The organism is Gordonia alkaliphila, from assembly GCF_039542465.1.
Taxonomy (GTDB): Bacteria; Actinomycetota; Actinomycetes; order Mycobacteriales; family Mycobacteriaceae; genus Gordonia; species Gordonia alkaliphila.
This window is the reverse complement of sequence record NZ_BAABIE010000005.1, coordinates 113,215-169,621: the sequence shown is the minus strand read 5'-3', so window position 1 is coordinate 169,621 and position 56,407 is coordinate 113,215. Positions and strand designations below refer to the sequence as shown.

Annotated in this window: 53 protein-coding genes and 2 tRNA genes (2 of these 55 running past the window's edge); 20 read left to right on the top strand and 35 right to left on the bottom strand. The window is 69.7% G+C overall.

The features are described from left to right. Positions 1-1,181, bottom strand: partial view of a glutamate-5-semialdehyde dehydrogenase gene (locus ABD989_RS07455; protein ID WP_345312977.1) — the 5' portion only. The gene continues 94 nt to the left of window position 1, outside the view; the window shows 1,181 of its 1,275 coding nt (coding positions 1-1,181); the start codon lies at positions 1,179-1,181; its stop codon lies off the left edge, out of view. 118 nt (positions 1,182-1,299) lie between these two features. On the opposite strand from ABD989_RS07455, the gene ABD989_RS07450 reads away from it, so the two are divergent. Both ABD989_RS07450 and ABD989_RS07445 read left to right on the top strand, forming a co-directional pair. Then, positions 1,300-1,977 (top strand): hypothetical protein, encoded by a 678-nt coding sequence (locus ABD989_RS07450; RefSeq protein ID WP_345312976.1) that lies wholly within the window; start codon positions 1,300-1,302, stop codon positions 1,975-1,977. Between the two features lie 92 nt (positions 1,978-2,069). Next, positions 2,070-2,768: a hypothetical protein gene (locus ABD989_RS07445; protein WP_345312975.1), complete on the top strand. Its 699-nt coding sequence runs from the start codon at positions 2,070-2,072 to the stop codon at positions 2,766-2,768. 20 nt (positions 2,769-2,788) lie between these two features. On the opposite strand, the gene ABD989_RS07440 is transcribed toward ABD989_RS07445, so the two are convergent. From ABD989_RS07440 to ABD989_RS07430, 3 genes are all read right to left on the bottom strand, one after another. Further along, on the bottom strand, positions 2,789-3,562 hold the full coding sequence (locus tag ABD989_RS07440; protein ID WP_345312974.1) for an HNH endonuclease family protein: 774 nt from the start codon (positions 3,560-3,562) through the stop codon (positions 2,789-2,791). A 65-nt stretch (positions 3,563-3,627) separates the two neighbouring features. Continuing rightward, positions 3,628-5,883, bottom strand: coding sequence for an ATP-dependent DNA helicase RecG (locus tag ABD989_RS07435; protein WP_345312973.1), 2,256 nt, complete (start codon positions 5,881-5,883; stop codon positions 3,628-3,630). Positions 5,884-5,887: 4 nt separating this feature from the next. Then, entirely contained in the window at positions 5,888-7,534 is a 1,647-nt protein-coding gene (locus tag ABD989_RS07430; RefSeq protein WP_345312972.1) for a DAK2 domain-containing protein, read from the bottom strand. Positions 7,535-7,833: 299 nt separating this feature from the next. On the opposite strand from ABD989_RS07430, the gene rpmB reads away from it, so the two are divergent. Both rpmB and ABD989_RS07420 read left to right on the top strand, forming a co-directional pair. Continuing rightward, positions 7,834-8,025 (top strand): 50S ribosomal protein L28, encoded by a 192-nt coding sequence (gene rpmB, locus ABD989_RS07425; RefSeq protein ID WP_246991232.1) that lies wholly within the window; start codon positions 7,834-7,836, stop codon positions 8,023-8,025. A 141-nt stretch (positions 8,026-8,166) separates the two neighbouring features. Continuing rightward, positions 8,167-8,958 carry an enoyl-CoA hydratase/isomerase family protein gene (locus ABD989_RS07420; RefSeq protein ID WP_345312971.1) on the top strand — a complete coding sequence of 264 codons (792 nt, stop codon included), beginning with the start codon at positions 8,167-8,169 and terminating at the stop codon, positions 8,956-8,958. Between the two features lie 10 nt (positions 8,959-8,968). On the opposite strand, the gene ABD989_RS07415 is transcribed toward ABD989_RS07420, so the two are convergent. The 3 genes from ABD989_RS07415 to ABD989_RS07405 are packed head-to-tail and all read right to left on the bottom strand — an operon-like array spanning position 8,969 to position 10,819. After that, positions 8,969-9,646: a uracil-DNA glycosylase gene (locus ABD989_RS07415; RefSeq protein WP_345312970.1), complete on the bottom strand. Its 678-nt coding sequence runs from the start codon at positions 9,644-9,646 to the stop codon at positions 8,969-8,971. After that, a complete protein-coding gene (locus ABD989_RS07410) occupies positions 9,646-10,167 on the bottom strand; it encodes a gamma carbonic anhydrase family protein (RefSeq protein ID WP_345312969.1) in 522 nt (173 codons plus the stop codon). Before ABD989_RS07410 ends, ABD989_RS07415 begins: the two co-directional genes overlap by 1 nt. A 46-nt stretch (positions 10,168-10,213) precedes the next feature. Continuing rightward, complete coding sequence (locus tag ABD989_RS07405) at positions 10,214-10,819, bottom strand: DUF3515 domain-containing protein (protein WP_345312968.1); 606 nt, start codon at positions 10,817-10,819, stop codon at positions 10,214-10,216. Between the two features lie 33 nt (positions 10,820-10,852). Between ABD989_RS07405 and ABD989_RS07400 the strand changes: the two genes are divergently transcribed. Then, positions 10,853-11,833: a thiamine-phosphate kinase gene (locus ABD989_RS07400; protein WP_345312967.1), complete on the top strand. Its 981-nt coding sequence runs from the start codon at positions 10,853-10,855 to the stop codon at positions 11,831-11,833. 40 nt (positions 11,834-11,873) lie between these two features. Here the strand turns inward: ABD989_RS07400 and ABD989_RS07395 are convergent, their stop codons facing one another. Further along, positions 11,874-12,887: an NAD(P)H-dependent glycerol-3-phosphate dehydrogenase gene (locus tag ABD989_RS07395; RefSeq protein ID WP_345312966.1), complete on the bottom strand. Its 1,014-nt coding sequence runs from the start codon at positions 12,885-12,887 to the stop codon at positions 11,874-11,876. A 147-nt stretch (positions 12,888-13,034) separates the two neighbouring features. Between ABD989_RS07395 and cofC the strand changes: the two genes are divergently transcribed. From cofC to ABD989_RS07380, 3 genes are read left to right on the top strand one after another with little or no spacing between them, the layout of a single operon-like run. Then, the gene (gene cofC, locus ABD989_RS07390) at positions 13,035-13,682 is read left to right on the top strand and encodes a 2-phospho-L-lactate guanylyltransferase (protein ID WP_345312965.1); all 648 of its coding nucleotides are present in this window, start codon (positions 13,035-13,037) and stop codon (positions 13,680-13,682) included. Between the two features lie 14 nt (positions 13,683-13,696). After that, on the top strand, positions 13,697-15,889 hold the full coding sequence (locus ABD989_RS07385; RefSeq protein ID WP_345312964.1) for an RNA degradosome polyphosphate kinase: 2,193 nt from the start codon (positions 13,697-13,699) through the stop codon (positions 15,887-15,889). Next, positions 15,886-16,800 (top strand): NUDIX hydrolase, encoded by a 915-nt coding sequence (locus ABD989_RS07380; protein WP_345312963.1) that lies wholly within the window; start codon positions 15,886-15,888, stop codon positions 16,798-16,800. Before ABD989_RS07385 ends, ABD989_RS07380 begins: the two co-directional genes overlap by 4 nt. A 47-nt stretch (positions 16,801-16,847) precedes the next feature. Here the strand turns inward: ABD989_RS07380 and ABD989_RS07375 are convergent, their stop codons facing one another. The 3 genes from ABD989_RS07375 to leuC form a co-directional block, all read right to left on the bottom strand. Next, positions 16,848-17,630 (bottom strand): HU family DNA-binding protein, encoded by a 783-nt coding sequence (locus ABD989_RS07375; protein WP_345312962.1) that lies wholly within the window; start codon positions 17,628-17,630, stop codon positions 16,848-16,850. Positions 17,631-17,804: 174 nt separating this feature from the next. Next, positions 17,805-18,395, bottom strand: coding sequence for a 3-isopropylmalate dehydratase small subunit (gene leuD / locus ABD989_RS07370; RefSeq protein WP_345312961.1), 591 nt, complete (start codon positions 18,393-18,395; stop codon positions 17,805-17,807). A 23-nt stretch (positions 18,396-18,418) separates the two neighbouring features. Next, positions 18,419-19,861: a 3-isopropylmalate dehydratase large subunit gene (gene leuC / locus ABD989_RS07365; RefSeq protein WP_345312960.1), complete on the bottom strand. Its 1,443-nt coding sequence runs from the start codon at positions 19,859-19,861 to the stop codon at positions 18,419-18,421. Positions 19,862-19,960: 99 nt separating this feature from the next. On the opposite strand from leuC, the gene ABD989_RS07360 reads away from it, so the two are divergent. Then, positions 19,961-20,677, top strand: coding sequence for an IclR family transcriptional regulator (locus tag ABD989_RS07360; protein WP_345312959.1), 717 nt, complete (start codon positions 19,961-19,963; stop codon positions 20,675-20,677). A 9-nt stretch (positions 20,678-20,686) separates the two neighbouring features. Beyond that, entirely contained in the window at positions 20,687-21,202 is a 516-nt protein-coding gene (locus ABD989_RS07355; RefSeq protein ID WP_345312958.1) for a pyridoxamine 5'-phosphate oxidase family protein, read from the top strand. Between the two features lie 269 nt (positions 21,203-21,471). On the opposite strand, the gene ABD989_RS07350 is transcribed toward ABD989_RS07355, so the two are convergent. The 3 genes from ABD989_RS07350 to gltX all read right to left on the bottom strand — a co-directional run bounded on the left by ABD989_RS07350 (position 21,472) and on the right by gltX (position 23,411). Further along, a tRNA-Glu gene (locus tag ABD989_RS07350) sits at positions 21,472-21,544 on the bottom strand. Between the two features lie 65 nt (positions 21,545-21,609). Next, positions 21,610-21,681 (bottom strand) — tRNA-Gln (locus ABD989_RS07345). Between the two features lie 257 nt (positions 21,682-21,938). Beyond that, a complete protein-coding gene (gene gltX / locus ABD989_RS07340) occupies positions 21,939-23,411 on the bottom strand; it encodes a glutamate--tRNA ligase (RefSeq protein WP_246991260.1) in 1,473 nt (490 codons plus the stop codon). 103 nt (positions 23,412-23,514) lie between these two features. Here gltX and ABD989_RS07335 point away from each other — a divergent pair, with 103 nt between their 5' ends. After that, a complete protein-coding gene (locus ABD989_RS07335; RefSeq protein WP_246991262.1) occupies positions 23,515-23,889 on the top strand; it encodes a GntR family transcriptional regulator in 375 nt (124 codons plus the stop codon). A gap of 49 nt (positions 23,890-23,938) precedes the next feature. Further along, positions 23,939-24,955 carry a DUF1648 domain-containing protein gene (locus ABD989_RS07330; RefSeq protein WP_246991264.1) on the top strand — a complete coding sequence of 339 codons (1,017 nt, stop codon included), beginning with the start codon at positions 23,939-23,941 and terminating at the stop codon, positions 24,953-24,955. A 22-nt stretch (positions 24,956-24,977) separates the two neighbouring features. Here the strand turns inward: ABD989_RS07330 and ABD989_RS07325 are convergent, their stop codons facing one another. Continuing rightward, positions 24,978-25,748: a fumarylacetoacetate hydrolase family protein gene (locus tag ABD989_RS07325; RefSeq protein WP_246991267.1), complete on the bottom strand. Its 771-nt coding sequence runs from the start codon at positions 25,746-25,748 to the stop codon at positions 24,978-24,980. A gap of 107 nt (positions 25,749-25,855) precedes the next feature. Between ABD989_RS07325 and ABD989_RS07320 the strand changes: the two genes are divergently transcribed. After that, positions 25,856-27,070 carry an MFS transporter gene (locus tag ABD989_RS07320; RefSeq protein ID WP_345312957.1) on the top strand — a complete coding sequence of 405 codons (1,215 nt, stop codon included), beginning with the start codon at positions 25,856-25,858 and terminating at the stop codon, positions 27,068-27,070. Positions 27,071-27,140: 70 nt separating this feature from the next. Here ABD989_RS07320 and ABD989_RS07315 read toward each other — a convergent pair whose 3' ends face one another. Beyond that, positions 27,141-28,151, bottom strand: a complete 1,011-nt coding sequence (locus tag ABD989_RS07315; RefSeq protein WP_246991268.1) for a 3-isopropylmalate dehydrogenase — start codon at positions 28,149-28,151, stop codon at positions 27,141-27,143. Then, the gene (serA, locus tag ABD989_RS07310) at positions 28,148-29,776 is read right to left on the bottom strand and encodes a phosphoglycerate dehydrogenase (protein WP_425556495.1); all 1,629 of its coding nucleotides are present in this window, start codon (positions 29,774-29,776) and stop codon (positions 28,148-28,150) included. The genes ABD989_RS07315 and serA overlap by 4 nt, the downstream gene beginning before the upstream one ends. A 240-nt stretch (positions 29,777-30,016) precedes the next feature. On the opposite strand from serA, the gene ABD989_RS07305 reads away from it, so the two are divergent. Then, positions 30,017-30,694, top strand: a complete 678-nt coding sequence (locus tag ABD989_RS07305; protein WP_246991272.1) for a S1 family peptidase — start codon at positions 30,017-30,019, stop codon at positions 30,692-30,694. Between the two features lie 85 nt (positions 30,695-30,779). On the opposite strand, the gene ABD989_RS07300 is transcribed toward ABD989_RS07305, so the two are convergent. The 6 genes from ABD989_RS07300 to ABD989_RS07275 all read right to left on the bottom strand — a co-directional run bounded on the left by ABD989_RS07300 (position 30,780) and on the right by ABD989_RS07275 (position 36,718). Continuing rightward, positions 30,780-31,388, bottom strand: coding sequence for an MBL fold metallo-hydrolase (locus ABD989_RS07300; RefSeq protein ID WP_246991274.1), 609 nt, complete (start codon positions 31,386-31,388; stop codon positions 30,780-30,782). Then, positions 31,388-32,503 carry an S-(hydroxymethyl)mycothiol dehydrogenase gene (locus tag ABD989_RS07295; protein WP_345312956.1) on the bottom strand — a complete coding sequence of 372 codons (1,116 nt, stop codon included), beginning with the start codon at positions 32,501-32,503 and terminating at the stop codon, positions 31,388-31,390. Before ABD989_RS07295 ends, ABD989_RS07300 begins: the two co-directional genes overlap by 1 nt. A 59-nt stretch (positions 32,504-32,562) precedes the next feature. Further along, a complete protein-coding gene (locus ABD989_RS07290) occupies positions 32,563-33,003 on the bottom strand; it encodes an SRPBCC family protein (RefSeq protein ID WP_345312955.1) in 441 nt (146 codons plus the stop codon). Positions 33,004-33,220: 217 nt separating this feature from the next. Next, positions 33,221-34,222 carry a ketol-acid reductoisomerase gene (gene ilvC / locus ABD989_RS07285; protein ID WP_246996718.1) on the bottom strand — a complete coding sequence of 334 codons (1,002 nt, stop codon included), beginning with the start codon at positions 34,220-34,222 and terminating at the stop codon, positions 33,221-33,223. An 88-nt stretch (positions 34,223-34,310) separates the two neighbouring features. Further along, positions 34,311-34,811: an acetolactate synthase small subunit gene (ilvN, locus tag ABD989_RS07280; RefSeq protein ID WP_246991280.1), complete on the bottom strand. Its 501-nt coding sequence runs from the start codon at positions 34,809-34,811 to the stop codon at positions 34,311-34,313. Next, entirely contained in the window at positions 34,808-36,718 is a 1,911-nt protein-coding gene (locus ABD989_RS07275) for an acetolactate synthase large subunit (RefSeq protein ID WP_345312954.1), read from the bottom strand. The genes ilvN and ABD989_RS07275 overlap by 4 nt, the downstream gene beginning before the upstream one ends. A gap of 218 nt (positions 36,719-36,936) precedes the next feature. On the opposite strand from ABD989_RS07275, the gene ABD989_RS07270 reads away from it, so the two are divergent. From ABD989_RS07270 to ilvD, 3 genes are all read left to right on the top strand, one after another. Beyond that, the gene (locus tag ABD989_RS07270) at positions 36,937-37,404 is read left to right on the top strand and encodes a PH domain-containing protein (RefSeq protein ID WP_345312953.1); all 468 of its coding nucleotides are present in this window, start codon (positions 36,937-36,939) and stop codon (positions 37,402-37,404) included. Between the two features lie 4 nt (positions 37,405-37,408). Then, positions 37,409-38,749 carry a magnesium transporter gene (gene mgtE, locus ABD989_RS07265; RefSeq protein WP_345312952.1) on the top strand — a complete coding sequence of 447 codons (1,341 nt, stop codon included), beginning with the start codon at positions 37,409-37,411 and terminating at the stop codon, positions 38,747-38,749. Between the two features lie 183 nt (positions 38,750-38,932). Beyond that, positions 38,933-40,774 carry a dihydroxy-acid dehydratase gene (ilvD, locus tag ABD989_RS07260; protein WP_345312951.1) on the top strand — a complete coding sequence of 614 codons (1,842 nt, stop codon included), beginning with the start codon at positions 38,933-38,935 and terminating at the stop codon, positions 40,772-40,774. A gap of 480 nt (positions 40,775-41,254) precedes the next feature. Here ilvD and ABD989_RS07255 read toward each other — a convergent pair whose 3' ends face one another. Beyond that, a complete protein-coding gene (locus ABD989_RS07255) occupies positions 41,255-42,523 on the bottom strand; it encodes a DoxX family membrane protein (RefSeq protein WP_345312950.1) in 1,269 nt (422 codons plus the stop codon). An 81-nt stretch (positions 42,524-42,604) separates the two neighbouring features. Between ABD989_RS07255 and ABD989_RS07250 the strand changes: the two genes are divergently transcribed. Next, on the top strand, positions 42,605-43,756 hold the full coding sequence (locus ABD989_RS07250; protein ID WP_246991290.1) for a PQQ-dependent sugar dehydrogenase: 1,152 nt from the start codon (positions 42,605-42,607) through the stop codon (positions 43,754-43,756). A gap of 81 nt (positions 43,757-43,837) precedes the next feature. Here the strand turns inward: ABD989_RS07250 and gatB are convergent, their stop codons facing one another. From gatB to gatC, 5 genes are all read right to left on the bottom strand, one after another. Further along, positions 43,838-45,343, bottom strand: a complete 1,506-nt coding sequence (gene gatB / locus ABD989_RS07245) for an Asp-tRNA(Asn)/Glu-tRNA(Gln) amidotransferase subunit GatB (protein WP_345312949.1) — start codon at positions 45,341-45,343, stop codon at positions 43,838-43,840. A 60-nt stretch (positions 45,344-45,403) separates the two neighbouring features. Beyond that, entirely contained in the window at positions 45,404-46,090 is a 687-nt protein-coding gene (locus ABD989_RS07240) for a DUF5701 family protein (RefSeq protein ID WP_246991294.1), read from the bottom strand. A gap of 1 nt (position 46,091) precedes the next feature. Then, positions 46,092-47,123, bottom strand: coding sequence for an ATP-dependent 6-phosphofructokinase (locus tag ABD989_RS07235; RefSeq protein WP_345312948.1), 1,032 nt, complete (start codon positions 47,121-47,123; stop codon positions 46,092-46,094). 92 nt (positions 47,124-47,215) lie between these two features. Beyond that, a complete protein-coding gene (gene gatA / locus ABD989_RS07230; protein ID WP_345312947.1) occupies positions 47,216-48,712 on the bottom strand; it encodes an Asp-tRNA(Asn)/Glu-tRNA(Gln) amidotransferase subunit GatA in 1,497 nt (498 codons plus the stop codon). After that, the gene (gene gatC, locus ABD989_RS07225) at positions 48,709-49,020 is read right to left on the bottom strand and encodes an Asp-tRNA(Asn)/Glu-tRNA(Gln) amidotransferase subunit GatC (protein ID WP_246991300.1); all 312 of its coding nucleotides are present in this window, start codon (positions 49,018-49,020) and stop codon (positions 48,709-48,711) included. Before gatC ends, gatA begins: the two co-directional genes overlap by 4 nt. 168 nt (positions 49,021-49,188) lie before the next feature. On the opposite strand from gatC, the gene ABD989_RS07220 reads away from it, so the two are divergent. Beyond that, on the top strand, positions 49,189-49,854 hold the full coding sequence (locus tag ABD989_RS07220) for an ACT domain-containing protein (RefSeq protein ID WP_246991302.1): 666 nt from the start codon (positions 49,189-49,191) through the stop codon (positions 49,852-49,854). Positions 49,855-49,934: 80 nt separating this feature from the next. On the opposite strand, the gene ligA is transcribed toward ABD989_RS07220, so the two are convergent. Together ligA and ABD989_RS07210 are read right to left on the bottom strand one after the other, a co-directional pair. Next, on the bottom strand, positions 49,935-51,971 hold the full coding sequence (gene ligA / locus ABD989_RS07215; protein WP_345312946.1) for an NAD-dependent DNA ligase LigA: 2,037 nt from the start codon (positions 51,969-51,971) through the stop codon (positions 49,935-49,937). A 36-nt stretch (positions 51,972-52,007) separates the two neighbouring features. Further along, on the bottom strand, positions 52,008-52,469 hold the full coding sequence (locus ABD989_RS07210; protein WP_345312945.1) for a hypothetical protein: 462 nt from the start codon (positions 52,467-52,469) through the stop codon (positions 52,008-52,010). A gap of 185 nt (positions 52,470-52,654) precedes the next feature. Between ABD989_RS07210 and ABD989_RS07205 the strand changes: the two genes are divergently transcribed. After that, complete coding sequence (locus ABD989_RS07205; RefSeq protein WP_345312944.1) at positions 52,655-53,065, top strand: MmcQ/YjbR family DNA-binding protein; 411 nt, start codon at positions 52,655-52,657, stop codon at positions 53,063-53,065. Here the strand turns inward: ABD989_RS07205 and ABD989_RS07200 are convergent. The 4 genes in view from ABD989_RS07200 to ABD989_RS07185 are tightly spaced (at most 3 nt apart) and all read right to left on the bottom strand, a layout consistent with a single transcriptional unit that may run on beyond the window. Continuing rightward, positions 53,037-53,858: a cytochrome c biogenesis CcdA family protein gene (locus ABD989_RS07200; protein WP_345312943.1), complete on the bottom strand. Its 822-nt coding sequence runs from the start codon at positions 53,856-53,858 to the stop codon at positions 53,037-53,039. The two genes, ABD989_RS07205 and ABD989_RS07200, sit on opposite strands and share 29 nt — an antisense overlap. 3 nt (positions 53,859-53,861) lie before the next feature. Continuing rightward, positions 53,862-54,629 (bottom strand): DsbA family protein, encoded by a 768-nt coding sequence (locus tag ABD989_RS07195; RefSeq protein WP_345312942.1) that lies wholly within the window; start codon positions 54,627-54,629, stop codon positions 53,862-53,864. Further along, positions 54,626-55,876 (bottom strand): MFS transporter, encoded by a 1,251-nt coding sequence (locus ABD989_RS07190; RefSeq protein WP_345312941.1) that lies wholly within the window; start codon positions 55,874-55,876, stop codon positions 54,626-54,628. Before ABD989_RS07190 ends, ABD989_RS07195 begins: the two co-directional genes overlap by 4 nt. Continuing rightward, positions 55,873-56,407, bottom strand: the 3' portion of a protein-coding gene (locus ABD989_RS07185) for a uroporphyrinogen decarboxylase/cobalamine-independent methonine synthase family protein (RefSeq protein ID WP_345312940.1). 494 nt of this gene lie beyond the right edge of the window; 535 of the gene's 1,029 nt are visible here — the last part of the coding sequence; its start codon lies off the right edge, out of view; it ends in the stop codon at positions 55,873-55,875. Before ABD989_RS07185 ends, ABD989_RS07190 begins: the two co-directional genes overlap by 4 nt.

Below are 56,407 nucleotides of genomic sequence, written 5' to 3'. Positions count from 1 at the left end.
GTCGAGATGCCGATCTCGGCGCCGAAGCCGAACTGCTCGCCGTCGGTGAACGCGGTGGAGGCGTTGACCATCACGGCGGCCGCGTCCACGCGGGCGGTGAAGTCGCGGGCCGCTGACGACTCGCCGGTGATGATGGCTTCGGTGTGACCGGTCCCGTAGGTCTCGATGTGCTCGACAGCCGCGTCGAGGTCGTCGACCACCTTCACGGCGACATCCAGCGACAGGTACTCGGCGTGCCAGTCGTCCTCGGTGGCCGGCACCATGCCGGGCTCCTCACCGTGCACGGTGACGCCCTGCTCGGCCAGCGCGGTGACGATCGGCGCCAGGGCGACATCGGCGATCGCCTTGTCGATCAGCACCGTCTCGACGGTGTTGCACACGCTGGGTCGACGCGTCTTGGCGTTCACGATGACGCTGCACGCGGTGTCCAGGTCGGCGGCCGAATGGACGTAGATGTGGCAGTTGCCCGAGCCGGTCTCGATGGTCGGCACCTTCGCGTTCTCCACGATGGCCGCGATCAGGCCGGCGCCGCCGCGCGGGATCACCACATCGACGAGGCCGCGCGCCTGGATCAGCGCGGTGACGCTCGCACGATCCTCGCTGGGCAGCAGCGACACCGCGTCCGGGTTGAGGCCGTGCTCGGCGACGACGCCGCGCAGCACCTCGACCAGCGCCCGGTTGGAGCTGGCGGCCGACGACGAGCCGCGCAGCAGCACGGCGTTGCCGGCCTTGAACGAGATGCCGAAGCCGTCGACGGTCACGTTGGGCCGCGCCTCGTACACGAAGCCGACCACGCCGAGCGGGACCCGCACCTGGCGCAGTTCCAGACCGTTGGGCAGGGTCTTGCCCTGCACCACCACGCCGACCGGGTCGGGCAGCGCCGCCACCTGACGCAGGCCGCCAGTGATGCCGGCGACGCGCTCGGGGGTCAGACGCAGCCGGTCCACCAGGGACGCCTCGGTGCCTGCGGCTTCGGCGCGAGCCACGTCGTCGGCGTTGGCGGCCAACAGCGTCGTGGCGGCGGCGTCGAGCGCGTCGGCGGCGGCCAGCAGCACCTCGTTCTTGGTCGCCGTGGTCAGGGTGGCCAGTTCGCGGGCGGCCTTCTTCGCGGCCTGCGCCTGCGCGCGGACCACGTCGTCGACGGTCTGCGCGTCGCGGGTTTCCGGGGTGCTCACACTCATGTGTCCAGGTTAGACGTCGACGACGCGGTGCCGCCGTCGCGGTGGCGACTCTCCGGCTGCGTGTGTTCGGCACGAGAACCGACGCGCCCGACTTCGCACTCCGTGACACGATGACGGGGTGAAGAAGATCGGCAAGTGGCTCACCTGGTCCGGCCTTGCCGTCGGCGTGGTGTCGGTGATCGCCGGCATCGCCCTGGCCGTGGTCGGCTTCGGGAAGATCGCGAACGGGGTCACCGACTCGTTCGACATCTACGGCCCCACCCAGTACGAGGCCGAGGCGAACTCGACCCTGTGGCTCTACGGATCGGGCACCACGGGCATCGTCATTCCGAGCTGCATGGCCACCGGCCCGGCCACGGTCCAGCAGACCACGGCGTCGAGCGACACGTCGTTCACCATCAACAACAACCCGGTGACAGTGTTCGGGAAGCTGCACTTCCCCGAAGCCGGCACCTACACGATCAACTGCGACACCGTCGGCGTGATGGCCGGACCCGAAGTCTCCACGTGGACTCTTTTCGCCGGCGGAGCCGGGATCATGCTCGCCGTCCTCGGCGGCATCCTGGGCGCCATGATCGTGGTGGTCGGCGTGATCCTCTGGGTGCTCGGCGCCAGCCGCGCCACGAACGCCCCTCCGGTCGGCTGGCAGCCCGGTGCGCAGCAGTACCCGATGGGCGGCTACCCCGGTCAGCAGCACCCCGGCCAGCAGTACCCGCACCAGGCGGGCTATCAGCCCGGCGCACCGGACGACTACCGGCCCCCGACACCCGACCAGCAGCCTCCGACCGACCCGTAGGGCACGTCAACGCCCCCGTGCACGCCCTCGGCTGCGCGTGTCAAGGACGTGATCGACCGGCCCTGCGACCGCCGCCGTGACATGATTGCGGGGTGAAGAAGATCGGCAAGTGGCTCACCTGGTCCGGCCTCGCAATCGCCGTGGTGTCGGTGATCGTCGGCATCGTCCTCGCGGTCATCGGCCTCGGCAAGGTCGCCGACACGGTCAACGAGTCGTTTCGGGTCAACGGCCCGACCACGCATGTGGCCGAGGCGAATTCGAGCCTGTGGCTCTACTCCGCCAGCACCGGCATCGCCGTTCCGAGCTGCACCGCCGCCGGTCCCGCCACGGTCCAGCAGAGCACGATGCCGAGCGATGCGTCCTTCGACTTCAATACCGACACGGTGACCATGTTCGGGAAGCTGCACTTCCCCGAGGCCGGCACCTACACGATCGACTGCGACAGCGTCGGCGTGGTCGCCGGACCCGAGATCTCGACGTCGAGCATCGTCACCGGCGCGGGCGGGGTCCTGCTCGCCGTGTTCGGCGGCGGACTCGGCGGTCTGCTTCTGGTGATCGGCGTGATCCTGTGGGCCGTCGGTGCCAGCCGCGCCAAGAACGCTCCGCCGATCGCCTGGCAGCCCGACGCGCAGCAGTACCCGATGAGCGGCTACCCCGGACAGCCCGGCCAGCAATACCCCAGCCAGCAGTACCCGAACCAGCAGTACCCGAACCAGCCCGGCTATCAGCCCGGCGCACCGGACCCCTACCGGCCCCAAACGCCCGACGAGCAGCCGCCGACCAACCCGTAGGCGCGCGGCCTCGCCGGGCGTCACTCCGCTGGACATTCCCCCAGCGCTGCTGCCAGCGTGCGGCGGGAGGCTTCGTCGACCGCGAGCCGGTAGGCCGCCGAGACGGTCAGAAAGCCGATCGCGTACTGGCACCAGAAGCCGCGGAGTGCGGGCATCCACCGGCCCGGTTCGAGGTCGGACTTGGCCTGATTGCTGGGCCCGTCGACGGCCAGCAGGTTGGCCGGGTCGTTCGCGAACGCCATCCGCCGCGGCGCTGGCCAGGCCCACGCGCCCATGTCCCACGCATAGGCCAGCGGCACCACGTGGTCGATCTGCACCTGCGCTGAGCCCGCACCCCGCGCGAAGGCGATCTCGCGTCCGCTGTACGGGCTGCGCAGGCGGCCGGCGGCGACCGCGGCCGGACAGCTGGTCGTCGCGACCGACTTCGTGACCGCCAGATCGCGCCGAAGAATGTCGTTGCGGGTGTCGCAGCCGTTGCCGGCCGCGCCGACACCTCCGTGATCGGTCCACGCCTGGCCGAACGCCGAGCGTTGATAGTCCACGGGCGGTCGCAGCCGAGCGGCCACCACGTGCAGTCCGCCCAACGCCGCGCGCGCCTGCGCGACCCGCTCGGCAGGCACCGACGGCGCCTGCCGCGGCGTCGGCAGACCGAGGCCGACGGCGACGAGCACCGCGGTCAACGCGAACCCGACCAGCAGTGCCCAGTGCCGCCCGGTCAGCGGAATCCGGCCGTCGCGGCGCCGACGGCTCGCGGTGGTGATCCGTCGAGCGATGTCCTGCCGCAGTGCGCGCATAGTGGGCCCCGGGATTTAGACGCGGCCGCCGCCGCTCCGGTTCCCGCGACACCCGCGGCCGGGTCTCAGGACTTCTCGAGGTATCCGAGCTTGGACGGCAGCAGGACGCCGTCGACCAGCGCGGCCAGCGCCGGATGCTCGGCCAACGGCAGGTCGGCGAGCACGATCTCGGTGGCGAGTTCACGCGCATCGGCGATGACGTCGGCGTCGTCGAGCAGCGACAGGAAGTGCAACGACGACTTGCCACCGGACTGCAGAGAACCGAGGACGTCGCCCTCGCGCCGCGCCTCCAGGTCGATCCGCGCCAGCTCGAAACCGTCGTTGGAGTCGGCCACCGCCTTCAGGCGCGTGTGCGAGCTGCTGCCCGGTGTCGCGGTGGTCATCAGCAGGCACAGACCGGCGTGCTGACCACGACCGACGCGACCGCGGAGCTGGTGCAGCTGGCTCACGCCGAAGCGTTCGGCGTTGACGATCACCATCATCGTCGCGTTGGGCACGTCCACACCCACCTCGATGACGGTGGTGGAGACCAGGACGTCCAGCTCCCCGCGGGTGAACCGGTCCATCACCTCGTTCTTCTCGTCGCCGGGCATCCGGCCGTGCAGGTAGTCGATCGACCGGTGTGCGAGCGGCCCGGACTCGGAGAGCTCCTGCCACTGGTCGAGCACCGAGACCTCGTCGGCGTCGGGGTTGGACTTCTCGTCGCCGATCCGCGTGCACACCACGTACACCTGGCGCCCCTGATCCACCTCTTCGGCGGCACGCTGCCAGACTCGGTCGACCCATTTCTCCAGGGACATCGGGACGACGGTGGTGGCGATGGGCTGCCGACCGCGCGGCAGCTCGGTGAGGACCGAGGTCTCCAGGTCGCCGAAGGTGATCATCGCGACGGTCCGCGGGATGGGCGTCGCGGTCATCACCAGGAAGTGCGGCCGGTTGATTCTGCCCTTGGCGCGCAACACGTCTCGCTGCTCCACGCCGAAGCGATGCTGTTCGTCGACCACCACCATGCCGAGGTCGAAGAAGTCGACCTTGTCCTCCAGCAACGCGTGGGTGCCGATGACGATGCCGGCCTGCCCGGTCACGATGTCGAGGAGATTCTGCTTTCGCTCGGCCGTCTTCTGCGAGCCGGTCAGCAACGCGACCTGGGTGGCGCCGTCGGCGGCGCCGAGCTGGCCGCCGCGCGCGAGATCGCCGAGCATGGTCAGGACGGTCCGCTGGTGCTGTGCGGCAAGGACTTCGGTGGGTGCCAGGATCGCGCACTGATGACCGTTGTCCACCACCCGCAGCATCACCAGCAGCGAGACGAGCGTCTTACCCGAACCCACCTCGCCCTGCAGGAGCCGGTTCATCGGGTGCGCGGCGCCGATGTCGGCGGCGATCTCGTCGATCACCGCACGCTGCCCGACGGTCAGCTCGAACGGCAGCCGCTCGAGCAGCTGATCCTCGAGCCCGCCGGGGACGTGTGGACAGGCGTGCGCCGATTCGGTGCCCGCGGCGATCCTGTTCTGCGCCAACGCCGTCTGCACCGCGAGCGCTTCGTCGAACTTGAGCCGCTCCGCGGCGGCGGCGACGTCCTTCATCGAATCGGGCAGGTGAATGCGGCGGATCGCCTCGTCGCTCGTCATCAGACCGCGACTGGTCCGCTGCTGCTCGGTGAGCGCATCGGGTGTCGGCCCGAGCACGCCCAGAATCTGTCGCACCGCCCGCCAGATCTCCCAGGTCTGCACCTTCTTGGTGGCCGGATACATCGGCACCACGTCGCGCGAGAAGGAATCCATGTCTTCGGCGGTGGCGACGCGGTCGGGATCCTGCTCGGCCTGCTGGACGTACATGTCGGCCAGCAGGCCCGTGCCGATCGGGTCGGCGTGGGTCAGGTCCGGCAGGATCAGCCATTCGGGGTGCGACAGCTGGATTTGACCGCGGAAGTACTTCACCGTGCCCGCGAGCCCCATGCGCGTCCCGCGCGTCAGCTTGCTCTTCATCCACTTCGCATTGAAGAAGCTGACCTCGTATTCGCGGCGCCCGTCCTCGACCACCACCTTGAGGAAACTCCCGGGCTTGCGCTTCATCGGGATCATCTCGGTCCGGACCACGTGTCCCATCACGTTGATCCAGCTGCCGGCTTCGGGCAGTTCCATATCCGACGTGTCGCCGCGGGCCAGGTAGCGGCGAGGCACGTAACGCAGCAGCTCGCCCACCGTCGCCAACTCCAGGTCGGCGAGCTTGGCTACCAGAGCCGGATCCAGCGCCGTCTTCGACAGCGGGGTGGTCAGCGTCAGTGGCACCCCGTCGGTGCGCGCCGTCTCGCTTTCGGCCATGGCGCTATTCCACGCCGATCTGCAGCACTTGGCTGGACTGACCGCCGTGATAAAGCGCGAGTTCGATGCCGGGGTGCTCCCGGCGTAGGTGGTCCCCGATCCGGTCGCGGGCCTCGTCGCTCAGCTCGGCGCCCGCCAGGATCGTCACCATCTCGCCGCCGGTGGCGAGCATGAGGTCGATCAGCGCGGTCGCGGCTTCCGCCTGCTCCTCGGCGATCACCAGGACGTCCGAGCCGATCAGCCCCAGCGTGTCGCCGATCTCGCAGGTGCCGGCCAGGGTCATCATCTTGCTGTTGGAGCGACGTAACGATCCCCAGCGAGTGGCGGCGGCGGCCTCGGCCATCGCGAACGCGTCCACGTCCGGCGACTCCCCTGGATCGTGCACGGCCAGCGCCGACAGGCACTGCACCATCGACAACGTCGGGATGAACACGAGCGACCGCAGCGCCGACCGTGCCTTGGCGCCGACCGACACCAGATCGGCCGAGGCGATCATGCCGTTGCCCATGACGATCGTGTGCGCGCTGTCGGCGGAGCGGATCGCCTCGGCGACCATCGCCGGGTGCACGCCGTGATCGGTGCGGACCACCGCGGCGCCGGCGGCGGTGAACAACTCCTGCGAACCGTCGCCCTGCGCCAGGACCAGCACCGCGCGCTTGTTCCGCGGCGGCGGCTCGTTGGCGCCGGGCCTGCTGCGGTGGTCGTCGAGCAGGAAGCAGCTGATGCGGATCTCCCGCACCTCCCCCAACCGCAGACCTGCTTCGATCGCGGCGCCCGGCTCATCGGTGTGCACGTGCACCGAGAACTGCTCGGCGGCGGTCGAGCTGTCGCCGACGATCACCACCGAATCACCCAGGTCGTCCAGTTCGCTGCGGAGCGCACCGATACGGGCGCCGTCGGCGGCGGTGAGCAGGTACATCACCTCGAAGTCGGTGTCACCCGAGCCGCTGCACTCGTCGTCTCCGTGCCCGACGTGAGCCATCGATCCGCGGTAAGCCCGACGACGGTTCGCCACTCCCGTCACCACGAGCACCATCGCATCCAGCATCACCAGGAAGCCGCGCGCGCCGGCGTCGACGACGCCCGCCTTGGACAGTTCGATCATCTGGTCGGTGGTGGCCTCCAGCGCCACCGCGCATTCGTCGGCCACCGCGCGCACCAGGTCGGCGGGCGGACTGGCCACCTCCGCGGCCGCCACGTCGGCGGCCACCTGCAGGAGCGTGAGGACCGTGCCCTCCCGGGGCTCGCTGACCGCGCGCCGCGCCGACAGCGAGGCCAGCCGCAGGCCGTTGATCACCAGCCGATTGAAGCTGGCGTCCTGTTCGGCGGCGGCCAGATCGGCGGCGTCGGCCAGCCCCATCAGGATCTGCGACAGGATGATCCCGGAGTTGCCGCGCGCGTTGGCGACGCCGCCGTCGGCCAGCGAGCGCGTCACGATGCTCAAGGCGGCGTCGGCGTCCACCGAGTCCAGAGCCGCGGCGGCACCGGCCATGGTGAAGGCCATGTTGCTGCCGGTGTCGGCGTCCGGGATGGGGAAGACGTTGAGATCGTTGATCTCGGCGCGCTGCGCCTCCAGGCCGGTCGCGCAGGCATAGGCCCAGTCCCGAATCAGCCCGGGATTCACCGGCACCGACTCCCCGATCCGTCGCACGGCACGACCCCTTCCTCACCACCCGGCGTCCGGCACCGCACCGGAGTCCCCGTCACCGGCCCGCATCTACGATCGACCGGGACTGTGTTCGTCCCCTGAGATTACGCGGACCCGGTGACACGGACCGCATCTGCGGCCGCACTGTCGGCCGACCGGCCCACGCCGCGAGGCCGTGGCGTCGCGATTTGTCACTGAGCCCGTCGGACGGTTAATCTTGGCGGGTTGCCTGTCACCGCGGCTTTTCGCTGCGCATGCGACAGGTGAGTACCACTAGACATTTACAACCAAGGGAGTTCGACATGGCTGCCGTTTGTGACATTTGCGGCAAGGGCCCCGGCTTCGGCAAGTCGGTCTCGCACTCGCACCGCCGTACCAACCGTCGCTGGAATCCGAACATCCAGTCGGTCCGCGTTGCGCTTGCCTCCGGGAACAAGACCCGCAAGAACGTCTGCACCTCGTGCCTGAAGGCCGGCAAGGCCGTCTCGGCGTAACCGCCGCACGAAGCACGACCACCGCCGCTCGGCCCTCGCGCCGAGCGGCGGTTCGTCGTCTGCGGACCGGTCAGATGCCGCACGCAACCGATCACCCCCGTCCCGAGCGACCGCTCGGCCCACGCAGTTAGAGTGTCGGTTATGAGCGATGAACTGACCACTCTTCATGACGACGGCGTCCTCGAGATCGCCATCTCCCTCGAGTCCGCGGGCAACTCCCTCGACGGCGACGCCATCGTGCAGGGCACCGAAGCCCTGCACGAGGTGATGCGCGGCCAGCGCAAAGCCCGCGCGATCCTGCTGACCGGCAAGGGCCGCAACTTCTGCGCCGGCGGCAACGTGGCCCACTTCGGGGCTGCCGACGACCGTCGCCAGTTCCTGCGCGGCCTCGCCCACGACCTCAACAGCTTCGTCTCCGCGCTGTACGCCACCTCGCTGCCGACCGTCGCCGCCGTCAACGGGTGGGCCGCAGGTGCCGGCATGAGTCTGGCCCTGCACGCCGACTTCGCCGTCGGCGAGCCCGGCACCCACCTGCGCCCCGCCTACCCGGGCATCGGGCTCTCCCCGGACGGCGGCATGTCGTGGCTGCTGCCGCGCATCGTGGGCCTGGCCCGCGCCCGCACCATCCTGATGCGCGACGAAGTCCTCGATGCACAGACGGCCCTGGACCTCACGCTGCTCAGCGAACTGGTCGAGGCGGACCAGGTCTACCCGCGGGCCCGCACGATCGCCGCCGATCTCGCGAACGGACCGACCGGCGCCTATGCGGCGATCCGGTCGCTGCTGATGACCGCGTCGTCCAACACGCTGGCCGAGCACGTCGTGGCCGAGGCAGAATCGATCGCCGATCTCGCGATCACCGGTGAGGGTGTGGAAGGTGTCAACGCCTTCCTCGCCAAGCGGGCCCCGGACTTCCCCAGCGCCCGCCACTGACGGCGCTCACCTACGGGTTGGGCAGGCGCCAGTCGACGGGGTCCGCGCCGAGGTCGAGGAGTTCCTCGTTCACCCGGCTGAACGGGCGTGATCCGAAGAAGCCCCGCGATGCCGACAGCGGCGACGGATGCGGCGAGGTGATCACCGGAACGTCCGGCAGCCACTGCTCGGCCTGCCGGGCGTCGTTGCCCCAGAGGATCGCCGCGAGCGGCTCGTCCCGCGCCGCCAGTGCCCGGATCGCGCACTCGGTGACCGTCTCCCACCCCTTGCCGCGGTGCGACCCGGCCTCACCCGGCTGGACCGTCAGCACCCGGTTCAGCAGCAGCACGCCCTCGCGCGTCCACGGCGTCAGATCGCCGTTGGCCGGCACCGGATAGCCGAGGTCGTCGCAGTACTCCTTGTAGATATTGGCCAGCGACCGCGGGATCGGCGTCAGTTCCGGCTCCACCGAGAAGCTCAACCCCACGGCATGTCCGGCTGACGGGTACGGGTCCTGCCCGACGATAAGGACACGAACGTCGTCGAACGGCTGCATGAAGGCGCGGAGCACGTTCTTGCCCGCCGGGAAGTAGCCGCGACCGGCCGCGTTCTCCGCCCGCAGGAACTGCCCCATCTCGGCGATGAGTTCCTCCACCGGCGCCAGCGCCTGCGCCCAGCCGGGATCGATCAGTTCGCTCAGCGGCGCCATCAGTCGAGCCTCCGCAGTTCCCGGGCGTAGTACTGGGCGTTCTGGAAGTACAGCTCCACGTTGCCGACGACGTGCCCTTCGGCCACCTCGACGCCCTCGCGCACCTTGGCCGGCACGCCGACCGCCATCGCGCGGGGCGGGATCTCGGTGTTGTACGGCACCACCGCGCCGGCCCCGACCACGCTGCCCGACCCGATCGTCGAACCGTTGAGGACCACCGATCCGGAGGCGATCAGGCAGTCGTCGCCGATCACCGCGCCCTCGATGTGCGCGTTGTGGCCCACCACGCAACCGGCCCCGATCACCGTCGGGTCCTTGAACGTGCAGTGGATGACGGTCCCGTCCTGGATGTTGGTGCAGGCCCCGATCGTGATCGAGCCGTAGTCGCCGCGCAGCACCGCGCCCGGCCACACCGAGACGCCGTCGCCGAGCGTCACGTCACCGATCACGGTCGCGTCCGGATGGACGTAGGCGTCCTTGCCGAGTCGAGGTTCGCGCTCACCGAGTGCATATACAGCCATGCGTCGATCTAACCATCGACCTTCCGCGGGGTCGCCGCGGCGACACTCAGTTGCTGCCGAAATCCAAGGGGGCCGCGGGCAATTGGGCCATCAGCCCGGAGATGTCGGTGAGCGGACCATTGCCCGCCGACTTCGGCACCCACACCGCGACGTAGGGACGACGATCCACCAGCACGTAAGCCTGGCCCCGCTCCTCGTCGGTGTCGGTGATGAACCACTGCGTCGGGTTGATCACCTGCAGGGCGCTGGTCGGCGCCAACGCTTCCGGACGCGCGACCCCACACTTGAAGACCAGCGGATCGCCGTCGTCGTCGGCCGACGACGTCCACCGCACGGTGTCGCCGTCGATCTCCCGGCCGCCGAAGTCGCCGAACGATTCCGGCAGCTTCGCAATCAGCGGTCCGCAGGCCGCCGCGTCCTGCTCGACGGTGGCGTAGGAATCGACCGGCGTCATCACCTGCTCGCTGCTCTTGAACACCGCGAACACGATGAAGCCGGCGAGTACCATCGCCGGAATCGCGACCAGGGTCGCGATCAGGGCCGGGCTCAGTCGCGCGGGCTCGTCCCCGCCGGTCGTGTCCCCGCCGGTCCTGTCCCCGCCGGTCCTGTCCCCGTCGGTCGATTTCCCCTCGGTCCTGTCACGGTCGGTCATGCCACGAGCCTATCGAGGCGTAAGGTCGGCGCCGTGCAGACGGTGGGTGAGGTGGGTGAGCGGGCGATGATCGCCCTGTTCACCGCGGCAGCGGCGGAACGCGACGACGCCGACGGCGACGTGGTGATCGGATCCGGCGACGACGCCGCGGTACTGGCCGGTGCGGGCCCGGTGGTGGTCAGCACCGACACCGCGGTGGCCGGTCGGCACTTTCGCTTCGATTGGTCGACGCCCGAGCAGATCGGTGCGCGGGCGGTGGTCCAGAGCGCGGCCGACATCGCCGCCATGGGCGGCTCACTGAGCGGACTGGTGGTGTCGATCGGCTGTCCGCCGCAGACTCCGGTCGATCGCGTTCTCGCACTGAACGAAGGCATGGTGGCCCAGACCCATCGGTTCGGCGGCCGGGTCCTCGGCGGCGACCTGGTGTCCGCACCGGTCGTCGTCTTGACGGTCACCTCGCTCGGCAGTCTCGACGGCGTCGCACCGGTGACGCTCTCCGGCGCCCGCAGCGGAGACGAACTCGCGGTGAGCGGTCGCCTGGGCGGCGCCGCGGCCGGGCTGGCCGTCCTGTCCGCCGTCGAACACGGCGCCGATCCTGCTCTGGAGCAACGCTTCTCGCCCCTCGTCGAGCGGTACCGGTTGCCGCAGCCGGATCTGACGCAGGGACCGATCGCGGCCCGCGCCGGCGCGCACGCCATGACCGACATCTCCGATGGCCTCGTCGAGGAGATCGTCACGATGGCCGATGCGTCCGGATTGGGCGTCGACGTGGACTCGGCGGCGGTGCCCCGACCGGACGGTCTCGACGCGCTGGCCGCCGAGCTCGGGGTGGACCCGATCCGCTGGGCGCTCGCCGGCGGCGAGGATCACGAACTGCTCGCCGCCTTCGCCCCCGGCACGGTGCCCGCGGGCTGGGCGGTGGTCGGCACGGTGGGCCGCCGCGGCGACGGCCCCACCGTCGACGGGCGGCCGGTCGGCGACCTGCGGGGCTGGCAGTCGTTCAGCGAAACCTGATCCCCCCGTCGATCCCGTGAGCGAGGGCCCCGACGCCGACTCAGTCGGTGGCGCCGTAGACCTCGGGTTTGGTGGTGCGCCCGAGCAGCATGCCGACCATGTCCTGGACGTCCAGGCCCTCATGGCACACCTGGTACACGGCCTCGGTGAGCGGCATCTCGACGCCGTGCTCGCGCGCCAGATTCCGCACCGAGCGGCACGACTTCACGCCTTCGGCGACCTGACCGTTGGTGGCCGCCTGCGCTTCTTCCAGGGATGCGCCCTCGCCGAGTCGTGCGCCGAAGGTCCGGTTGCGCGAGAGCGGCGACGAGCAGGTGGCGACGAGGTCGCCGATGCCGGCGAGACCGGCCAGGGTGGTGATGTCCGCGCCGAGCGCGGTCCCCAACCGGATGGTCTCGGCGAGCCCGCGGGTGATGAGCGTGGCGAGCGTGTTCTCGCCGAAGCCCATACCGGCCGCCATGCCGCAGGCCAGCGCGATCACGTTCTTCGCGGCGCCGCCGATCTCGGTGCCGACCACATCGGTGTTGGTGTACGGACGGAAGTACGACGCCGCGAACGCCTGCTGGATGCGCTGCGCGACCGCCTCGTCGCTGCAGGCGATCACGGTCGCGGCGGGCTGCTCCTCGGCGATCTCGCGGGCCAGGTTGGGACCGGACAGCACAGCGATCTGGCTGTCGTCGAAACCGGTGACCTCCTTCATCACCTGGCTCATGCGGTCGCCGGTGCTGATCTCGACGCCCTTGGCCAACGACAGCAGGACGGCGTCGGCGGGCAGGAACTCGCGCCACTGCGTCAGGTTCTCCCGCAGCGACTGCGACGGCACCGCGCACACCACCAGTTCACGCCCGGCCAACGCCTCCTCGACCGACGACACCGCGGTGAGGCCCGCCGGCAACGCGATCCCCGGCAGGTAGTCGCCGTTCTCGTGCCGGGTGTTGATCTGCTCGGCGAGTTCCGGACGCCGCGCCCACATCGTCACCTCGTTACCCGCGTCGACCAGAATCTTCGCGACGGCCGTGCCCCACGACCCCGACCCCATGACCACCGCTCGCACTGCACCACTCCTTGCCTGGACCACCGATTGACCACCCACCCTAGTAGTTCGCCACGTCCGGAATTTCCGATCGCGGCAAACACCTCCATACCCGGGCAAGTGCGCCCCGGCGGGCGCGGCGACAGCCGACCATGCACCATGGACGTCATGTCCGACGGGGTCACTGTGGTGCTCGCACTCAAGGCGCTGTGTCATGCCAAGAGTCGGTTGGGCGACGAGTACCACCCCGACGCCGACCGCGAGCGCCTCGTCGCCGCGATGTTCACCGATACCGTCGCCGCCGTCCGATCCGCGGGTCACCACGACGTCGTCGTGGTGAGTCCCGATCCGCAGGTGCGCGACCTGACTCGCCGACTCGGCGCCCGCGCGGTGAGCGAGCCCGGCGGTGGCCTCAACGCGGCCCTCGCCCACGGAGCAGCAGGCGCGGACGGCACCGTCGTCTATCTGCAGGCCGACCTGCCCGCCCTGCGCGCCGAGTCGTTCGCCGAGGCCGTGGCGGCCGCCGGGCGGCTTCCGGTCGCCTTCGTCGCCGACCGCCACGGCACCGGCACCGCGCTGCTCGCCGTCGCCGCGGGCGTCGCGTTCACGCCCGCCTTCGGGACCGATTCCGCGGCCGCCCATCGCGCCGGCGGCGCCGTCGAACTGGATCCGTCGGGCACCCGCTGGCCCGACCTGGGGTGCGACGTCGACACCCCGGACGATCTGCGTGCGGCCGTCGCGCTGGGCGTCGGTCCGCGCACCGATACCGCGATGCTCATGCCCCAATCGGACGCCGCGCACAATCACGCCGAATAGGGAACAATAGTCCCGTGACTGCCACGGAAGAGACCACTGATACTGCGAATGCCGCCCTTCCGGCCGCGCTTCCGGCCGAGACCGTCGAGCCCGGCGAGTCCGCGGATCTCCCCCCGGCGCGCTACTTCAACCGTGAGCTGAGCTGGCTCGATTTCAACTCGCGCGTCCTCGCGCTCGCCGAGGATCCGTCGCTCCCCCTCCTGGAGCGGGCCAAGTTCCTGGCCATCTTCGCCTCCAACCTGGACGAGTTCTTCATGGTCCGTGTCGCAGGGCTCAAGCGGCGCGACGAGACCGGACTGTCGGTCCGGTCGGCCGACGGCCGGTCGCCGCGCGAGCAGTTGCAGCGCATCGCCTCGCGCACCCAGAAGATCGCCGACCGCCACGCCCGCGTCTTCCTCGACTCGGTGCTGCCCGCGCTCGCCGCGGCGGACGTGCACATCGCCGACTGGGACGACCTGTCCGGCCTGCAGCAGCTGCGCCTCACCGAGTACTTCCAGAACGAGCTGTTCCCGGTCCTCACGCCGCTCGCCGTGGATCCGGCGCACCCGTTCCCCTACATCAGCGGGCTGTCGTTGAACCTCGCCGTGACGGTGCGCGACGTGAACGAGGGCGGCGAACACTTCGCCCGCGTCAAGGTCCCCAACAACATCAACCGCTTCATCCGCGTCGACCATCTGATCCCCGATGAGGGACCGGAAGGCCCCGACGGGCACCGCCCGGCGATCTTCCTGCCTCTGGAGAAGCTGATCGCCGCCAACCTCGAATTCCTGTTCCCGGGTATGCACGTGGTGGAGCATCACGTCTTCCGTGTCACCCGCAACGCGGACTTCGAGGTGGACGAGGACCGCGACGAGGACCTGCTGCAGGCGCTGGAGCGGGAGCTGGCACGTCGACGCTTCGGTTCGCCGGTGCGCCTCGAGGTGGGCGACGACATGAGCGAGCACATGCTCGAACTGCTGCTCCGCGAACTCGACGTGAACCCGGCCGACGTGATCGGCGTGCCCGGTCTGCTCGACCTGAGCGCCCTGTTCGAGGTGTACGGCGTGGACCGCCCGGCCCTCAAGGAACCGCCGTTCGTCCCGAAGACGCACCCGGCCTTCGGCGAGCGCGAGACGCCCAAGAGCATCTTCGCGACGCTGCAGGAGGGCGACGTGCTGGTGCATCACCCGTACGACAGCTTCTCCACCAGCGTGCAACGCTTCATCGAGCAGGCGGCGGCCGATCCGCAGGTCCTCGCGATCAAGCAGACGCTGTACCGCACCTCCGGCGACTCGCCGATCGTCGACGCGCTGATCGACGCGGCCGCGGCCGGCAAGCAGGTCGTCGCCCTCGTCGAGCTGAAGGCGCGTTTCGACGAGCAGGCCAACATCCGGTGGGCGCGCAAGCTCGAGCAGTCCGGCGTGCACGTGGTCTACGGCCTCGTCGGCCTCAAGACCCACTGCAAGACCTGCCTGGTGGTGCGCCGCGAGGGCTCCACCCTGCGCCGCTACTGCCACATCGGCACCGGCAACTACAACCCGAAGACCGCGCGCCTCTACGAGGACGTGGGCCTGTTCACCGCGGCCCCGGAGATCGGCGCCGACCTCACCGACCTGTTCAACACGCTGACCGGCTACTCCCGCAAGAAGGAGTACCGGAACCTGCTGGTGGCCCCGCACGGCATCCGGACCGGGATCATCGAGCGGATCCAGGGCGAGGTGGCGGCGCTGCGCAACGGAAACACGTCGGCCCGCATTCAGCTCAAGGCCAACGCACTGGTCGACGAGCAGGTCATCGACGCGCTGTACCGCGCCTCCCAGGCGGGGGTGCCGGTGGACATCTTCGTCCGCGGCATCTGCGCACTGCGCCCCGGCGTCCCCGGGCTGAGCGAGAACATCACCGTCCGCTCGATCCTCGGCCAATTCCTGGAGCATTCGCGCATCCTGGTCTTCGGCGCGGCCGCCGAATACTGGATCGGCAGCGCCGACATGATGCACCGCAACCTGGACCGCCGCGTCGAGGTGATGGTGCAGGTGCGGGATCGACGTCTGACCGCCGACCTGCAGGCCATCTTCGACTCGGCGTTCGACCCGCGCACGCGCTGCTGGGAACTGCAGCCCGACGGCGCCTGGACCGCCTCCCCCGAAGCCGGCGAGGAGGTCCTCGACCACCAGCGGCGGATGGGTCTGCGCAAGCGCGCCTACTCCGAGTCCGGGGTCGGCGCATGAGTTCGACGCCGCGGACCGTGTGGGCGGCCGGCGGCGTCCTGTGGCGCAGGACGCCGCGCGGCGAGGTCGAGGTGGCCGTGGTCCATCGCCCGCGGTACGACGACTGGTCCCTGCCGAAAGGCAAGGCGCACAACGGTGAACTGCTGATCACGACCGCGGCGCGGGAGATCGCGGAAGAGACCGGCTACGACGGTCGCGTCGGCCGATACCTCGGCATCGTCGAGTACCCGTTGAAGTCCGGCGTCGATAAGAAGGTCGCCTACTGGTCGATCGCGGCGTCGAGCGGCCGCTTCGTCGCCAACCACGAGACCGACGACGTCCAGTGGCTGTCGATCGCCGGTGCCGCGCGCACGGTGTCGTACCCGGCCGACCGCACGATCCTGGAGTCCTTCGCCGAGCACCCCGCCGACCGACTGCACCAACTGGTCGTCGTCCGGCACGCCACGGCCGGCCACCGATCGCACTCCAAGGACGACCACCTCCGACCGCTCGACGACAACGGCGAACAGCAGGCCCGCGCCCTGGCACCGTTGCTCGGGCTTTTCGGCCCCGCGCACCTGCACGCAGCCGATCGCCTGCGCTGCGTTCAGACGCTGATTCCGCTGTCGCAGGAACTGCGCACCGACATCGTCGTCGAACCCGCGCTGACCGAGGAAGCCTGCGCCGCCGACTTCGCCGCGTCCTATGCGCGGCTCCGTGAACTCGCCGCACCGGTCTCCGGGGTGCGGGTGATCTGCAGCCAGGGCAAAGCCATCCGCCCGCTGCTGAAGCGATGGGCCGCCGACGCCACGATCACCCTGCCGTCGACGCGCACCCGTAAAGCCGCCACCTGGATGCTGACCCTGAACGGTGACGACCTGGTCCAGGCCGACTACCTGCCCAGCCCGTTCGGCGACACGAACGGACACTGACCGCACGGCCGGTCGAGCGCGTCCCCGCCCGCGAACCGGGTGGCGCCCTACTTCGCCGGCGTCACCTTCGCCGCGGTCTTCTTCGCGGCGGTCTTCTTGGCCGCAGTGGTCTTCTTCGCGGCAGTGCTCTTCTTGGCAGCGGTGGTCTTCTTCGCCACTGTGGTCTTCTTCGCGGCCGTGGTCTTCTTCGCGGCAGTGGCCTTCTTCGCGGCCGTGGTCTTCTTCGCGGCCGTGGTCTTCGTGGCCGCCTTCTTCGCCGGCGTGGTCTTCTTCGCGGCCGTGGTCTTCGTGGCAGGAGCCGCCTTCTTCGCGGCGGTCGTCTTCTTCGCCGGGGTCGTCTTGGTGGCGGACGTCGCCTTCTTCGCTGCCGTGGTCTTCTTCGCAGCGGTCTTGGTCGCAGCGGTCTTCGTAGCACTGGTCTTCTTCGCGGCGGTCTTCGCGGCGGTGGTCTTCTTCGCGGCGGTCTTCTTCGCGGCGGTCTTCTTCGCGGGCGCCTTATCGTCAGCCGCAGCGGTGGTCCGCTTGACGGCCGGTTCACCTGCCTTCAGTCGACGGCGGCCGGCGATGATCTCCTTGAATTGGGCGCCCGGACGGAAGGCCGGAATGTTGGTCGCCCGCACCTTCACCGTCTCGCCGGTACGCGGGTTGCGCGCGACTCGCGGTGCGCGACGGCGCTTTTCGAAGACACCGAAGCCGGTGATCGTGACGCTCTCGCCCTTGCTCACCGCACGGACGATGGTGTCGATCAGGGTCTCCACCGCCTCGGTGGCGGTCTTGCGGTCGGCATCGAGGCGCTTGGTCAGCTCTTCGATGAGTTGGGCCTTGTTCATGCGTTCCTCCGCGTGTTGGATTCACAAGCCGGACCGGCTGTTCCTCACGGTAAACGCCTGTACGCACCGTCGGGGCGCATAAGAAGAAATCCTCACCACCCGAATCAGGTTCGGGCGGTGAGGTTTTCTGGTAAGCGTCCGTTCAGTGCCGACGCCGCGCGGGCGTCCGCGCGATCAGGGCAGCGTCACGGGCAGGAAGCTCGATCGCTTCTTCTCGAACTCGCCGATCGCATCCACTTCGCGCAGGGTGAGACCGATGTCGTCGAGCCCCTCCATCAGGCGCCAGCGGGTGTAGTCGTCGATCTGCAGCGGCACCACGAGATCGCCCGCGGTCACGGTGCGGGTCTCGAGATCCACGGTCAGTTCCAGTCCGGGCTCGGCTTCCAGCCGCTTCCACAGCAGCTCGACGTCGTCCTGATTCACTTGTGCCGCAACGAGTCCCGCCTTGCCGGAGTTGCCGCGGAAGATGTCGGCGAAACGCGAGGAGATCACCACGCGGAAGCCGAAATCCATGAGTGCCCAGACAGCGTGCTCGCGCGAGGAGCCGGTACCGAAGTCGGGACCGGCCACCAGCACCGAGCCCTTGCTCCACGGCTCGTTGTTGAGGATGAAGTCCGGATCGCCGCGCCAGGCGGCGAACAGTCCGTCCTCGAAGCCGGTGCGGGTGACCCGCTTGAGGTAGACCGCCGGGATGATCTGGTCGGTGTCGACGTTGCTGCGCTGCAACGCAACTCCGATACCGGTGTGCTTGACGATGGGTTCCATGAGCGTCTTTCTCTTCTCGAAGTTCAGACGAGGTCGGCGGGTGAGGACAGCGTGCCGCGCACCGCGGTGGCGGCGGCGACCGCGGGCGAGACGAGGTGCGTGCGACCGCCCTTGCCTTGTCGCCCTTCGAAATTGCGGTTCGACGTCGACGCGCAACGGTCGCCCGGAGACAGCTGATCGGGGTTCATGCCGAGGCACATCGAGCAGCCGGCCATCCGCCACTCGGCGCCCGCGGCGTCGAAGATCTCGCCGAGGCCTTCTTCGTCGGCCTGGGCGCGCACCTGCATCGAGCCGGGCACGATCAGCATGCGCACGCCGTCGGCCACCTTGCGGCCCTTGAGGACCTCGGCCACCGCGCGTAGATCCTCCATGCGCCCGTTGGTGCACGAGCCGACGAATACGGTGTTGACCGCCACCTCGCGCAGCGGCATGCCGGCCGTCAGGTCCATGTACTCCAGCGCGCGGGCGGCGGCCAGTGCTTCGGTCTCGTCGACGATGTCGGCGGGGTCGGGCACGTTGGCGCCCAGCGGCAGCCCCTGGCCCGGGTTGGTGCCCCAGGTGATGAACGGCGTGAGCGTCGACGCGTCGATGTGGACTTCACGGTCGTAGACCGCACCCTCGTCGGTACGCAGGCTGTCCCAGTACTCGACGGCGCGATCCCACTCCTCGCCGGCCGGCGCGTGCGGGCGGCCTTCGAGGTAGTCGTAGGTCACCCGGTCCGGTGCGATCATGCCCGCGCGGGCGCCGGCCTCGATCGACATGTTGCAGATGGTCATCCGGGCTTCCATCGAGAGCTTCTCGATGGCCGAGCCGCGGTACTCCAGGACGTGGCCCTGACCGCCGCCGGTGCCGATCTCGGCGATGATCGCCAGGATCAGGTCCTTGGCGGTGACGCCGTCGGGCAGCTCACCATCGACGTTGATGGCCATGGTCTTGAACGGACGCAGCGACAGCGTCTGGGTGGCCATCACGTGCTCCACCTCGGAGGTGCCGATGCCCATGGCGATCGCGCCGAAGGCGCCGTGGGTGGAGGTGTGGCTGTCGCCGCACACCACGGTCATGCCGGGCTGCGTGAGACCCAGCTGCGGTCCGACCACGTGCACGATGCCCTGCTCGGCATCGCCCATCGGGTACAGGCGGACGCCGAACTCGGCGCAGTTGCGGCGCAGCGTCTCCACCTGCAGCGCCGAGACCTGGTCGGCGATCGGGCTGAAGATGTCGACGGTCGGGACGTTGTGGTCCTCGGTCGCGATGGTGAGGTCGGGGCGACGCAGCTTGCGGCCGGCCACGCGGAGGCCGTCGAAGGCCTGCGGGCTGGTGACCTCGTGCACCAGGTGCAGGTCGATGTAGATCAGGTCCGGCGCGGTCTCACCGTTGTCGTCGACCTTTCCGGGCACCACCACGTGGGCGTCCCAGACCTTCTCGGCCAGCGTGCGGGGCACGCCGGCTGCTGCTGACTGCGTCATGAGCATGCTCGACTTTCACGTCTGACCCGGTCCACCGGCTTCGGGGCTGTCGCCTGAGCGGACTGGCAATCTCAATATATGGACGGCTAATATCGCCGTATGAGAAATACTAGCGGAATCGGCGTCCTAGACAAATCGGTGCTGGTCCTGCAGACGCTCGCGCAGCAGCCGCGCAATCTCGCCGAGCTCACCGAGGCCACCGGCCTCCCCCGCGCTACCGCGCATCGCCTGGCCGTCGGCCTCGAGACCCACCACCTGCTGGCCCGCGACACGACCGGGCGCTGGGTGCCCGGTCCGGCCCTGCACAGCCTCGCCGCGGCCGCGCCGGACATCCTGCTGCAGGCCGCTCTGCCCCTGCTGCCGGGGCTGCAGCAGACCACCGGCGAGTCGGTGCAGCTCTACCGCCGCGAAGGACGCGAGCGCGTGTGCATCGCGGCCGTCGAACCGCCGACCGGACTCCGCGACACCGTGCCCGTCGGTTCGCGACTGCCGATGAGCGCAGGCTCGGCGGCCCGGGTGCTCGCTGCCTTCGCCCCGCCCGAGGCCCGCACCGACCTCCTGGTCGACGCCGGCTTCACCGAGCGGGCGCTGACCGAGGTGCGCAAGCGCGGCTGGGCGCACAGCGCCGGGGAACGCGCCGACGGCGTCGCCAGCGTGTCGGCGCCGGTGCACGACAGCACCGGCGAGGTGATCGCCGCGGTGTCGGTCTCCGGGCCGATCGACCGGATGGGTCGTCGTCCCGGCGAACGCTGGGCGGGCGACCTCGTCGACGCCGCCACCCGCATCGGCGCACGACTGGCCCCGCCGCTGCGCTAGCGTCGCCCTATGGGAACCAAGCAGCGGACTCAGATCGTCATGTCCGACGACGAGATCACCGACTTCATCCACCGCAACCGCACCGCCACCCTCGCCACCGTCGGCGCCGACGGTCAGCCGCACCTCGTCGCCATGTGGTTCGGCGTGGCCGAGGGCGACGGCCCCCTGCCCGAGCTGTGGTTCGAGACCAAGGCCAAGTCGCAGAAGGCCGTGAACCTGGCCCGCGACGCCCGCCTGACCGTGATGATCGAGGACGGCCTCACCTACGACACGCTCCGCGGCGTCGCCATCGAGGGCACCGCGGAGATCTTCGACGACGCCGACACCTGCCTGCAGACGGGTATCAGCGTCTGGGAGCGCTACAACGGGCCGTACACCGACGAACTGCGCCCCGCCGTCGACGCGATGATGCACAAGCGCGTCGCGGTGCGCGTGGTGCCGCAGCGGGTCCGGTCCTGGGACCACCGCAAGCTGAACCTCCCCGAGCTCCCGCTCGCCGGCAGCACCGCCCAGTTCTACAGCTGAACCCTCGACAGGCTCGGGACGGCGCCCTACGACAGGTTCAGGGCTGCGCCCTACGACGGGCTCGGGGAGGCGCCCTTCGACAGGCTCGGGGAGTGGGCGGGAAGCTCAGGGAGCGGGGAGCCGGGGTCGCTCCGATACGAAAGGGCCCACTCGCTTCGAGTAGCCCCGACGGGACTCCGTCGCTTCGCTCCTCCTCGAATCGCTCTGCTGAATATACAAATGAGGAAGACCCCCGGATCGCATAGCGATCCGGGGGTCTTCCTCATTTGTAGCCCCGACGGGATTCGAACCCGCGCTACCGCCTTGAGAGGGCGGCGTCCTAGGCCGCTAGACGACGGGGCCCTAGAACATGCCGACGTGAGCCGGCTATTCGGTTGTGAGGCGCACAGGTATCCCTGTACATCTCGCTGGGGTACCAGGACTCGAACCTAGAATGGCGGTACCAGAAACCGCTGTGTTGCCAATTACACCATACCCCAAGGGTTTTCCCGGAACTTCCGCAGCGAACTCGCTGCGTCGTTCCGAACCGAGAAGAAGATTACCAACACACCACCCCTAAACTACAAATCGTGTGGTCAGAGGGGGTAAATCTGGCCTCAACGACAATCGGCGGCAGGCGATCGCACGGCATCGAGGCGCACTCACCGTGCCCGGCCGACATACCGCGGGACCGATGCGATTCGCCCGCCGTGATGAACTTCACAGCGGGCGAATCGGGTCGAACTGCGCCTCGCGGCTACTCGGCGGCCGCGGCGACGGCGCGGGCCTGCGCCAGGCGGCGCAGCGTCTTCTCGCGGCCGAGGATCTCCATCGACTCGAAGAGTGGCGGGCTGATCGCGGCGCCGGTGACGCCGACGCGCACCGGACCGTACGCCTTGCGCGGCTTGAGCTCCAGGCCGTCGATCAGCGCGGCCTTGAGGGCCTCCTCGAGGGCCGGGGTGGTCCACTCCCCGACCGCCTCGCACGCGACGATGGTCGCGTCGAGCACCGGCACCGCGTCGGCCTTGAGGTTCTTGGCGGCCGACTTCTCGTCGAAGCCGAAGTCCTCGTCGCTGACGTAGGCGAACTTCATCAGGTCCCACGCCTCGCTCAGCACCTGGATGCGGGTCTGCACCAGGTCGGCCAGCGGCGCGAACACGGCGTCGTCGATCGGCTCGTCCAGGTGGCCGTGCTCGACGAGGAAGTGGCGCAGGCGGCCGGCGAAGTCGGCCGGGGTGAGGCGCCGGATGTGCTCGGCGTTGATCGCGTCGGCCTTGCGCTGGTCGAAGCGGGCCGGGTTGGAGTTGACGTTGCGGACGTCGAAGGCGGCGATCATCTCGTCGAGGGTAAAGATGTCGTTGTCGCCGGACAGTCCCCAGCCGAGCAGCGCGAGGTAGTTGATCAGACCCTCGGGCAGGAAGCCGCGGTCGCGGTGGTGGAACAGGCTCGACTCGGGGTCGCGCTTGGACAGCTTCTTGTTGCCCTCGCCCATCACGAACGGCAGGTGCCCGAACTCCGGGACACCGTCGGCCACGCCGATGGCCTCCAGCGCGCGGTAGAGCGCGATCTGGCGCGGCGTGGACGAGAGCAGGTCCTCGCCGCGCAGCACGTGGGTGATCTTCATCATGGCGTCGTCGACCGGGTTCACCAGCGTGTACAGCGGGTCACCGGAGCCGCGGGTCAACGCGAAGTCGGGCACCGTGCCGGCCTTGATGACGGTGGTGCCGCGGACGAGGTCGTCCCAGGAGATGTCCTCGTCGGGCATCCGCAGGCGGATCACCGGCTTACGACCGTCGGCGCGGTGCTGCGCACGCTGCTCATCGGTCAGATCGCGATCGAAGTTGTCGTAGCCGAGCTTGGGATCGCGGCCCGCGCTCTTGTGCCGCTCCTCCACCTCCTCGGGCGTGGAGTAGGCCTCGTAGGCGTATCCGGCCTCCACCAGGCGATCGACGACGTCGAGGTGGAGCTGCTTGCGCTCGGACTGACGGTACGGGCCGTACGGGCCGCCCACTTCGGGACCCTCGTCCCAGTTCAGGCCCAGCCAGCGCAGTGCATCCAGGATGGCCTCGTAGCTCTCCTGGGTGTCACGGGCGGCGTCGGTGTCTTCGATGCGGAAGACGAAGGTGCCGCCGTCGTGGCGGGCCTGCGCGAAGTTGAACAGCGCGGTCCGGGCCAGGCCGACATGCGGGGTTCCGGTGGGTGAAGGACAGAAGCGAACGCGGACAGTCATGCAGGTCAGCGTAGTGGAACGCCACCGCCGATGGCGACGCGGGAGCCCGGATCCCCCGAGTGAGGATTTGCACGCTTGTTATAGGTGAACTAGAACTATTGGTGTGTTGTTTCGCCTTCGACCGGACAGCGACGATCCGCTGTTCACTCAGCTCGCCGACGCGGTGCGCGCGCAACTGTGCGCGGGCCGGTTGGCGCCCGGCGACCGCCTGCCCGCTGCCCGCGAGGTGGCCGACGCACTGGAGGTCAACGTGCACACCGTGCTCCGGGCCTACCAGGATCTCCGCGACGAAGGCCTGGTGGAACTGCGCCGCGGCCGCGGCGCGGTGGTCACCGACGCGGGCGCACACCTGCAGTCCCTCAACGACGACATCGCCGCGCTGATCGCGAAATCCGGCGCCCTGTCGATCCACCCCGAAACCCTGTCCGCCCTCGTGAAGGAGGCCGCTCGTGCCCACCCCGCCCCGCCCGAACCGTGATCCGAGCCCGAGGCAGGACACCGCTCCCGAGCCGATGACCCCTCAACCGATGACCGCGGAACAGATGGCGCGCCGGCGCCCGCTGATCGCGTTCACCACCGTCGCCATCCTCGCCCCGCTCCTTCTCCTCGGGATCGCGACGGCCGTGCAGATCTCCCTGCTCGGCTCGCTGCCCAGCGAGGTGGCCGTGCACTGGGACATCGGCGGACAGCCCGACCGGTATCTCCCGGCGTGGTCGCTGCCGCTGATGACCGCACTCCTCGGCGTCAGCATGGTCGTCCTGCTCACGGTGCCGGCTCGACGCTCGCTCGCGGCCGGCGACGCCGGGGCGTCCTACCGGGTCCTCGGCGGCCTGTCGCTGGGCCTGAGCACGTTGATCGCCGTCATCTTCACCGCCACCGCCTGGTATCAGACCGATGGCGGCACCGTCCCCATCGTGGGCCTCGCGATGACGAGTGCGGCCCTCGCCCTGGCCGCAGGCGTGGTCGCGGCCCTGTCGCTGCCGATTCCGCCGCACGCCGAACGCACCGTGCCGGCGACCCCGCTCACTCTCGACCCCGACGAGCAGGCAGCCTGGCTGCGCACCACCACCGCCTCGCGCGGCACCGTGGGCCTGGCCGCCGCCGCCTTCGTCATGGGGCTGCTGGCGACGATCTTCAGCTGGGCCGACGGCCAGAGCGACAGCTACGTGATCGGCTCGGCCGTCGTCACGATCCTGGTCGCGGTGGCCGTGGCCACCACCGTCGCCTACCGGGTGCGAGTCTCCGCCGACGGTCTGCGCGTGGCCTCGGTCGCGGGTCTGCCGCGCTTCCACGTGCCGCTCGACGACATCGCCGAGGTGGCGGTCAATCCGGACGTGCGTCCGATCGGCGACTACGGCGGCTACGGCATCCGCTGGCGCGGGAAGACCACCGCGGTGGTGCCGCGCGGCGGATCGGCGATCGTCGTTCGACGCAGCAGCGGGCGGAGCTTCGCCGTGGTGGTCGACGACGCCGACGCCGGCGCCGCGCTGCTCTCCGCGCTCGCCGACCGCCACCGCCAGGCGGACGACGCCGGACCTCGCTGACACAGACTTCTCGCCGCGGGACCTACTTGTCGACGACCGGGTTGGAGAGGGTACCGATGCCCTCCACCGTCACCGAGACCTGCTGACCGGCCACCATCGGGCCCACGCCTGCGGGGGTTCCGGTGAGGATCACATCACCGGGCATCAGGGTCATCACGGCCGAGACCCACTCGATGATGTCGCCGACGCTGTGCAGCATCAGCGAGGTCCGGCTGGACTGGCGGACCTCGCCGTCCAGCGACGTGGAGATCGCCAGATCCGCAGGATCCAGCGCAGTCTCGATCCACGGGCCCAGCGGGCAGAAGGTGTCGTAGCCCTTGCCGCGCGTCCACTGGCCGTCGTACTTCTGCTGATCGCGGGCGGTCACATCGTTGGCGATGGTGTAGCCGAGGATCACGCTCGCCGCCTGCGCGGCCTTCACGTCCTTGCAGGGGCGGCCGATCACCACGGCGAGCTCGCCCTCGTAGTCGACCCGCTCGGACGACGGCGGACGCACGATCGGCACGCCCGGGCCGATGATCGAGGTGCTGGGCTTGAGGAAGATCACCGGGTCCACGGGCGCCTCGCCGCCCATCTCCTGGGCGTGCTCGGCGTAGTTCTTGCCGATCGCGACGATCTTGCTGGCCAGGATCGGCGCGAGCAGACGGGTCTGGCTCAGCGGCCAGCTGCGGCCGGTGAAGGTGGGATCGCCGAAGGGATGCTCGGCGATCTCGCGCACCACCTCCGCGCCCTGCTCGCCTTCCACGGCCACAAAGGCCATTCCGTCCGGGGTCGCGACTCGAGCCAGTTTCATAGCGCCAGATTAGCGCAGGCAGTCGCGTCCGCGACGGCTCGGCAGGTGTTCTATACTCTGATACAGCAATCCCAATTAATGAGACGCTGCCAACGAAGGGGGCTTCCGTGCACGCGACGACAGCCGCGCTGACGAGCCGACGACGCTGGGCCATCCTGGTCTGCGCCCTCATCGCCGCGCTCACCGCCACTGCCGCCACCAGTGGCTTCGCCTATGTGATTCCGCAGTTGCAGGCCACCGGCATGACCCTGGGCACAGCCTCCCTGCTGGCCGCCGTCCCCACCGTCGGCATCACCGCCGCCATCATCGCGTGGGGCTGGGCGCTGGATCGCTTCGGCGAGCGCCGCATTCTGCTCGTCTCGCTGTCGATCACCACCCTGGGCACCCTCGGCGCCGTCGTAGCCGTCGCCACCGACGCCGGCCACCTCGCGCTGGGTGCGGCGCTGCTGATCGGTGGCATCGGGTCGGGCGCGGCCAACGGCGCCAGCGGCCGCATCGTCGTCGGCTTCTTCCCCGCCGACCAGCGCGGCACCGCGATGGGCATCCGGCAGATGGCGCAGCCGCTCGGCATCGCCGTGCTGGCACTGACCATGCCCGTGCTGGCCGGACGCGTATCGGTGGCCGCGGCGCTCGCCGTGCCCGCGGTGGTGGCCGCCCTCGGCCTGATCGTGGTGTACCTCGGGATCGTCGACCCGGAGCTGCCGCCGTCGCAGCTGACCGCCCTGCCGACCGAGAACCCGTACCGTTCCGGCGCGTACCTGTGGCGCATCCACGCGTTCAGCGTGCTGCTGGTGATCGGGCAGAGCCTGCTGTGGACCTTCGTCCCGGCCTGGCTGATCCTGGCGCAGGGCTGGAGTCCGCTGAGCGCGGGCGTCCTGGTGACGGTGACCCAGATCCTCGGCGCCGTCGGACGCATCGTGGCCGGCCGGGTGTCCGACGTGGTGGGCTCCCGCATGTTGCCGGTCCGCGTGATCGCGGTGGCCGCCGCGGTGACCCTGGGGCTGCTGGCGCTGACCGACCAGTTCGACTCGGCGCTGGCCCCGGTGCTGATGGTGCTGGCGTCGATCGCCACCGTCGCCGACAACGGGCTGGCGTTCACCGCGATCGCCGAGACCGCGGGCCCGTTCTGGAGCGGCCGGGCACTCGGAGTGCAGAACACCGCCCAGTTCGTCACCATCGCGGTCACCACGCCGGTGCTGGGCGTGCTGATCGAACGCGTCGGCTACTCGGCGGCCTTCGCGATCGTCGCGGCCGCCCCGGTGCTGGCGCTGCCGCTGATTCCGGCCGACCCGGAGCGGAACGAGGAGCCGGTGCTCGACTGAACCGCAAACGACGATGACTGCGGGCCCGGAACCCCGGGCCGCGCAGTCATCGTCGTGTACGTGCGGTGGATCAGACCAGCGCGAGGATCCGGTCGCCGACCTCGGTGGTCGAGCCGCGGGTCTCGCCGCGCGAGGCGACGTCGGAGGCCACGGCGGCCTCCACGCGGGCCGCGCCGTCCACGTCACCGAGGTGACGCAGCAGCAGCGCGACCGACAGGATCGCGGCGGTCGGATCGGCGAGGTTCTGGCCGGCGATGTCCGGGGCGCTGCCGTGCACCGGCTCGAACATCGACGGGCTCACGCCCGCGGCGTCGATGTTGCCCGACGCCGCCAGACCGATGCCGCCGGTGACCGCGGCCGCCAGGTCGGTGATGATGTCGCCGAACAGGTTGTCGGTGACGATCACGTCGAAGCGAGCCGGGTCGGTGACCATGAAGATGGTCGCCGCGTCGATGTGCAGGTAGTCGGTCGCGACCTCGGGGAACTCGCGGCCCACCTCGTCGACGGTCCGCGCCCACATGGAGCCGGCGAAGGTCAGCACGTTGTTCTTGTGCACCAGCGTCAGCTTCTTGCCGCGGGCCTGGGCGCGCGCGAAGGCGTCCCGGACCACGCGCTCGATACCGAAGCGGGTGTTCACGCTGACCTCGGTGGCGACCTCGTGCGGCGTGCCGACGCGCAGGGCGCCGCCGTTGCCGGTGTACGGGCCTTCGGTGCCCTCGCGGACCACGACGAAGTCGATCTTGCCCGGGTTCGCGAGCGGCGAGGCCACGCCGTCGAACAGGATCGACGGACGCAGGTTCACGTGATGATCCATCAGGAACCGCAGCTTCAGCAGAAAGCCGCGTTCCAGGATGCCCGAGGGCACCGACGGATCGCCGATCGCGCCGAGCAGGATCGCGTCGTGCTCGCGCAGCGACGCCAGGTCCTCGTCGGTCAGCAGCTCACCGGTCGCGTGGTAGCGACGGGCGCCGAAATCGAACTCGGTGGTCTCCACCTCGGGGTGCAGCTTGGTGAGCACCCGCAGGGCCTGGTCGACGACCTCGGGGCCGATGCCGTCACCGGGGATCAGAGCGATTTTCACGAGAAGTCCACCTGCTTGATCAGGGTCGCCGACACGGCGTCGGCGACGGCGGCGACGGTGTCCTCGTCGACGGCGCGGTCCAGGCGCAGGATCGTGGTGGCGCCGGGGCCCTCCAGGTCCTGGGCCAGACCGGCGGCGCAGATGTCGACGCCGGCGTTACCGAGCAGGGTGCCGATCTTGCCGAGCGTGCCGGGCTGATCGGAGTAGCTGATGATGAGGTTCTTGCCCTCGGCACGCAGGTCGAAGTTGCGACCGTTGATGTTGACGATCTTCTCCACCTCGCGGGGCTCGGTGAGCGTGCCCGCCACGTTGACGTGGCTGCCGTCGCCGAAGACCGCGCGCACGTCGATCATGCTGCGGTGGTTGGGGCTCTCGGTGGCGGTGGTGACCTCCCAGTCCACACCGCGTTCGGCGGCGACGCTGGGCGCGTTCACGAAGGTGACCGGCTCGTCGACGATGGCCGAGAACAGGCCGCGGGTGGCCGACAGGCCCAGGACCTTCACGTCGCGGGCCGCGAGCTCGCCGCGGATCTCCACGGTGACCGCGGTCGGCTGCGCCTCGCCGAGGATGCCGACCAGCTGGCCGAGCTTGCGGGACAGGTCCAGCCAGGGAGCCACCTCGTCGTCGACGGGACCGCCGGTGATGTTCACGGCGTCGGGCACGAACTGCCCGGACAGCGCAAGCTGCACGCTCTTGGCCACGTCGGTGCCCGCGCGATCCTGCGCTTCGGCGGTGGAGGCGCCCAGGTGCGGGGTCACCACGACCTGCTCGAGGTCGAACAGCGGCGAGTCGGTGCACGGCTCGGTCGCGAACACGTCGAAGGCGGCGGCCCGGACGTGGCCGGACTCGAGTGCCGCGGCCAGTGCGGCCTCGTCGATCAGACCGCCGCGCGCGGCGTTGACGATGATGACGCCCGGCTTGGTGCGCGCGAGGGCGGCTTCGTCGATCAGGCCCGCGGTCTCCGCGGTCTTGGGCAGGTGCATGGTGATGAAGTCGGCGCGCTCGAGCAGCTCGTCCAGGCTCACCAGCTCGATTCCCAGCTGGGCGGCACGGGCCGCCGAGACGTACGGGTCGTACGCGATCAGGTGGGTCTCGAAGGCGCCGAGACGAGCGGCCACGAGCTGGCCGATGCGGCCCAGGCCCACCACGCCGACGGTCTTGTCGAACAGCTCCACACCGTTAAACGACGACCGCTTCCAGGTCTTGTCCTTCAGGGTGGCGTCGGCGGCGGGCACCTGACGGGCGGCGGCCATCAGCAGCGCGACGGCGTGCTCAGCGGCCGAGTGGATGTTGGAGGTGGGCGCGTTGACCACCATCACGCCGCGCTCGGTCGCGGCCGGGACGTCGACGTTGTCCAGGCCGACGCCGGCCCGCGCGATGATCTTCAGGTTCGGGCCCGCGTCGAGCACCTCGGCGTCGACGGTGGTGGCCGAACGCACCAGCAGCGCGTCAGCGTCGACGACGGCCTCGAGCAGCTTCGGACGATCGGGACCGTCGACCCAGCGAACCTCGACGTCGTTGCCGAGCGCCTCAACGGTGGACGGAGCGAGCTTGTCGGCGATCAGGACAACAGGACGGCTGGATGCGGTCACTAGGGGTATCTCCAGATTCGATCGGTGCGGCATGAGCGGACACATGCATCTAACGCGACTATTTTAAGCGTGTCGACGGCGGCGGGCACAGTCGGCCGTCGGCCGATGTGGTGTCCGACACCCGAAACAGGGTAGATTCCTTTAGCGTGTCTCGTTTAGGACACGGCTTGCGTAGCCGCGCCTTCTCACCTAGCGGGAATCGGGGGGACCCTGAATAGACTGGGCACGTCCGCGACGCCTCGGCGTCGAGAACATGACGAGTGGAGTAATTACATGAAGAAGACCTCTTTGGTCTTCGCGGCCATCATTGCCGCGATCCTGTCCCTCACCGGGATCGGACTGGGCACGAGTACGGCCGCCACACCGAAGACTTCACTCGGCGGCGGCTCGGGGATCCTGGTCCTCAAGGGCGGCAACTCCGCTTCGGCGTGCACCGTCACCGCCGTGGGCCACCCGACGTCCGGCGCGAACAAGGGTCGGCTGATCGCACTGACCGCCGGACACTGCGGCAAGCCGGGCCAGCAGATCCTCTCCGAGCGTGCGCAGAACCGCGGCGTCATCGGCACCATCACCCGCAGCTACAGCGACATCGACGTGGCCGTCATCGAGCTCGACGCCGCCAAGGTGCGCCCCGTCCGCACCGTCGGCGGTGTGACCATCAAGCGCATCAGCACCCGCCCGGTCAGCTTCCCCACCATCGTCTGCAAGGAAGGCCGCACCACCGGCAACACGTGCGGCGTCACCTGGTTCTCGGACCGGACCGCGCACTTCTCGCAGATGTGCGTGATCGAAGGCGACTCGGGCAGCCCCGTCGTCGTCGGCGACACCCTGGTCGGCATGGTCAACGCCTACTACTTCGTGTCCTGCATCGGCCCGGAGACCGGCACCAACATGAACACCATCCTCCGTCGCCTGAACGCGACCGGCTACTCCGGATTCAAGGTGGTCTGACGCGCCTGCGGCGCAGCGGAACGACGACAAGCAGAAGGGCGGCCCGGGATTTCTCCCGGGCCGCCCTTCGCGTTCGTGGACAGCGCTAGCCGAGCGCCGCCTTCTCCGCACCGATGGTGGTGCTGTCGCCGTGTCCGGTGTGCACCACGGTGTCGTCGGGCAGGTCGTACAGGCGGCGGCGGATGGAGTCCTCCAGCACTTCACGGCTGGAGAACGACCGACCGGTGGCGCCCGGCCCGCCGTGGAACAGGGTGTCGCCGGTGAACAGGACGCCCAACTCGGGGGCGTACAGGCACACCCCGCCCGGCGCATGACCGGGCGTGTGGATCACGGTGAGGACGGTGCCGCCGACCTCGATCTGCTGGCCGTCGGTCAGATCCGCGTCCCAGGCCACGCCGGGGTGGGTGAGCTCCCACAGCGGCGCGTCGTCCGGGTGCAGCCAGATCGGCGCACCGGTGATGGCCGCCAGCGCCGGGGCGTACCGCACGTGGTCGTCGTGCGCGTGGGTGCACACGATCGCGGTGACCTTGCGGCCGGCGATCACCTCGAGGATCTCCTCGACCGAGTGCGGAGCGTCGAGCACGATGCACTCGTCGTCGTCGCCGATCACCCAGACGTTGTTGTCCACGTCGAAGGTCTCTCCGTCCAGGCTGAACGTGCCCGAGGTGACGCCGTGGTCGATGCGGGCGGTCATCAGATCACCACCACCGAGCGCAGCACGTCGCCGTGGTGCATCTTCTCGAACGCCGCCTCCACGTCGCCGATACCGATCTCCTCGGTGACGAAGGCATCCAGATCGAGTCGTCCGTCGCGGTACAGGTCGACGAGCATCGGGAAGTCCCGGCTGGGCAGGCAGTCGCCGTACCAGCTGGACTTGAGCGCCCCGCCGCGCCCGAAGACGTCGCCCAGCGGGATCTCCGGCACGGTCATTCCCGGGTTCGGCACACCCACCAGCACCAGCGTGCCGGCCAGGTCGCGGGCGTAGAAGCCCTGCTTCCAGGTGGCCGGGATGCCGACGGCGTCGACCACCACGTCGGCGCCCTCGGCGCCCGGGTAGTACTTGTCGCAGATCTCCGCGATCGCCTCCACCGGATCGACCTTCGACGAGTCGATGGTGTGGGTGGCACCCAGCTTGGCGGCGGCTTCCAGCTTCTTGGCGTCGATGTCGACGGCGATGATCGGCATCGAGCCGGCCAGCGCGCCGCCGGCGATCGCCGCCACGCCCACGCCGCCGCAGCCGATCACGGCCAGCGACTTGCCGCGGCCCGCGCCGCCGGTGTTGATCGCCGCACCGAGGCCGGCCATCACACCGCAGCCGAGCAGACCGGCCGCCGCAGGACGAGCCTCCGGATCCACCTTGGTGCACTGCCCGGCAGCCACCAGCGTCTTCTCCGCGAACGCGCCGATGCCCAGCGCCGGCGACAGTTCGGTGCCCGCGTCCTCGCCGTCGGCGATCGTCATCTTCTGCGTCGCGTTCTTGGAAGCGAAGCAGTACTGCTGCTCGCCCCGCTTGCAGGCGCGGCACTCACCGCACACCGCGCGCCAGTTGAGCACCACGAAGTCGCCCGGGGCCACCTCGGTGACGTCGTCGCCGACGGCTTCGACGATGCCTGCGGCCTCGTGGCCGAGCAGGAACGGGAACTCGTCGTTGATGCCGCCCTCGCGGTAGTGCAGATCGGTGTGGCAGACGCCGCAGGTCAGGATCTTCACCACTGCCTCCCCCGGCCCCGGATCGGGTACGACGATGTCGACGGTCTCCACGGGTGCACCCTTGGCGCGGGCGATGACGCCCTTGACGATCTGGCTCATTTCAACTCTCTTCAATCAGCTTCTGGTGCGGTGACGGGTCGGTGCCGAAGCCCCGACGATCAGCCTTCGATGGCTGCTTTGACTTTGGTCTCGGTGTGCTTGACCGCCTGGTCGACGAACGGGCCCATCAGCCCGCCGAGTACCTTCCCGGCCAGTCCGCCGGGCAGGGTGTAGCCGAACTCGGCCAGCAGCAGCGTGGTGCCCGGCTCGTCGCCGTCGGCGAACGACCAGCACGTGTCGGCGCCGAAACCGGCGATCGACTCCATGCGGATGATCTCGTTCGCGGTCCACTCGACGCATTTCACCTGGGCTGTGAGTTCTTTCGGCCCCACCTTGATGGCCGTCTCGAACGTCGATCCCAGCCCGGACGTCTGCTCGGTGAGCGGGCTGAAGCGGCCCACGCCGAACATGAACTCGGGCACGTTGCGGTAGTCGTCGATGTACGCGAACACCTTCTCCCGCGGCCCGTCGATGACTACTTCGTGGCGGACTTGACCCATGAGCGACTCCTGAATTCGTCTGCGGTGCACGCGGTTCGACGACAACCGTCGACCGCGGTGTGGCCTCGGCCGAATGGTAGCCGGTCTCCTCCCCTGCTGTGCCGCCCGGCATGGAAGCCCCGAGGATATGCACAGAACGGATGCGCAGAGCCCCGCGTCCGATGCGGACGCGGGGCTCTGCGGCAGGTGTCGCGGGGAACCGCGATCAGGGCGAGACTCAGGCGGTCTCGGTGATCGGGCGATCCACCCAGCTCATCAGGTCGCGCAGCTTCTGGCCGGTGACCTCGATCGGGTGCTCGGCGTTCTCCTTGCGGAGGCCTTCGAGCTCCTTGTTGCCGCCCTCGACGTTGGCGACGAGGCGCTTGACGAAGGTGCCGTCCTGGATGTCGGCCAGGATCGCCTTCATGCGCTCCTTGGTGTCGGCGTCGATGACGCGCGGGCCGGACAGGTAGCCGCCGAACTCCGCGGTGTCCGACACCGAGTAGTTCATGCGGGCGATGCCGCCCTCGTACATGAGGTCGACGATCAGCTTCAGCTCGTGCAGGCACTCGAAGTAGGCCATCTCCGGCGCGTAGCCGGCCTCGACCAGCACCTCGAAGCCCACCTTGACGAGTTCTTCGGTGCCACCGCAGAGCACGGCCTGCTCACCGAAGAGGTCGGTCTCGGTCTCTTCCTTGAAGTCGGTCTTGATGACGCCGGCGCGGGTGCCGCCGATGCCCTTGGCGTAGCTCAGCGCCAGGGCCTGGCCCTCGCCCTTCGGGTCCTGGTGGACGGCGATGAGCGCCGGGACGCCCTTGCCGTCGACGAACTGGCGACGGACCAGGTGGCCCGGGCCCTTCGGCGCGACCATGCCGACGGTGACGTTGGCCGGGGGCTTGATCAGACCGAAGTGGATGTTCAGGCCGTGACCGAAGAACAGCGCGTCGCCGTCCTTCAGGTTGGGCTCGATGTCCTCGGTGAAGATCTGGGCCTGGCTGGTGTCCGGGGCCAGCAGCATGATGACGTCGGCCCAGGCGGAGGCCTCGGCAGCGGTCATGACCTTGAGGCCCTGCTCCTCGGCCTTGGCGCGCGAGGCGGAGCCTTCGCGCAGGCCGATGGCCACGTCCACGCCCGAGTCGCGCAGCGACAGCGAATGCGCGTGGCCCTGGCTGCCGTAGCCGATGACCGCGACCTTGCGGCCCTGGATCAGCGACAGGTCGGCATCGTCGTCGTAGAACATCTCGACAGCCACAGTGATTTCCCTTCGATGTGCCCCGACCGGTGCCGGCGGGGCGTTGGTGTTGTTCGGTTAAGTATTGATTGTTGCGTCAGCGGTTGGCCGACATGCTCTTGGGTCCACGTCCCAGCGTGACGCCGCCGGATTGCGCGATCTCCCGAATACCGTACGGGTCGAGCATGCGGAGCAGTGCTTCGAGCTTGTCCGCGGTGCCGGTGGCCTCCACGGTCAGCGACTCCGGGGACACGTCGATCACCTTGGCGCGGAACAGGTTCACCACGTCGACGATCTCCGACCGATTGGTCGAATCGGTGCGGACCTTGATGAGCATCAGTTCGCGAGAGACCGAGTTCTCCGGTTCCTGCTCGACGATCTTGATGACGTTGACCAGCTTGTTGAGCTGCTTGGTGACCTGCTCCAGCGGGAAGTCCTCCACCGAGACCATGATGGTCATCCGCGAGATGCCCTTGAGCTCGGTCGGACCGACGGCCAGCGACTCGATGTTGAAGCCGCGACGGGAGAACAGGCTCGAGACGCGCGCCAGCACGCCCGGCCGGTCTTCCACCAGGACGCTGAGGGTATGGGTGCTCACAGCGAGTCGTCCCCTTCCGGTGCCTGCTCGCGCGGACGCACCATGGTGTCGTGGATGTCGGCCGGGGTGTCGCCGGCCGACTCGTCTTCGTCGAACAGCGGCCGGATGTCCCGGGCCGCCATGATCTCGTCGTTGCCGCAGCCCGAGGCGACCATCGGCCACACCTGAGCGTCCTTACCGACGATGAAGTCGATCACGACCGGGCGGTCGTTGATCTCGCGCGCCTTGGCGATGGCCGGCGCGACGTCCTCTTCGCGCTCGACGCGCATCGAGACGCAGCCGAGAGCCTCGGAGAGCTTGACGAAGTCCGGGATCATCCGGGTGTGCGTCGACAGGTCGGTGCTCGAGTAGCGCTCGTCGTAGAACAGCGTCTGCCACTGGCGGACCATGCCCAGGTTGCCGTTGTTGATCAGGGCCACCTTGATGGGGATGCCCTCGATCGCGCAGGTGGCCAGTTCCTGATTGGTCATCTGGAAGCAGCCGTCGCCGTCGATGGCCCACACCTCGGTGTCCGGTGCGGCCGCCTTGGCGCCCATCGCGGCCGGCACCGAGTAGCCCATGGTGCCGAGTCCGCCGGAGTTGAGCCAGGTACGCGGCTTCTCGTACTTGACGAACTGAGCGGCCCACATCTGATGCTGACCGACGCCGGCGCAGTAGACGGCGTCCGGGCCGGCGGCCTTGCCGAGTTCGGAGATCACGAACTCCGGCGACAGCGAACCGTCGGACTGCTTGTCGTAGCTGAGCGGGTAGGTGGCGCGGATGTCGTTGAGGTACGCCCACCACTGGGTCAGGTCCGCACGCTTGCCGCCGGTGGCCTCGTCGTTGCGCAGCTCCTCGATCAGATCGATGATCACGTTGCGCACATCGCCCACGATCGGGACGTCGACCTCGCGGTTCTTACCGATCTCGGCCGGATCGATGTCGGCGTGGATCACCTTCGCGTTGGGCGCGAACGAATCGAGCTGGCCGGTGACCCGGTCGTCGAAGCGGGCGCCGAGGGTGATCAGCAGGTCGCTGCGCTGCAGCGCGGCGACGGCGCCGACCGCACCGTGCATGCCGGGCATGCCCATGTGCAGCTCGTGGCTGTCCGGGAAGGCGCCGCGTGCCATCAGGGTGGTGACCACCGGGATGCCGGTGAGCTCGGCGAGCTCCAGCAGCTCCGGTGCGGCCTCGGCCTTGATAGTTCCGCCGCCGACATACAGCACCGGCTGCTTGGCCTCGGCGATCATGCGGGCCGCTTCGCGCACCTGCTTGCCGTGCGGCTTGGTCACCGGACGGTAGCCGGGCAGGTCGAACTGCGGCGGCCACGAGAACGTGGTCTGCGCCTGCAGGATGTCCTTGGGGATGTCGACGAGCACGGCGCCGGGGCGGCCGCTCTCGGCGATGTAGAAGGCTTCGGCGATGATCCGCGGGATGTCCGCGGCCACGCTGACCAGGAAGTTGTGCTTCGTGATCGGCATGGTGATGCCGGAGATGTCAGCTTCCTGGAAGGCGTCGGTGCCGATCAGCGCACGACCGACCTGGCCGGTGATGGCGACCACCGGGACCGAGTCCATCTGGGCGTCGGCCAGCGGCGTCACCAGGTTGGTGGCGCCCGGACCGGAGGTGGCCATCATGACGCCGGCCTTACCTGCGACCTGCGCGTAGCCGGTCGCGGCGTGGCCTGCACCCTGCTCGTGGCGGACCAGAACGTGGCGCACCTTCTGCGAATCGAGGAGCGGATCGTAGACCGGGAGTACTGCACCACCGGGAATACCGAAGACGATCTCGACGCCGAGCTCTTCGAGAGTGCGCACGACGGACTGAGCGCCGGTGACGCGTTCGGGGGCGACGGTGACGCCCGAGCGCAGAGATTCGGTGGACGGCGACTGCGGCCGTGCCGCCCCGCGGGCTGTTGGAGTGCTCACTGCACGATCCTCATCCTGGTAGTCCTGACAAGAAAAAACCCCCGACAGCGAAGCTGTGCGAGGGGCGCGTCGATGAAGTTCGAAAGGTCTCAGAAGTGACCGATCAGGCGTGGACGCGCCGACCGATTACTACGAGAAGATTCTTGTTCATCACCCCGACACGGTAAGGCAGCGCGCACGGCCGCGTCAAATCCGCTCCGGGGTGCCACAATGGCTGCGTGTCCGACTCTGCCGCCTCCCGCCTCGCCCCCGCCCCGACCAACGCCATGTTCAAAATCTCCGGGCTGGCCTATCTCACCGTCCTGGTGACGGTGATGCTGATCGTGATGATGATCGGCGTCTCCCCCGCATGGTGGAGCTGGACGGTGATCCTGCCGATCGTGCAGATCTGGTGGATCGCCCGCGTGCGCACCGAGGCCGACGAGAACGGCCTGCGCGCCATGCACCTGTTCCGCACCGACTCGATCTCCTGGGACGAGATCGCCGGTCTCCGCTTCCCCAAGTGGACGACCACGCGCGCGGTGCGACCCGACGGCACCACCGTCCGTCTGCCCGCGGTGACCTTCGCCGATCTGCCCGTCATCTCCGCCGTCTCCGGCGGCCGCGTCCCGGACCCGTACGCCGCCGCGGAACGGGCCGAGCTCGAAGCGCAGCTCGCGGCCGACTCCGACGACGACACCGTCTGAGCCCATGCCGGCCACCGGGATTCTCCGCACCCTCGAGCAGAACCTGCGCGACGAACGGCTGTCGGACGCCTCCGCGCAGATGTCGCAACTGGCGCACCAGGACGTCGCCGCACTGCTGGAGCAGATGCCACCGAACCTACGGACCATCGGTTTCCGCCTGCTGTCCAAGGATCTCGCGGTGGAGGTCTTCGACCACTTCGACGCCGAGACGCAGGTGGAGGTGATCGACGAGCTCGGCTCCGCGCAGGTGGCGCAGGCCTTCGACAATCTCGAACCCGAAGACCGCGCGGAACTGCTCGACGAACTGCCGGCGTCGGTCGCCAAGGAACTGGTCCGGACCCTGTCCCCGCAGGAGCGCGAGCTCACCGCGGTGGTCCTCGGCTTCCCCAGAAAATCCGTCGGCCGTCGGATGAGCCCCGAGTTCATCCACGCCTTCGCCGACGACACCGCCGCCGAGGTACTCGACCGGGTGCGGGCCCGCGGCCACCAGGTGTCGTCGATCTACATCGTACCGGTGGTGGATCGTTCCCGGCGGCTGCTGAGCGTGGTCAGTCTGCGCGACCTGCTGCTGGCCGACCCGGACGAACTGGTCGGACCGATCGGCAAGACGCCCATCTTCGCGCACGCTCTCGCCGATGCCGAGGCCACCGCGGATCGCTGCGTGGACCGGGGTATCTCTGCGATGCCGGTGGTCGACGCCGAGGAACGCCTGGTCGGCGTGTTGACACTCGACGACGCGATCGAGATCGTCGATGCCGCCCGCGACGAGGACGAGGCCCGGGCCGGTGCCCGCGAGCCGCTGCGCGAGTCGTACCTGTTGGCGTCGGTCTTCGCGATCACCCGTTCGCGGGTGGTGTGGCTGTTCGTCCTGGCCGTCTCGGCGATCTTGACCGTCAACGTGCTCGAATTCTTCGAGGGCACGCTGGAGCAGCGCGTGGCGCTGGCCCTGTTCATTCCGCTGCTCACCGGTATCGGCGGCAACACCGGCTCGCAGGCGGCCACCACGGTCACCCGCGCCCTGGCCATCGGCGAGGTGGGTCCCCGCGACGTCGCCCGGGTGGCTGGCAAGGAGATCCGCGTCGGCTTCACCATGGGCGCGGCGCTGGGCCTGGTCGGCTTCGGGGTGGCCACGGCCGTCTACGGCATGGACATCGGCACGGTGATCGGCCTGACCATCCTCGCGGTGTGCACCATGGCCGCCACCGTCGGCGGCCTGATGCCACTGCTGGCCAAGACCGTCCGCGTCGACCCGGCCGTGTTCTCCACGCCGTTCATCTCCACCTTCTGCGATGCGACCGGTCTGATCATCTACTTCATGATCGCCAAGACCGTCCTAGGCATTTGAGGGGCTGGGCATTTGAGCGGCTGGGGCATTTGAACCGTCTGGGGTATTTGGACCGTCGCGGGCATTCGAGCCGAGGCGACCTGTTCGGGCTGGACAGCTGACCCGCGGACGGGGCGCGTAAACTCGCCGGTGGCGCCGATCTGTCGGTTCCAGCCCCGTCAATCCTGCTAAGAACGAGGAAACATGCCCGCATTGCGGTCTCGCACCACCACTGTCGGCCGGGAGGCCGCCGGAGCACGCTCGCTGTGGCGTGCCACCGGAATGACCGATGACGACTTCGGTAAGCCGATCGTCGCGATCGCGAACTCGTACACCCAGTTCGTGCCCGGTCACGTGCACCTGAAGAACGTCGGCGACATCGTGGCCGAGGCGATCCGCGAGGCCGGCGGCGTGCCGCGCGAATTCCACACCATCGCCGTCGACGACGGCATCGCGATGGGCCACGGCGGCATGCTCTACTCGCTGCCGAGCCGCGAGATCATCGCCGACTCGGTGGAGTACATGGTGAACGCGCACACCGCGGATGCCCTCGTGTGCATCTCGAACTGCGACAAGATCACCCCGGGCATGCTGAACGCCGCCATGCGGCTGAACATCCCCACCGTGTTCGTCTCCGGCGGTCCGATGGAGGCCGGCAAGGCCGTCGTCGTGAACGGCGTGGCGCAGGCGCCCACCGACCTGATCACCGCGATCTCGGCGTCGGCCAACGACGCGGTCGACGACGCCGGGCTCACCGAGGTGGAGCTGTCCGCGTGCCCCACCTGCGGCTCGTGCTCGGGAATGTTCACCGCCAACTCGATGAACTGCCTCACCGAGGCCCTCGGCCTGTCGTTGCCGGGCAACGGTTCCACGCTGGCCACCCACGAGTACCGTCGTCGCCTGTTCCAGCGCGCCGGCACCACCGTGGTGGAGGCCGCCAAGCGCTGGTACCAGGACGACGACGCCTCCGTGCTGCCCCGCAGCGTCGCGACCGAAACCGCCTTCGCCAACGCGATGGCGCTGGACGTGGCGATGGGCGGTTCCACCAACACGGTGCTGCACATCCTGGCCGCCGCACAGGAAGGCGAGGTGGACTTCGACCTGGCCGACATCGACGCGATCAGCCGGAAGGTGCCGTGCCTGTCGAAGGTCTCGCCCAACTCGGACTACCACATGGAAGACGTGCACCGGGCCGGCGGCATCCCCGCCATCCTCGGTGAGCTGCGTCGTGCCGGCCTGATCGACGACTCGGTGCCCACCGTCTACGCGCCGACCCTCGGTGCGGCCCTGGACGACTGGGACATCCGCGGCGGCAAGGCCACCGACGACGCCGTCGACCTGTTCTACGCCGCGCCCGGCGGTGTCCGCACCACCGAGCCGTTCTCCACGCAGAATCGCTGGAGCTCGCTGGACACCGACGCCGAGGGCGGCTGCGTCCGCGATCTGGCCCACGCCTACACGGTGGAGGGCGGCCTGTGCGTGCTGCAGGGCAACCTGGCCGAGAACGGCGCCGTCCTGAAGACCGCCGGCATCGACGAGGACCTGTTCCACTTCCAGGGCCCGGCCCGCGTGGTGGAGAGCCAGGAGGACGCCGTCCACGCGATCCTGTCGAAGGAGCTGCAGGCCGGCGAGGTCCTGGTGATCCGCTACGAAGGCCCCGCGGGCGGCCCCGGCATGCAGGAGATGCTGCATCCGACCGCCTTCATGAAGGGCACCGGCATGGGCAAGAAGTGCGGTCTGGTGACCGACGGCCGCTTCTCCGGCGGCTCGTCCGGCCTGGTGATCGGCCACGTGTCCCCCGAGGCCGCCGGCGGCGGCACCATCGGCCTGATCGAGGACGGCGACCAGATCCTGATCGACGTCGAGACGCGCGCCCTCAAGGTGCTGGTCGACGATCAGACCCTCGCCGACCGTCGCGCCAAGATGGAGGCCTCCGAGCGTCCGTGGCAGCCGAAGGACCGCCAGCGCCCGGTGACCCAGGCGCTGCGCGCCTACGCCAAGCTGGCCTCCTCCGCCGACAAGGGCGCCGTCCGCGTCGTCGACTGATCCTCCGTAGAACCGCCTGTGGGCACCGTCTCCTCGACGGTGCCCACAGCCGTGTCCGGCCGAAGCCGCGACCCTAATCCCGCCTCGCTCCCGGAGCCCCCACCTCGACTCGGCACCAGGGTCGCGACACGCCAAGTGGCAACCCCGCGTCCGCGCCGCACCAGAAGCAGGCCGCCGACCGAGCGCCCTTCGTCGTCGGGGCCCAGCACATCCACGCAGTGAGTGCGGGCGCGATCGATACGAACCCTCCGCAGCCGATACCTTCGAGCTGCGACCACACCTTCGGGCCGCCTCGGCGAGGACTAGTGAGAATCGATCGCGCCCGCACTCACCGACACGACAGAACCGGACCCGACGACGAGCCCGTTGGCCCTCCGCAGCCGACACCTACGAGCTGCGACCACACCCTCGGGCCGCCTCGGCGAGGACTAGTGAGAATCGATCGCGCCCGCACTCACGGACACGAAGACCAGTGAAGAATCAGGCCCCGACGAGGAGCGGGTTGGACCCATTGAACACAACCCACACCGCCACCGCCGCGGCGATCGCGATGATCAGCCACGCCGCCGAGCCCCAGGCGGGTCGACGCGACCAGCCCCACTGGCGGTCGAACGAGTAGGTACCTGGTCCGCACAGGATGAGCGCGACCGCTGCCGCGGCGAGCACGAATTCGTACTCGACGCCGCCGCCGCCCTGCGAGGTGAAGAACCAGACTCCGCCGGCGAGCGTCATCTTGTAGGCGGTGGCCACCAGGATCACGCCGAGCACGGCGGAGCCGGCGATGGGCGTGATCAGGCCGAGGATGAGGAAGGCGCCGCCGATGGTCTCGGTGAGGCCGCCGAGCAGGGCGAGCGTACGGGTGACGTCGGGATCGAAGCCGAGGTTCGCGTCGGCGCCGGGCGCGGTGTTGGCGAGGAAGGCCGCGAAGCCGTCGATGCCGAAGCCGTCGAGCCACGTCCAGGTGGTGAGTTTCTGGAGGCCGTGCATCACGAACACGATGCCGACGACGACGCGGAGGATCAGCAGACCGAGGTCGGCGGTGCCGCGGCCGACGGGTGCGGTGTCGGCGTCCTGGTCGAGCTCACGGTGCTCGTCGACGACCGGTGCCACCGGCTCGTCCGCGTAGGCGGACGCGGCGGCCGGCACCGCGGTCTCGTCGTCCCAGTCGAGGGGCGTGGTGGGCTGCGGCTCGATGTAGGGCAGCGGCTCCTCGGTGAGGTGCTCGGCGGCCCGCCGCTTCTGCGCGGCCACGGTTTCGTCGTTGGCGTCGTCCTCGACGTCGACGAACGGCTCGGTCACCACGGTGTCGGAGTCGCTGCGCACGTCGGTGCGGGTGGACCGCACCGCGGCGGTCTCGGTCGTGCCGGTGTCCTCGTCAACGGTGTCCTCGTCGACGGTGTCCTCGTCGACGGTGTCCTCGTCGACGGTGTCCTCGTCGACGGTGTCTTTCGCAAAGGTCTTGCCGGCGACGGTCTTGCCGTGGCTCGAGCCGGCGACGACCGTGCCGTGGCTCGAGCCTGCGTCGGATGCGCCGTCACCCGCGTCGGGGACGGTCGCATCGGCAGCGGACTGGATCTGCACGGTGGGCAGGTCGTCGTCGCCGGTGTTGATGATGGTGGTCGCGGGGACGTCGTCGTCGACGACGGGGTCGGCCGCCGGCCGCGACTTCGGTCGCGCATGCTTGTCGTAGAAGGAATCCCGGTCGGGCTGCGGTCGCCGCGCCGGTCGGGCGTCGTCTGAACTACTCACCCATCCGAGGGTAGGTGCGCTCGCGCGGCTGCAGGGGGATCGCCACCCGACGATTTGGTAACGATCGCATAGGGTTGTGTCATGCCCTTGCCGATCCCGGGACTCCCCGCCCGCCGCGCGCTCGCGGTCACCGCGGTGGCGGCGATCACCGTGTTGTCGGCGACCGGCTGCGCCGACTTCAGCGATCAGGAACGCTCGGCCAACGCCGGAAGCTTCACGACGATGCCCGACGGCGGTGGCGGGCCGCAGCAGCCGCCGCCTCCGCCGCCGCCCACCGAGGACGATCAGCCCCCGCCGAGCGGGCCGTGCGTGGACCCCAATCCGGCGGTGATCGCGACCTGCCTGGGCACGACGAGCGGCGTGCGCCCGGCCGATCCGGAGGGCAAGAGCACCTACGTGGCCGAGCGCACCACCGGCAAGATCATCATCTCCCAGAGGTTCGGGCCGCAGCGGACGGTGGCGACGGTGCCGGTCGACGGCGGCGGTGACGGCGGCCTGATCGACTTCGAGTTGTCGCCCACCTATCTGCAGGATCAGATGATCTACGCGCTGATCAGCACCGGTTCGGACAATCGGGTGGTGCGGATCGCGTCGGGCGATTCGGTGAAGCCGATTCTGACCGGCATCCCCAAGGGCGCGACCGGCAACATGGGCTCGATCAGCTTCGTGTCCCCCACCGAGCTGCGGGTGGCGACCGGCAACGCGGGCAATGCGGCAGCGGCTAACAACCCGGGATCGCTGGCCGGCAAGGTGTTCACCATCGACCCGAATCTCAGTGAGCCGCGGCCCAAGATCATCGCCTCCGGTTTCGGATCCAACGTGGCACTGTGCCCGGATCTCGAGAGCGGCAGTCTGTATGTCGCCGACAGCGGCCCGGAGGGCGACCGGCTGCAGCAGGTGGAGGCCGGCGGCGTGCGCACCCTGTGGTCGTGGCCGGAGCGGCCGGGGATCACCGGCTGCGCCGTCGCGGGCGGCGTGATCTCGGTGTCGATGGCCAAGGCGTTCCGCATCGATTCGCTGTCGGCACCGTCGAACGCGAACCCGGCCGTGGGCACTCCGCAGCAGGGCGACGTCAAGGAGCAGTACGGCGCGGTGGGCCGGATGACGTCGTTCGGCCCGGCGATGCAGATCGCCACCATCAACAAGACGGTGTCCGGCGCTCCGCCCACCAGTACCAACGACCGCGTCGCGATCTACACCAGCAGCGGCTCGTCAGCCGACGACAACACCTGACCGGTCTTCGCCGCACCGGCGAACCACGACGGCCCGGTGCCCGCAGACTCTGCGGGTACCGGGCCGTTCGCTGTGCGGTGCCTACTGGCAGGCGGCCAGGACCAGTTCCTTGACGCGGGCCGGGTCGGCCTGACCGCGGGTCGCCTTCATCACGTCGCCGACGATCTTGCCCGCGGCCTGCACCTTGCCGCTGCGGATCTTGTCGGCGATGTCCGGGTTGGCGGCGAGGGCATCGTCGACGGCCTTCTGCAGCGCCGAGTCGTCGCGCACCACTTCGAGGCCGCGATCGGCGACGATCTGCGCCGGTTCGCCTTCGCCGTCGAGCACGGCGACGACCACCTGCTGGGCGAGCTTGTTGGTGAGCTTGCCCTCGTCGACGAGGCCGATCACCTCGGCGACCTGCGCCGGGGTGATGGCGAGACCGTCGAGTTCGGTGTCGCGGGTGTTGGCCTGCTGTGCCAGGAACGACACCCACCAGCTGCGGGCGGCGTCCGGGCTGGCCCCGGCCTCCGCGGTCGCCATGATCAGTTCCACGGCGCCGACGTTCACCAGGTCGCGCATCACCTCGTCGGAGACGCCCCAGTCGGCCTGGATGCGGGCGCGACGCACCCACGGCAGCTCGGGCAGCGTGCCCCGCAGCTCGTCCACCCAGGCGGGCTCGGCGATCACCGGCGGCATGTCCGGCTCCGGGAAGTAGCGGTAGTCCTCGGCGGTCTCCTTGCGGCGACCGGCGGAGGTGCTGCCGTCGGCCTCGTGGAAGTGCCGGGTCTCCTGGATGATCTCGCCGCCAGCGGCCAGCAGCGCACCCTGGCGACGGATCTCGTAGGTGACGGCCGCTTCGACGCTCTTGAGCGAGTTCACGTTCTTGGTCTCGGTGCGGGTGCCGAATTCGGTGGCGTCCTTGGCCATGAGCGACAAGTTCACGTCGCAGCGCATGGATCCCTGGTCCATCCGGACGTCGGAGACGTCAAGGGCGCGGAGCAGGTCGCGCAGCGCGGTGACGTAGGCGCGGGCCACCTCCGGTGCGCGCTCGCCGGCCCCGGTGATCGGCTTGGAGACGATCTCCACCAGTGGCACGCCGGCGCGGTTGTAGTCGAGCAGCGAGTGGCTGGCACCGTGGATGCGGCCGGTGCTGCCGCCGACGTGCAGCGACTTCCCGGTGTCCTCCTCCATGTGGGCGCGCTCCACCTCCACCCGCCAGGTGGTGCCGTCGTCGAGCACCACGTCGAGGTAGCCCTCGTAGGCGATGGGCTCGTCGTACTGGCTGATCTGGTAATTCTTCGGCTGGTCCGGGTAGAAGTAGTTCTTCCGCGCGAACACGCTCGACTCGCGGATCGAGCAGTTCAGGGCCAGCCCGATGCGGACGGCCGACTCGATGGCCTTGCTGTTGGCCACCGGCAGCGAGCCGGGCAGGCCGAGGCACGCCGGGCACACCTGCGTGTTGGGGTCACCGCCGAAGGTGGTGGGGCAGCCGCAGAACATCTTCGACGCGGTGCCGAGTTCGACGTGCACCTCCATGCCCATCACGGGATCGAATCGCTGCAGAGCCTCGTCGAAGTCCATCAGGTCGTCGGTAGCCACACTCATGGTCACCATCGTATCTGGGGCCCGATGCGGGGCGTGGCCCGCCAGCCCACTGGAGGTGCGTCAGCCCGCCGACGACGCCGCGGACCCGCCCGCACGTCCCTGCGCGGACGCGATGCCCAGCCACGTGTGTCGGTTTCCGGCCCAGCACCAGCCCACTTTCGGCGCTCCCTTGCGGGCTGCGCCATCGCGGCCGGTGCCTGCGGAGATCCACACCGCCGGGGTGCGTGCGTCGAGCGTGCCGTCGGCTTTGCGGATCCGGGAGCCGATCGCCATGTAGCAGCGGTTGGGCGCCACCACCTGCGGTGTCTGCAGCGCCCAGGTGATCGCTTCGTGCAGCAGCAGCGGGGTGCGACCGGCGGCGAGCAGTTCCGGCAGCGTCTCGTTCGGTGTGCGGTTGGCGTAGTCGTCGCCGCGATCGAGGCCGGTCACCACGTACAGCGGGCCGGTCGGCACCGACACCTCGGGCAGTGGAGCGAAGCGGTCGACGTCGGTCATGTCGACCACCACGAAGCCCTCCTTGGCCCCGTCGACGTCGTGCGCGGGCAGGCGCATCAACGGTGCCAGCGCCGACGGCGGCGCCAGCGTCGGATCGACGACGAGCAGCCGCTCGTCGTCCTCGGGACCGGCCAGTGCGGCGGCGCGGGCCAGGAAGTCGTCGCCGTCGAACCCGGCGCGTTCGGCGACACCGAGCGCGACGAGGCGTCGGGCCTGCTCGAGGACCGGCGGCAGCACGGGCCGATCGGTCATGTCAGCCGAAGAGCGCGCGGGCGCCCTCGTAGAAGTCCAACGGCACCGACTTGATGTGCCCGACGGCCGCTTCGAACGGCACCCGCTCGATCTGGGTGCCGCGCAGCGCCACCATCTGCCCCCACTGGCCGTCGGCGATGACATCGCTGATGGCCTGGCCGAAGCGGGTGCCGAGCACGCGGTCGAACGCGGTGGGCACGCCGCCGCGCTGGATGTAGCCGAGGGTGGTGGCGCGCGTCTGGATGCCGGTGCGCTCCTGGATGAGGGGTGCGAGGACCTCGCCGATGCCACCGAGTCGGGGGCGGTCGAACTCGTCCATACCCTTGACCGAGTGCGGGTCGTCCATCTCCGGCAGGGTGAAGCCCTCGGCCACCATGACCAGCGGGCCGCGGCCGCGTTCAGCGGCGTGGGCGACCCACGTGCAGATCTGCTCGAGCGTCTCGGGCGCCTCCGGGATCAGCGTGACGTGCGCGCCGGCGGCGACGCCGGCGTAGATCGCGATCCAGCCTGCGTGCCGACCCATCACCTCGAGCACCATGCACCGCTGGTGCGAGTCGCCGGTGGTGCGCAGCCGGTCGGCGGCGTCGGTCGCGATCTCCACCGCCGTGCTGAAGCCGAAGGTGTAGTCGGTGGCTTCCAGGTCGTTGTCGATGGTCTTGGGCACGCCGACCATCGGGATGCCGTCCTCGTAGAGGCGGTTGGCCGCGGCCATGGTGCCGTCGCCGCCGATGGCGATGACGCCGTCGATGTCGAGGCGTTCGAGGACCTTCTTGATGTTCTCCGGACCGCCGTCGGGTTCGGAGTACGGCCCGAACCGGCTGGTGCCGAGGACCGTGCCGCCGTTGCGCGAGATGCCGCGCACCGCAAGCCGATTCAGCGGCCGGATGTCGCCGTAGACCAGTCCGCGATAGCCGTCGCGGAAGCCGACGAACTCCTGGCCGTGCACCGTGCTGCCCTGCAGAACCGTCCCGCGGATCACCGCGTTCAATCCCGGGCAGTCACCGCCCGAGGTGAGAATCCCGTACCGAGCCAACGTCCGACCTCCCTGTCACCGCGCCGCCGACCGCCGGCGAATGCTCCCATTCGACCAGAATCCGGCGAGCCCGGCTACCGGACGCTCCGAGCTCAGCCGACGATCGGTCCGCGCGCCGCCTCGTAGGCCGCGCCGACCCGGTACAGCCGGTCGTCGGCCAGGGCGGGCGCCATGATCTGCAGGCCCACCGGCAGGCCGTCGGCCGACGACAGGCCCGACGGCACCGACATGGCGGCGTTGCCCGCGAGGTTCACCGGCAGCGTGCACAGGTCGAACAGGTACATCGACAGCGGATCGTCGACCTTCTCCCCCAGCTTGAACGCGGTCTGCGGGGTGGTCGGCGAGACGAGCACGTCGACGGTCTCGTAGGCCTTGGCGAAGTCCCGCGCGATGAGGGTGCGGACCTTCTGTGCCTGGCCGTAGTAGGCGTCGTAGTAGCCCGAGCTCAGGGCGTAGGTGCCGATCATGATGCGACGCTTCACCTCGGGGCCGAAACCGGCCTCGCGGGACAGCGCCATCACTTCGTCGGCGCTGTGCGTGCCGTCGTCGCCGACGCGCAGGCCGTAGCGCATGGCGTCGAAGCGGGCGAGATTGCTGGAGACCTCCGACGGCAGGATCAGGTAGTAGGCGCCGAGCGCGTACTCGAAGTGCGGGCAGTCCACCTCGACGATGGTCGCGCCCTGCGCACGCAGCACCTCGCACGCCTTCTCGAACGATTCGAGGACGCCGGGCTGGTAGCCCTCGCCCTGCAGCTGCTTCACCACGCCCACGCGCACACCGGTCAGATCGCCGGTGGCGCCGGCGCGGGCCGCACCCACCACGTCGGGCACGGCGACGTCGATCGACGTCGAGTCGCGCGGATCGAATCCGGCGATCACCTCGTGCAGCAGCGCGGTGTCGAGCACGGTGCGGCCGCACGGTCCGCCCTGATCGAGCGACGACGCGCAGGCCACCAGGCCGTAGCGGGAGACGGTGCCGTAGGTCGGCTTCACGCCGACGGTCGCGGTGACCGCGGCGGGCTGGCGGATGGAGCCGCCGGTGTCGGTGCCGATCGCGAGCGGCGCCTGATACGACGCCAGGGCCGCGGCGCTGCCGCCGCCGGAGCCGCCGGGGACGCGCTCGACGTCCCACGGGTTGCGGGTCACCTGGTAGGCGGAGTTCTCGGTGGACGAGCCCATCGCGAACTCGTCCATGTTGGTCTTGCCGAGGATCGGGATGCCGGCGGCGCGCAGCCGCGTGGTCAGCGTCGCGTCGTACGGCGCCGTCCAGTTCTCGAGCACCTTGGAGCCGCAGGTGGTCGGCGCGTCGACGGTGGTGAAGACGTCCTTGAGGGCGATCGGCACACCGGTCAGCGAGGACGTGGCCTCGCCCGCGGCGATCGACTCATCGGCGGCGCGCGCGGCGGCCAGCGCGGCGTCGGCCCCGACGTGCAGGAACGCGCCCAGTTCGCCGTCGATCTCGGCGATGCGGTCGAGATGGGCCTGGGTCACCTCCACCGACGACAGTTCGCGGTCGGCGATCTTGGCGGCCAGGTCGGCGGCGGACAGGCCGGTGACCTCATTGGCGGTACGCGTGCTCACGGTGGTCATTCCTCCCCGAGGATCTGCGGAACGGCGAAACGGTCCTGCTCGACGGCCGGCGCCCCGGACAGGGCCTCCTCCACGGTCAACCCGGGAACCACGACGTCCTCCCGGACCACGTGGCGCAGGTCCGCCGGGTGGGCGGTCGGCGGAACATCGTCGGCGGCCACCTCGGACACCTGGGCCACGTGGCCCAGGATCGAGTCCAGTTGCGCGGCGTACTGGTCGAGTTCGTCGTCGGTCAGGGCCAGACGCGACAGACGCGCCAGGTGCGCGACCTCGGTCCTGCTGATGGTGGGCTCAGACTGCGATGGCATCGGAGGCTCCTTTCGTACACGTGCGATGTGTCCAGCCTAGGGCCCGCCCGCACACTCCTGCGCCGCGGCCCTCGCGTCGGTAGCGTGGGCCTATGACTCGCGTCACCGTGCGCCGACTCGCGGCGCCCGCAACCGCGGCGTAACGACGCCGCAACAAGGGTTCGAATAATGGAAGCCGTGTCTTACCTTCTGCGCGTGACCTTGACCGATCGACCCGGCAGCCTCGGGCTGCTCGCGATGGCGCTCGGCACGGTGGGCGCGGACATCCGCTCCCTGGAGGTGATCGAACGCGGCGACGGTTTCGCGGTCGACGACGTCGTGGTGGAGCTGCCCAACGGTTCGCTGCCGGACACGCTGATCACCGCCGCGGAGTCGGTCGAGGGCGTCACCGTGGATTCGCTGCGGCCGTTCGTCGGCAAGCTCGACCTGCACCAGGAACTGGAACTGATCGATGCCGTGGCCGCCGCACGCCGCGACCGGCTGCAGGTCCTCGTCGATCTCGCTCCCCGCAGCCTGCACGTGTCGTGGGCGACGGTGGTGGCCCAGTCCGGCGACGAGCCGGTGCAGCTGGCCGCCAGCGGGGCCGCACCGGAGACGCCGTTGACGCGCGCGGACTGGCTGCCGCTGAGCGAGGCACGCGAACTCGACGCCGACGCCGACTGGGTGCCCGCACCGTGGCAGGAACTCGCGACCACCCTGGCGGCCGCCCCGCTGGGCCGCAGCGGCAAGGCCCTGCTGCTCGGTCGCGTCGGCGGGCCGGCGTTCCGCCCCAGCGAGGTGGCTCGCCTCGGCCACCTCACCGGTATCCTCTCCGGCCTGATCCAGTCGGACTGAGCCCCGCTCCGACCGCGTTGCCGTCTGGTGCAGTCGCCTGGTGACTGCAGCAGACGGCAACAGGCACCGTGCGGTGCGCTTTACGGGGCGCCGGTCTCCAGGAGGCGGGTGAAGGCCTCCTCGTCGAGGATCGGCACGCCGAGCTGCTCGGCCTTGGCCGCCTTGCTGCCCGGGGCGTCGCCGATCACCACGTAGTCGGTCTTCTTCGACACCGACCCGGAGGCCTTGCCGCCGCGCGCGATGATCGCCTCCTTGGCGCCGTCGCGCGTGTAGTCCACCAGCGAACCGGTCACCACGATGGTCTTGCCCTCCAGCGTGCGGGCGATCGACTCGTCCACCTCGTCGGCCATCGAGACGCCGGCCGCACGCCACTTGGCGACGATCTCCCGGCGCCAGTCGACGTCGAACCAGTCCCGAATGCTGGTGGCCAGGGTCTCCCCGACTCCGTCGACCTGCGCGAGGTCCTCGACGCTCGCCGCCTCGATGGCCTCCAGCGACCCGAAGCCGGTGGCCAGTGCGCGGGCGGCGGTCGGTCCGACGTGCCGGATCGACAACGCCACCAGCACCCGCCACAGCGGGACGTCCTTGGCGGTCTGCAGGTGCTGCAGGAGCCGCTGCCCGTTCGCCGAGAGCCCACCGGAGTTGTTGGTGTAGAACGACGTCGCCGCCAGGTCGTCGGCGGTGAGCGCGAACAGGTCGCCCTCGTCCTCGATCACCTTGCCGGTCAGCAGCGCGTTGGCGCCTTCGTAGCCGAGCGCGTCGATGTCGAAGGCCCCGCGACCGGCCAGGTGGAACAGCCGCTCGCGCAGCTGCGCCGGGCAGCGATGCGCGTTGGGGCAGCGGATGTCGACGTCGCTCTCCTTCTCCGGCCGCAGCTCGGAGCCGCATTCCGGGCAGTGCGTGGGCATCACGAATTCGCGTTCGGTGCCGTCGCGCAGATCCACCACCGGGCCGAGGACCTCGGGGATCACGTCGCCGGCTTTGCGGATGGTGATGGTGTCACCGATCAGCACGCCCTTGCGCTTGACCTCCGAGGCGTTGTGCAGGGTGGCCCGCGCCACCGTCGACCCGGCCACCAGCACCGGCGTCATGTCCGCCCACGGCGTCACGCGCCCGGTGCGTCCGACGCCGACCTTGATGTCGAGCAGTTCGGTGGTGACCTCCTCCGGCGGGTACTTGTAGGCGATCGCCCAGCGCGGGGCCCGGGACGTGGATCCGAGGCGACGCTGGAGCGCGGTGTCGTCGACCTTCACCACGAGGCCGTCGATCTCATGCTCCACCGAATGCCGGTTGTCGCCCCAGTAGGCCACGGTGTCCGCCACGGCCTGCGCGCCGACCACCTTGGTGGTGTGCGCGGACACCGGCAGGCCCCACGCGGTCAGCGCCAGGTAGATCTCGTGCAGCGACGTCGGTCGCCAGCCGTCGATCCGGCCCACGCCGTGGCAGATCATGTGCAGATTGCGTTGCGCGGTGATCTGCGGGTTCTTCTGCCGCAGCGACCCGGCCGCCGAGTTCCGCGGATTCGCGAACGGCGCCTTGCCCGCCTCCACGAGGGAGGCGTTGAGCTTCTGGAAGTCCTCCAGCCGGAAATAGACCTCGCCGCGCACCTCCAGCAGCGCGGGCACCGGGTACTCGTCGGTGGAGGTCAGCACGTGCGGGACGCCGACGATGGTGCGCGCGTTGAGGGTGACGTCCTCACCGGTCCGGCCGTCGCCGCGGGTCACGCCGCGCACCAGTCGGCCGTCCTCGTAGACCAGCGAGAGAGCCACGCCGTCGATCTTGAGCTCGCACAGGAAGTCGATGTCGGCGCCGGCGTCGGCCTCGGTGCGCGAGATCCACGTGCGCAGTTCGTCGGCGTCGAAGACGTTGTCCAGCGACATCATCCGCTCGAGGTGATCGACGGGGGTGAACGCGGTGGAGAAGCCACCGCCGACCAGCTTGGTCGGCGAGTCGGGGACCGCGAGTTCGGGGTGCTCGTCCTCGAGCTTCTGCAGTCGTCGCAGCAGCGCATCGAACTCGGCGTCGGCGATGATCGGCGCGTCGTTGACGTAATAGCGGAACTGGTGGTCACGGATTTCGTCGGCCAGCTCGGCCCACTCCTGCTGCGCGTTCGTCACAGCAGAATTCTAGTCGCCCGGTCCGACGACGCTCGCTCACACTCGCGGGAGCACGTACGTCGCGGACCGGTAATTGAGGGTCAGCCGGTCGCCGCTGACCACGAGATCGAGGGCGGACCTGCCGCAGTCTTCGTGGGCCAGCGGGAGAAGGCGCGCGGCCACCGATGATTCGGTGAACCGATAGTCCTGCCGCACTTCCATCCGGCAGGTCCGGCTGCCGGTGATGAGCAGGATGCCCGTCACCGGGTCGTCGTCGGTGAAGGTGACCGAGTAGTGCCCGGTGTCGGTGTCGCCGGCGAACGTGCCCAACCAGGCCGGATTCGCCCAATCGACCGCCGGCGCACTGGGCGCGGCCGACACCGCACCCGAGGGCAGCTCGATGTGCGAGTCGGCGAGGCCCGCCACCGCAACACGGCTCTGCACGTAGACCATCGCGAGCGCCGCGGCGACGAGGGCGCCGATCATCAGCAGTGCCAGCGCCACCAGCGCCGCAATCATCGGTCGCGTCAGCCCCCGGCGCGCGGGCGCCGGCTCCGGTGGATAGGGGTGCGGGCTGAGTCCGGCGGGGTCGACCCGCCGATCCGTCGGTTTCTCGTCCACCCTGTCCCCCCGCTTCCCACCGATCGCACCGCAGCCCGAGAAAACCCCGGCAGCCTCGACCGGCGCGCGCTTAGCCTAGAACCATGCCGCATCCGATCATGTTCGACGACGCCGACCCCGTCCTCGCGCGGGTCCGGGAGATCGCCCTTTCCTTGCCGGAGGCCACCGAGCAGGTCGCGCACGGGCGGCCGACCTTCCGCTGCGGCAAGATGTTCGCGATGTACGGCGGCTCCCGCAAAGGTGCGACGAAGACGCCGCTGCCCACCGCACTGCTGTTCATTCCCGACCCGGGCGAACAGCAGGCCCTTGCGCAGGACGAACGCTTCTTCGTGCCCTCGTACGTGGGGGCCTACGGATGGCTCGGCCTGGAACTGTCCGCCGAGTCGGACTGGACGGAAGTGGCCGAACTCCTCGACGCGAGCTTCCGGCAGATCGCTCCGAAACGCGCCGTCGCCCAGTTGCCGATCAGCTCCGGCGACGCACCACGACCCTGATCGCGAGCGCCACCACGGCCGCCGCGACCAGCAGGGTGAGCACCGCGAGATTGCTGAACGCATCGGCCCACTCGGCCACCTGCGCCTGCCACCGCAGCTGGGTGTCGGCGCCGACCGGGGCGCCGAGTGAGGCGGTGCCCTCGGTGACCCACAGCAGAATGCCGATCGCGATCAGCGCCAGCCCGGAGATCAACGAGGTGCTGTGCAGGGTGAAGCGGCCCACCGTGATCTCCCGCCCGCGGAGTACCCCGCGCACCCGGGGCCCGATGCGCGTCCAGAACGCGGCCAACAGCAGCAGCGGCACGGTCATCCCGGCGGCGTAGGCCACCATCACCGCGGCGCCGTACACCGGCTCACCGCTGACCAGACCCACGGTCAGCACCGCGCCCAGCAGCGGCCCCGAGCAGAAGCCGGCGAAGGCGTAGACCGCGCCGAGGGCGACCGTCGACGCCGGGCCCACCACGCGCACGCTGTCGGCGAGCCCGGAGAGGCGACCGAAACCGAAACCGCTGCCGACGATCAGCAGCACGCCGAAGACGATCACCACGATCGCGCCGATCATGGTCACGGTGCCGCGGTGGACGGTGAACAGCGAGCCCAACGCCGCGGCGCCCGCCCCGATCGGGGCCAGCACGGCGACCAGGCCGAGGAAGAACAGCCCGGTCCGCGAGATCAGCGACTTGGCGCCGTCGTAGGTGAAGGCGAAGAACGACGGCAGGAGCAGCGCCGCACATGGGCTGAGCAGTGCGAGCAGCCCGCCGAGAAACGCTCCGGCCAGACCGATCTGACCCACGTGTCAGCGCCCGCCCAGGTACTGGTCGATGACCACCTCGAAGGTCTCGATCGGACGCACCCCGACGATCGGTTCGCCGTCGATCACGAAGGCGGGCACGCCGATGATGCCGAACTCCTCGGTGGGTGCGGCGTCCGCGGCGATGTCGGCGGCGTACCGATCACTCAGCGTCTCGCTCCGGAAGCGGTCGAGGTCGGGCACCCCGGCGGCCTCGGCGTGCTGGACGAGGACGTCGATGGGCAGGTCGGGGTGTCCGGTCTGCGGCGCGTCGGCGTAGACGTCGGTGGTGAACTCCCAGAACTTGCCCTGCGCCGCGGCCGCCCATCCGGCGCGGGCGGCGAGCTCGGACTCCTTGCCGAAGATCGGTTGATCCCGCCATTCGATGCGCAGTTTTCCGGTGTCGACGTACTTCTCGACCAGCTGCGGTTCGATGTCGCGCGCGTAGGCGGCGCAGAACGGGCAGCGGAAGTCGGAGAAGACCACCATGGTGACCGGCGCGTCCACCTCGCCCAGCGCGCGCGGATCGTCGGCCTGGCGACGGGACAGATCGCCGAGCGGCCCGAACGTCGCCGGTGCCGCGGACGCGGTGGTCGACGACGCCTGATCCGAGGAGCCGGCGTTCCGGACGACGAGCGCGACGATCAGCCCGATCAGTACCAGTACCAGCACCCCGAGGAGCATCAGGTCGCGTCGACGGCGCCGCTGGGGCGCAGACGAGGCGGGAGGTGGGGTCGATTCGGTCGATTCCGTCGGTTCGGCCTGATCAGTCACACCGCCACCCTGCCGAACGCCCCGGCGCGCCGCAACATCCACAGCACCGGGAGCAGCAGAACGGCGATGACCGCGCCGACATAGCCGACCACGTCGAACCCGAACACCGACATCACCACACCCGCTAACGCCCCGGCCCCGGCCCCGGCGAGCGCGATCAGCACGTCGATGGAACCCTGCACCGTGGGACGTTCCGGTGCCGACGTGGCGTCCACCACAAGGGCGGTGCCGCTGATCAGTCCGAGGTTCCAGCCGAGCCCGAGCAGGATGAGTGCGACCGCCAGCAGCCCCAACGAATCCATCGGGGCCCAGGCCGCGAGCAGCCCGGCCAGCACCAGCAGCACCACCGAGCCGACTGCCATCGGACCGCGCCCCACCCGGTCGACGAGCGGACCGGTGACCAGCGACGGCAGGAACATGGCGGCCACGTGCGCACCGATGATCACCCCGACGGCGGTGAGACCGTACTCGAGGTCGACCATGTGCACCGGCGTCATCGTCATCACGCCGGTCATCACGATCTGCGCCGTCACCATCACCGCGGCGCCGATGTACAACGCCGAACGCGGCGCGGACGCGCCACCGGCCTCGACCTCGGAGGCGTCGTCGTCCGCCGCGCGCGCCGCCACGTCCCGGGCCAGCAGGAACGGGTCGGGGCGCAGCAGGAGATAGAAGATCAGGCCCGCGGCACCGTAGGCCACCGCGGCGAGCAGGAACGGTCCACTCAGCCGCGGCAGACCGATCGCCTCGGCGAACGCCCCGGTGGGGGTCAGCAGGTTCGGGCCGGCCACCGCGCCCAGCGTGGTGGCCGCCAGCGAGACGCTGATCGCTCGTCCGCGTCGGTCCGGCGCGGCCAGGTCGGTGCCCGCGTAGCGCGCCTGCAGGTTGGTCGCGGTGCCCGAGCCGTACACGAGCAGCGCGGCGAAGAGCAGCGGGATGTTGCCGATCGCGGCCGCGATCACGATGCCCACCGCGCCGAGCGCACCCGCACCGAAGCCGATCGCCAGACTGATCCGGCGACCCGAACGCTGCGCGATCCGGCCGACGCCGAAGGCCGCGGCCGCCGAGCCCAGCGTGAACACGGCGGCGGGCAGCCCCGACAGGGCGTCCGAGCCGAGCATGTCGCGGGCCAGCAGAGCGCCCACCGCCACGCCCGCCGACAGACCGGCGCCACCGAGCACCTGGCTGGCGATCACCACCGCGAGGGTGCGCCGCTGGACCTTCGCCAGATCGATCGCCGTCGTCACAGCGTGGCCACGCCCTCGGCCACGTCGCCGGCCACGGCCAGCGCCCGCGCGGCCCAGGCCGGGCTCGCGCCGGCGAGCCCGCAGACCGGAGTCACCAGCAGTTGATCGCGTAAAACGGTGCGCGGCAGGCCGATGCGGTCGACGAGCCCCTGCAGCCGGGCCACCAGGTCGTCGACCAACTCCGTGCGCGACTGTCCCGGATCCGTGGTCGGCACCACCCCCGCCGCCAGCACCCGCCCGCTGTCCAGCAGGGCGCCCAGTCCGTCGTAGTCACGCTCGGTCAGCAGGGTCAGATCCATCGACACCGCGTACGACGGCAGGCCGGCGAGCAGGTCCCACCGCGGCTGCGCGCAACTGTGCAGCAGCATCGGCCGCCGCACCTGTGCGGCGAAGGTCTCCAGGCCGGCCTGCAGGTCGGGCACCGGGATCGGCGCGATCGGATCCAGTCGGGTCAGCGGGGTCACGGTGCCGTCGATGACCGCACCGATGGACGGCTCGTCCACCTGCACCACCGTGCGCACGCCGAGGCGT

Coding starts and splice junctions, on each gene's coding strand:
- ABD989_RS07295 (WP_345312956.1), bottom strand. CDS start 32,503: ATGAGCCAGATCGTCAAGGGCGTCATCGCCCGCGCCAAGGGTGCACCC.
- ABD989_RS07300 (WP_246991274.1), bottom strand. CDS start 31,388: ATGACCGCCCGCATCGACCACGGCGTCACCTCGGGCACGTTCAGCCTG.
- leuD (WP_345312961.1), bottom strand. CDS start 18,395: ATGGAACCCATCGTCAAGCACACCGGTATCGGAGTTGCGTTGCAGCGC.
- ABD989_RS07305 (WP_246991272.1), top strand. CDS start 30,017: ATGAAGAAGACCTCTTTGGTCTTCGCGGCCATCATTGCCGCGATCCTG.
- ilvD (WP_345312951.1), top strand. CDS start 38,933: ATGCCCGCATTGCGGTCTCGCACCACCACTGTCGGCCGGGAGGCCGCC.
- ABD989_RS07205 (WP_345312944.1), top strand. CDS start 52,655: ATGCCGCATCCGATCATGTTCGACGACGCCGACCCCGTCCTCGCGCGG.
- ABD989_RS07420 (WP_345312971.1), top strand. CDS start 8,167: ATGAGCGATGAACTGACCACTCTTCATGACGACGGCGTCCTCGAGATC.
- ABD989_RS07210 (WP_345312945.1), bottom strand. CDS start 52,469: ATGATTGCGGCGCTGGTGGCGCTGGCACTGCTGATGATCGGCGCCCTC.
- ABD989_RS07220 (WP_246991302.1), top strand. CDS start 49,189: ATGGAAGCCGTGTCTTACCTTCTGCGCGTGACCTTGACCGATCGACCC.
- ilvC (WP_246996718.1), bottom strand. CDS start 34,222: ATGTTCTACGACGACGATGCCGACCTGTCGCTGATCCAGGGCCGCAAG.
- leuC (WP_345312960.1), bottom strand. CDS start 19,861: ATGACGCAGTCAGCAGCAGCCGGCGTGCCCCGCACGCTGGCCGAGAAG.
- gltX (WP_246991260.1), bottom strand. CDS start 23,411: ATGACTGTCCGCGTTCGCTTCTGTCCTTCACCCACCGGAACCCCGCAT.
- rpmB (WP_246991232.1), top strand. CDS start 7,834: ATGGCTGCCGTTTGTGACATTTGCGGCAAGGGCCCCGGCTTCGGCAAG.
- ABD989_RS07240 (WP_246991294.1), bottom strand. CDS start 46,090: ATGACCGATCGGCCCGTGCTGCCGCCGGTCCTCGAGCAGGCCCGACGC.
- gatB (WP_345312949.1), bottom strand. CDS start 45,343: ATGAGTGTGGCTACCGACGACCTGATGGACTTCGACGAGGCTCTGCAG.
- mgtE (WP_345312952.1), top strand. CDS start 37,409: ATGCCGGCCACCGGGATTCTCCGCACCCTCGAGCAGAACCTGCGCGAC.
- ABD989_RS07250 (WP_246991290.1), top strand. CDS start 42,605: ATGCCCTTGCCGATCCCGGGACTCCCCGCCCGCCGCGCGCTCGCGGTC.
- ABD989_RS07290 (WP_345312955.1), bottom strand. CDS start 33,003: ATGGGTCAAGTCCGCCACGAAGTAGTCATCGACGGGCCGCGGGAGAAG.
- ABD989_RS07410 (WP_345312969.1), bottom strand. CDS start 10,167: ATGGCTGTATATGCACTCGGTGAGCGCGAACCTCGACTCGGCAAGGAC.
- ABD989_RS07330 (WP_246991264.1), top strand. CDS start 23,939: ATGACCGCGGAACAGATGGCGCGCCGGCGCCCGCTGATCGCGTTCACC.
- gatC (WP_246991300.1), bottom strand. CDS start 49,020: ATGCCATCGCAGTCTGAGCCCACCATCAGCAGGACCGAGGTCGCGCAC.
- ABD989_RS07325 (WP_246991267.1), bottom strand. CDS start 25,748: ATGAAACTGGCTCGAGTCGCGACCCCGGACGGAATGGCCTTTGTGGCC.
- ABD989_RS07355 (WP_345312958.1), top strand. CDS start 20,687: ATGGGAACCAAGCAGCGGACTCAGATCGTCATGTCCGACGACGAGATC.
- ABD989_RS07380 (WP_345312963.1), top strand. CDS start 15,886: ATGAGTTCGACGCCGCGGACCGTGTGGGCGGCCGGCGGCGTCCTGTGG.
- ABD989_RS07405 (WP_345312968.1), bottom strand. CDS start 10,819: ATGACCGACCGTGACAGGACCGAGGGGAAATCGACCGACGGGGACAGG.
- ABD989_RS07415 (WP_345312970.1), bottom strand. CDS start 9,646: ATGGCGCCGCTGAGCGAACTGATCGATCCCGGCTGGGCGCAGGCGCTG.
- ABD989_RS07440 (WP_345312974.1), bottom strand. CDS start 3,562: ATGCGCGCACTGCGGCAGGACATCGCTCGACGGATCACCACCGCGAGC.
- ABD989_RS07375 (WP_345312962.1), bottom strand. CDS start 17,630: ATGAACAAGGCCCAACTCATCGAAGAGCTGACCAAGCGCCTCGATGCC.
- serA (WP_425556495.1), bottom strand. CDS start 29,776: ATGCCGCACCGATCGAATCTGGAGATACCCCTAGTGACCGCATCCAGC.
- cofC (WP_345312965.1), top strand. CDS start 13,035: ATGTCCGACGGGGTCACTGTGGTGCTCGCACTCAAGGCGCTGTGTCAT.
- ABD989_RS07435 (WP_345312973.1), bottom strand. CDS start 5,883: ATGGCCGAAAGCGAGACGGCGCGCACCGACGGGGTGCCACTGACGCTG.
- gatA (WP_345312947.1), bottom strand. CDS start 48,712: ATGACCACCGTGAGCACGCGTACCGCCAATGAGGTCACCGGCCTGTCC.
- ABD989_RS07360 (WP_345312959.1), top strand. CDS start 19,961: ATGAGAAATACTAGCGGAATCGGCGTCCTAGACAAATCGGTGCTGGTC.